Origin of the sequence: Phyllobacterium calauticae (assembly GCF_019991125.1) — a bacterium.
Lineage (GTDB): Bacteria > Pseudomonadota > Alphaproteobacteria > Rhizobiales > Rhizobiaceae > Phyllobacterium > Phyllobacterium calauticae.
Genome location: NZ_JAGENB010000001.1, coordinates 673,103 through 726,998, shown reverse-complemented (window position 1 = coordinate 726,998; position 53,896 = coordinate 673,103). Strand labels below are relative to the sequence as shown.

Sequence of the window (53,896 nt, the reverse complement as noted above, 5' to 3'; positions counted from 1 at the left end):
ATTCTTTACGTCAATCCGGCGGCCAACGGCGCTTTCGGGCCTCTGGCGCGCGGCGGTACGCTGCTCCTGCATTTCCGCGCACCGGAGATGCAGACGCTGGTCCAGTCGGTCATGTCGGATGCGCAGGCCGGATCGATTGATTATTCCGAGCGTGTCCCGGTTGAACGCTGGTATCGCGCCACAGTGCTGCGTTTGGACCAGGGCGGTTCCGACCGCCAGTATCTCCTGTCATTCCGCGATCTGACCGAGGCGCATCGTCTGGAGCGCATGCGCTCGGACTTCATCGCCAATGCCAGCCATGAATTGCGCACGCCACTGGCGTCACTCAGCGGTTTCATTGAAACGCTGCGCGGTCCGGCGCGCAACGACGCCGTTGCCCGCGACAATTTTCTGGAGATCATGCAGAAGCAGGCTGAGCGCATGGCACGGCTCATCGATGATCTTCTGTCCCTGTCGCGCATCGAAATGAAGGCCCATATCGCGGTGAAGGACCAGGTGGACCTGACCATCGTTCTCAATCATGTGGTGGATACTCTCCGCCCGCTCGCCACGCACCTCGACATTGAAATCGAACGCCATATCGATCCCGGGCCGGTCATGGTCCTCGGCGATCGGGATGAACTGACGCAGGTTTTCCAGAATCTTCTAGAGAACGCCTGCAAATACGGCCAGTCCGGCAAGAAGGTAGTTGTCGAGCTTAAAAACAATGGCGAGGGGATCAAAGCCACTATTCAGGATTTTGGCCCTGGCATTCCGGAAGAACATATACCGCGGCTGACCGAGCGCTTTTATCGCGTCAATATCGAGACCAGCCGGGCCCAGAAGGGCACGGGTCTCGGTCTGGCAATCGTCAAGCACATCCTTACGCGGCACCGGGCCCGGCTTGTCGTTCGCTCCCGCGTTGGCGAAGGCTCATCGTTCACGGTTGCCTTCGGTCCGCAGAAAGCCAAGGCTTGACGCCAATAAAAAAGGCGCCTGACGGCGCCTTTCCCTATACTATGTGCCTTGCAGATTACCGAGCGCGGCGGCGATCGGACGCCGGCTGATAGGCCAGGCGGGCATGATAGGTGCAGTACGGGCCGCCTTCGCCGACATCATTTCCGCAGAAGTGAAAATCAGGCTGCAACGGATCGCCCATCGGCCACTTGCAGGTGCGCTCGCTGAGCTGCACCAGTTCGAGACGCCGCGAGATCGGCACCACGACATCCGTCGAGGGCTTCATCACGGTCTGCGTAACCGTGTCGACGAAATATTCCTGCTGCAGCGCTGTTGCGCCAACGCTCTTGGTCACAACACGGCTCGTCATCTGCGCCGACGTGCTGACGCTGCTGCGATGTCCGGCTGAAGCGGTCGTGTTGACTTTCTTGCTGCGTGTCTGGGTCGATGTGGTCTTGCCGCGGCCTGACAGTTTCAGGCGGTGCACCTTGCCGATGACCGCATTGCGGCTGACGCCACCCAGCTGTGCTGCGATCTGGCTTGCGCTCAGACCTTCGGCCCAAAGCTTCTTCAGCTGTTCTACGCGCTCATCTGTCCAGTTCATCTTCCTTGGCTCCGTATTGTGCGGACTCTAGGCTGAATCCTTCCCTCACATCTGGATTGCTCCAGATTGCAGATACTATATCTATCCAGGTGACGAGGTCCGCCGCACGAAATCTAGCTATTCCGTTTCTCAAGCTACAATATGCGATGACTCTGTGACAAGAGTCGGGCGTGGGAAGCGGCTTGCTTTTTTGGGTTTTCCCCAACTTGCGCGAGAAAACGCGGCATAAATGACATTTCTTGCAGATCATGTCGCTTTCCGTATGGTCGCTTGGCTACAGATTTGAAAACCTTATGGAAAGACCGCCTCGCGCGGACGCACTGTCGCGGCTATGTTTTTGAAGTGTTCATTTGACAATTGCGGATTGAATGATGATATTACCAGCGTCAGGCCGCCCTTGTGGGCGGCTTTTTGATTTCATCGCTGCCGGTTTCTTCTTAGCAAACAGCAGATCAAAACAGGGTATTGGAGGCCCGAAACGACATGACGGACGCAAACGCGCAACCGCTATACGACACTTTTGCTCGTGCGGATCTGCGCTTTGAGCGAGGAGACGGTGTTTGGCTGACGACCGAGAGCGGTGAACGCTATCTGGATTTCGCTGCCGGCATTGCCGTCAATTCGCTGGGTTATTCGCATCCGCATCTCGTCGAAACCCTGAAGACCCAGGCTGACAAGCTCTGGCATCTGTCCAATATTTATGAAATTCCGGGGCAAAGGCGTCTTGGTCAGCGTCTCGTGGACAACACGTTTGCCGACAAGGTGTTTTTCACCAATTCCGGGGCGGAAGCGCTGGAATGCGCGATCAAGACCGCCCGGCGCTATCACTATGTCAACGGTCACCCGGAACGGTTTCATATCATCACGTTCGAAGGCGCGTTCCATGGCCGGACGCTGGCGACGATCGCTGCCGGCGGCCAGGAAAAGTATCTCGAAGGCTTCGGCCCCAAAGTCTCGGGCTTCGATCAGGTGCCCTTTGGTGACGAGAAGGCATTGAAGGCGGCCATTGGTCCCCAGACCGCTGCCATCCTGATTGAACCGATCCAGGGCGAGGGCGGTGTGCGTCCCGTGCCGGATGAAGATTTGCGCCGCCTGCGCAAGATTTGCGACGAGAACGGCCTGCTGCTGATCCTCGATGAAGTTCAGTCGGGTGTCGGACGCACGGGCAAGTTCTTTGCCTATGAGTGGTCGGGCATCACGCCCGATATCATGGCTGTCGCCAAGGGCATCGGCGGCGGTTTCCCGCTTGGCGCCTGTCTCGCAACGGCCGAGGCAGCCAAGGGCATGACAGCCGGCGTGCATGGCACGACCTATGGCGGCAATCCGCTCGCCATGGCCGTCGGCAATGCCGTGCTCGATGTCATTCTCGCCGACGGCTTTTTCGAGCATGTGCAGCAGGTCGCCCTCTTCATGAAGCAGGGCCTTGCCTCGATCTCCGATCGCTATCCCGAGGTCATTGCGGAAGTACGCGGCCGCGGGCTGTTGATGGGCATCAAGAGTGTTGTTCCCAATACAGCGCTCGTTCAGGCCCTGCGTGACGAACACTTGCTCACCGTTGGTGCCGGCGACAACGTCATTCGGTTGCTGCCGCCTTTGGTCGTGACCGAAGAAGAGGCCCGCGAGGCCCTTTCCCGGATTGAAGCCGCTGCCGAACGTCTGTCGGTCACGGCCCGGCAGAAGAGTGCGTAGGGAACTGTCATGACAATCAAGCAGGACCTCCGTCACTTCACGGATATCTCGGCGCTTTCTTCCGGTGTGTTGCGTTCCATTCTTGATGATGCGCGCGCGCGCAAGAACCGCCTCAAGGCAGGCAATATTGAGAAGCCCTTTGCAGGCAAGGTGCTTGCGATGATTTTCGACAAGCCTTCGACGCGGACCCGTGTGTCCTTCGATGTCGGCATGCGCCAGCTGGGCGGCGAAACCATCATGCTCACCGGTTCCGAAATGCAGCTCGGCCGCAGCGAGACCATTGCGGATACGGCAAAGGTGCTTTCGCGCTACGTCGATATCATCATGATGCGCACGACGACCCATGACCGGCTGATCGAAATGGCTGAGAACGCCACGGTTCCCGTCATCAATGCCCTGACGGACGACACGCATCCATGCCAGATCATGGCCGATATCATGACGTTCGAAGAGCATCGCGGTCCGGTCAAGGGTAAGACGTTTGCCTGGACAGGCGATGGCAACAATGTGCTGCATTCGCTCGTCGAAGCGGCTGCGCGCTTTGATTTCAACCTGAATATTGCCACGCCGGAAGGCAGCGAGCCCGAGAGCAAATATCTCGCCTGGGCCAAGAGCGCCGGCGGCAATGTCAAGCTGACGTCCGATCCTATCGCGGCTGTCGAGGGCGTTGACTGCATCGTCACCGATACATGGGTTTCGATGGGACAGGAAGGCCGTGCGCGCGGTCACAATGTGTTCATGCCCTATCAGGTCAATGATGCCCTGATAAGGCACGCGCATCCCGATGCCCTGTTCATGCACTGCCTGCCTGCCCATCGCGGCGAAGAAGTAACGGATTCCGTTATTGACGGGCCGCACTCGGTCGTTTTCGATGAAGCCGAAAACCGGTTGCATGCACAAAAAGCCATTCTAGCCTGGTGTCTCGAAGGAGGTCGCCCGCGTGTCTGATATGCCTGACATCACCAAGCGCTCCGACGAATACGTCTTCGCCGGGGACGATGCGGTTGTGCCGTTCCAAGTCGAGACACTCGATGCCCGCGGCCGCGCCGTGCAATTGGGTGCGGCACTGGACGATATTCTCAGCCGGCACGACTACCCGGAGCCGGTTGCAAAGCTCTTGGCCGAAGCGATTGTCCTGACCGTGCTCTTGGGAACGTCACTGAAATTCGACGGCAAGTTCATTTTCCAGTCGCAGTCCGATGGGCCTGTCGACATGCTGGTGGTTGATTTCCGCACGCCGAATTCGGTGCGTGCCTATGCCCGCTATGACGAAGACCGGCTGGCCGAGGCGATCGCCGCACACCGGCTTTCGCCGGAGCAGTTGATGGGGACGGGAACGCTGGCGCTGACGGTTGATCAGGGCGAGTACACCCAGCGCTATCAAGGCATCGTTGCACTCGACGGTTCCAACCTGGAGGAAATAGCCAAGACCTATTTCCGCCAGTCGGAGCAGATTCCGACCGATATCCGCTTGTCCGTCGCCAAGCTCATAGAACGCGGCGAGGATGGCAAACCCGTCGAGCAATGGCGCGCCGGAGGGCTGATCGTGCAGTTCCTGCCGGAATCCGAGTTGCGCATCCGCCAGCGTGATCTGCCTGCGGGCGATGCGCCGGATACCGACGAGGATGAGGACGATATTGAAGAGGACGATGATTGGGCTGAAGTGAAGGCTCTGGTTGCGACCATCGAGAGTTCGGAACTGACCGATCCGCAGGTGGGTGCCGAACGGCTGTTGTACCGCCTGTTCCATGAACGCGGCGTCCGCGTATTCGACGCCGTGCCGGTGAACGACGATTGTTCCTGCTCGCGTGACAAGATTGCAGGCGTCCTTTCCGGATTTACCGCCGAAGAGATCACGGACAGCATCGAAGATGGCAAGATCAGCGTGACCTGCGAGTTCTGCTCGACCCATTACGAGTTTGACCCTGCGGAATTCCTGCCAAAGAACTGATCATCCGAACGAGGATTGCCCCTGTGGACGTACGCGACAGCAACGGAAATGAGCTTCAGGATGGCGATTCCGTCACCTTGATCAAGGATCTGAAAGTCAAGGGAACGTCAGAGACGATCAAGCGGGGCACGCTCGTCAAGAATATCTGCCTGAACGGCCGCGAGGGTGAAGTCGAGTGCAACACCAAACAGGTCAAAGGCCTGGTTCTGAAAACGGAATTCGTCAAGAAGGCGTAATGCGACGTCACAAGCGCCGCACGTGAATTGCTATTTCAGCAGCCCGTTGGCGATCCGCCAGGATACCAGCGCCTCGTGGGCAGCGGTGACGGCAACCAGGACAATCAGGAACGCACCGATGATCAGCCACAACGGCCACGGCTTCGCCGAACGTTTGGCGAAGAGGCCGACGACAAGGCCCGGCACAAGCGCCAGCGCCAGAAGTTCCGGCATGCCGGCCTTGCCGGCCTGAATGCTTGGCAGGGCATAGCCCATAAAAAGTGCGCCGACACCAATGGCAAAGGTAACGACGGAGCAGGCAAGCGCCTTCAGGTACGGCATTTCAGTTTGGCTGGTCATCAGGGCGTGTACTCATGCATGTGATCAAAATGGCGCTCGCAACGATTGCGCTCTGCAAAGGCAACAGTCCGGTCTAGAATTAATTCAATGTCCGCAATTGATCCGGCAAATCAAGCGAAAAAGCCGGTATCTCGATGTCGAACAAGTTTCCGGTTTCGCTTTCCATGGAATAACGGCCAACCATCACACCAGATGTCGTTGTCAGCGGGCAGCCAGAGGAATACTGGAACGAGTCTCCGGGATTGAGCACCGGCTGTTCACCGATGACACCAGGGCCGCGAATCTCTTCGATCTGGCCGTTCCCATCGGTGATTTTCCAATAGCGTGCCCGAAGCCGGACGGTGCCGTCGGATTCATTGGCGATTGTAATCCGGTATCCCCAGACATATCTGTTTTCTTCCGGATTGGACTGCTCCTCCAGATAGAATGGCTCTACGATTACTTCAATATTCTGAGTGACTGCGCGATACATGATAAACCTTGTCTTATCAATGATATTGCGGGTCGTGGCCGTCTCGTCAACCATTACAATACATAAAGATGATTAAATTTAATGTGAATAGCCAACATTCTGCAACGTTTATACTTAAATATACCGTTCCCGCACTGAAATTGGTTTCAGTGCGAGATTGGTTCTATCTTACTTGGCTGCCTTGAGGGCAGCATCGAAATCCTCGATCAGATCGTCGGCATCTTCCAGGCCAACCGACAGGCGCAACAGCCCGTCCGAAATGCCAAGTTCTGCACGTGCTTCATCTGTAAGGTTTTTGTGCGTGGTTGTCGCGGGGTGTGTGATGAGACTCTTCGAATCTCCAAGATTGTTGGAAATCCGCACCACTTCCAGTCCGTTCTCGCAATCAAAGGCCGCCTTCTTGCCGTCCTTGAGTTCAAAGGCCACGAGTGTGGAACCACCGGTCATCTGTTTGGCGATGATGTCCGCCTGCGGGTGATCCGCACGGCCGGGGTAAATAACCCTGGAAACTGCCGGATGGTCCGCGAGGAAGTCGGCAATTTTCGCCGCACTTTCGGTTTGCTGGCGGACGCGGACGGGCAGGGTTTCAAGACCCTTCAACATGATCCAGGAATTGAAAGGGCTGAGGCCCGGACCGGTGTGGCGGAAATATTCGTGGAGGTTTTCGTCAATCCACTTCTTGTCGGAAAGGATGACGCCGCCAAGACAGCGTCCCTGGCCTTCAATGTGCTTGGTGGCCGAGTAGACGACGATGTGGGCGCCAAGTTCCAGCGGCTTTTGGAACAGCGGGGTCGCAAACACATTGTCGACGATCAGTTTGGCGCCGACGGAATTGGCGACCTTGGCCACGGCGGCAATATCGACGATCTCGAGTGTTGGGTTGGTCGGGCTTTCCAGGAACAGCGCCTTGGTGTTCGGGCGGATGGCCTTTTCCCAGTTCTCGGCTTTGGAGCCGTCGATCAGGGTGAAGTCCACGCCATATTTCGGCAGGAGCGTCTCGATGATGTAGCGGCACGAGCCGAACAGGGCGCGCGCTGCCAGAACGTGGTCTCCGGCCTTGACCTGACACAGGATTGCCGCCGCAACCGCAGCCATTCCCGAAGCCGTTGCGCGCGCATCTTCCGCGCCCTCAAGCGCGCACATGCGCTTTTCGAACATATCGGTGGTCGGATTGGCGTAGCGTGAATAGATGAAGCCGGGTTCTTCGCCTTTGAAGCGGGATTCGGCAGCTTCCGCCGTGTCATAGACAAAACCCTGAGTGAGGAAGAGGGCTTCCGATGTTTCACCGAAACCGGAGCGCAAGGTTCCGGCATGAACGAGTTGTGTCGCGGGGCGCAGCTTACGGGTTGTGGTCATCGTCTTCTCAATCTGCCAGAATCTGGCCAATAAAAAACCGGCCTTGCGGGAATCGCAAAAAGGCCGGACGAGACCGGGCCTCTTTTAGCAAATTGTTTAACGTGGCTGCAAGCCGGCCGGCCAAATCACCACGGGATAAAATTGCTTTAATCCTCTTGGCGGCTTGCGTCAATCGGGTGAGACGCTAAAGCTTTTGGGAAATTATATGAGGTTTCGGCGGTCGATATGAGTATACGTGAAGCGGGCATTCTGGCAGATAGCGGCATCAGGGCATTGCATCAGGCCGGTGCACTGAAAACCGAGCGTGATTTCGACGCTGATCAGATCCAGCCGGCCAGCCTGGACCTGCGCCTGGGCACGAAAGCCTATCGCGTGCGCGCCAGTTTCATGCCGGGGCCCGGAACCCCCGTCATCAACAAGCTGGAAAAACTCAAGCTGCACGAGATCGACCTCAGTCACGGTGCCGTGCTGGAAACCGGCTGTGTCTATATCGTCCCGCTGCTGGAAAGCCTGGCGCTGCCCGCCGGGGTTTCGGCATCGGCCAATCCCAAGAGTTCGACCGGGCGTCTTGATATTTTCACTCGCGTCATTGTTGACGGGGCACAGGAATTCGACAAGGTGCCGGCGGGATATAATGGCCCCATCTATCTCGAAGTCAGCCCGCGTACCTTCCCGATTGTCGCGCGGGCAGGATCGCGTCTCTCGCAGATACGCTTCCGCACCGGACGGGCACAGCTCGACGAGACGGAACTGACCGCACTGCATGCAAGTGAGACGCTCGTGGCGTCGGACACGCCGAACATATCGGGCGGCGGCATTGCCCTGTCCATCGATCTGACCGGCGATGCGAACGGCCTCGTCGGTTATCGCGGCAAGCACCACACGGGCGTGGTGGATGTCGACAAGCGCGGGGCGCATGACCTCTTCGATTTCTGGGAGCCGATCCATGATCGCGGCGCACGCGAACTGGTGCTCGATCCCGATGAATTCTACATTCTCGTGTCGCGTGAAGCCGTGCATGTTCCTCCGCTTTATGCGGCGGAGATGACGCCGTTCGATCCGCTGGTCGGCGAATTCCGCGTGCACTATGCCGGGTTCTTCGATCCGGGTTTCGGGCACACCGCCGCAGGCGGAACCGGCAGCCGCGCGGTGCTTGAAGTGCGCAGCCACGAGGTGCCATTCATTCTCGAGCATGGCCAGATCGTCGGCCGCCTGATCTATGAACATATGCTGGAGCGGCCCAAGGCCCTTTATGGCACCGACCTCGGCTCGAATTATCAGGCGCAGGGCCTGAAACTCTCCAAACATTTCCGGTCGTGAGCTGCGGTTGATTGACAAGACGCCGATTTGACGGGCCTAGATGTATTCCTGGGATTTGTCATGCAGGATTGGAGGTTTGCGATGCCTCGGAAAACCGGCTCGAAACGGCGTGCAGCAGCTGTTGTGCTCGCTATTCTGACGTTCATTGCGCTATTGCCGCTGTTGTCGGTCTTGGTGACCTATGCGATCGCCAATACGCTTGGCTGCACGGTGGATGAGAACAGTGTTCACCCGTGTCTGCTGGCCGGCATCGACATTGGCGATACGCTTTACACCATGGGCGTGCTGGGCTGGCTGATGATCCCGGCCGCGCCGCTTCTGCTGATTGCGGTGCTGGGCTGGATCGGCCTTGGCATTGTCGCCATCGCCGGCCGCATGCGCCGTAGCTGATATACATGCTGTTTGCAGGGTGATGTGCGAATCCGGTTGACTATCGATCCCGGCTGCTTTTCATTCCGGTTATCTGCCCCGAGGCAAGTCCGCGGGCATAGGCGGGTGTAGTTCAATGGTAGAACGGCAGCTTCCCAAGCTGCATACGAGGGTTCGATTCCCTTCACCCGCTCCATCCCTTGTTTGCATGGAACGCAAGACGGCAGCAAGGATGCCGCCTCGCGTTGAACCGGTTGTCAAATATTGATCTGCTCCAGCCACTTGCCACGTGATTGCGCGATTTCCTCGGGTTGATCTTCCGGTGCATTGTGTTTGGCGGCATCGCAATTGACAACGCTGAGGTTGGCATAGTTGGCCCTGCACCAGGCTACCATATCCGCCCCGATCGCCAGGTTTTTTCCCGATCCTTCGAACGCATTCAACAGAACTGGGAAAGCGTCGCCGGCAAAGAGAATATCGACGTTTTGACGTCCACTCTGCAGCTTGTGCTCGAAAAATTGCCTCGCGGTGAATAGACCCGCCTGCTTTTCGCTTGCTGCGGTGTACTTGTTTGAATGTTCATCAACAACGGCGTAGTGTGGAGCGGGATAAACTGGAGGGAGCTGTCATGAAGAATATTCTTTCCCTGGTGGCTGCCGGCCTCATCGCGCTGGTGATGGGCCTGACATCAATCGTATCCGCGCAGGCCTCGCCCATCTCCGTCCAACGCGCGCCGATCGCTTCGAATGTGGAACTGGTCAAATACAAGCACAATCGCGGCAGGCATTGGGGCCACCGCCATCATTATCGGCACGGCTGGAGAGGTCATCACCATCGCCGCCATCACTGGAACAATCGGCACCATCGGCCCAGCTATTGGAAGCACCATCGTCATCACAGGCACTATTATCGCTATTAACGCCTCATAATGGCCCTAAACGGATTATTAACGTTCCGGTGGGGGAACGATCACCGGGACATATTGAGGAGATGGGTATGACTCTTGTGAAGCGCGGTTTTGTTGCCGTTGCATGTTTTGGTTTGCTGGTTGCCGGCACTGCACTCTCGACGACCGGCAATTACAGCCTTGTCGGTTCTGCACTGGCCAAAAATGGCAATGGCAACGGTGGCGGCGAGGGCGGCGGAAAAGGCAATGGCGGCGAAGGCCATGGCAATGCCAAGGGCGACCACGCAAATGACAAATCCAAGACCAAGGAAGCAGATCTGAGCGACAGGGATCTGGACAAGAATACCTTGGGTCCGCTTAACGCAGCACATGCATCCGCGCGGGCACGGGAGCGGGCAGCCCCCAATTCCTCCGTCGGTAAGATCGCCGCTTACGAACGCAGCCGCGAAGCAGCCCTTGCCATTACTGATCCCACGTTGAGGGAGCAGGCCCTCGAAGCCGCTGAAGCCAAATTGAGCACGGATTTCCATCGGACACTCACGACGGCGCAAATTGACAAAGTGAACGACCTGTTGGACGCCCGCCGCTGAGACCGAAATGGCCAATCGACAGGATTGGTGCGATATTCCAAAGCCCCCGTATCTCCGGATGCGGGGGCTTTTGCAATTGAGGTGGTCCTCGCGCCGGATATTTTCGGCTACGGTGATCTGTTTTGCCGCTTTGAGCGCGCCCGCAACACTGCGCCAACGCGCCTGAGTGGAGATGGTATGAGCGCTTGATACATGGCCTTCAAACTCACGAGGATATTCGTTGACGTTGAAATTTCACGATCGAGTTTATCGATTTTCGTGGTCAATGTTTGAGCGAGCGTTTCCATGGAATGTGAATTGGGCAGATGACGCTCTGTCACCGAATGCAGTTCGGCAAGGATCTCTGATTTTGATTGATCCAGCATTTGCCTGAGAGTGTCTGTTTCCGGCATCCAATGCATTTCAGAGGCGATACGAAACCAGGTTCTTTTTTCCGCGGTTGCAACGAGTTCCTGTGCCCATTGGCCATTGGCAAGACCGAGCGCAGGCAGGCCGGGTGATCCTGCCTTGATAGCCGAACGGTAGAGCTTTTCGTATTGGGAGACATATTTGTCCGCCGGCGAATGCTCACGCAGATATTCGGCTACATTTGCCGCATCTTTCGCGTCGTAATGCTGGATCGCTTCCTGCAACAGCCCGACAGTTGTCGGTCGGGCGAGCAACCGCACACCAAAATTATTCTTCCGCCAGGCGGCGACATTGCGGGTCGTGAGAAGTCCGGCAAAGCCGCGACCATCACATACAACAACCGCACATCCGACAAAGGCCGCTTCCAGCGCCATGCGCGCCGTTGCAAAGACCAAATCATATGTGAGCAATTCCTTCTCGAGCGCATCGGAAAACTTGCCTGTTCCAGGGCCCAGCTCGTCAAGTGTCATGGTCTCTGCGGCACACGCGCGCCGCACCAATTCAGCATGACCGCTGGCCTTGGTAAGCAGGAGCGCCTTCCGGGGGCGGTCCGGAAGAGGGGGCCTTGCGATAAAACGCGCTGAATCAACGGCGTTTTCTATCGTGGTCAAGCGATTGGCCGGGATGCCTCTGGACAAGCATTTGTCTCTGCACGCTGCATCCACGGCGACATAGTGCTTGATCTGCGGGTGCAGCAAGGGGGCTTCGATCTCGAACACGGAACTGTGGCAGGTGTAGACGACCGGCACGTCGGGAAAACGTGCCATGGCAATAAAGCATGGGGACACATGGTGTGCATGAATGACATCAGGCCGATAGGGTATCTGATCTATCGCATCATAGATTTGATGTCCCTTCTGTATCATCCAGTTGGTGTCGCCGACCAATGTCGGGGCAAAAATCATAACGTGGTGACCTGCACCTCGAAGTGCGTCAGCCAACAGTTCAACGACACTTTCGGATCCGGACCGCATTCCAAAAACAAAATTTGTAATAAGAACACGCACTTTATATTTCCCCGATGCTTTTGTTGCGCAGCTATGGTCTATTTCACCAATGCAGAATAAACAAACACTAAGTATTCTTCTTTTGGCGCATCCCGGGCATGAGCTGCGCATTCACCATTGGGTGGAATTGAACAAGCCCCTTGTTTTCTTTCTGACAGACGGGTCTGGAAGCAAGGAACAGTCCCGAACGCATTATTCCCGGGAAATCATCGAAAAAACTGGATCCGCTGCGGGCGCGATATTTGGCGATATTTCGGACAGGCTTTGGTACGATGCGCTGGCACGTCATGATCACGGGTTTTTCGCGGCGGTGATCGCGTCAATTGAGGCTGATATTGGAGAGCATCATTCTTACAGAATAGTTGCGGATGCACGTGATGGATACAATCCAATCCACGACCTGGCATCGGCCATGGGCGCGATTCTGCAACTGCGATTGTCCGCGCGCGGCAAACCGGCCGAACTCCTCTTTTCCGCCGCGACGGCTGGAGCAAAGGGCGATCGCGTCTGCGAGCTGGTTTTGGATGGGGAAGCCCGCACGCGAAAATTGGCGGCGGTGGCGCGTTATCTTCCACTGGTTGATGAGGCGCGCTCTATTTTGAAACAGTATCCCGCCGCGATGGACAGGGAAGTGCTGATTTCTCAAGTCACGGATTGGCACACACCGAAAAATCCCGAGTGGGAGGAAATCGGACGTGAAAGGGTTGCGGCGGGTATTTATCAATCCTGCTTGACCTATGAAGATCACTTTTTGCCAGTTGTTTCCAAGTTGTTCGAAGAATGCGGCAAGTAACGCGATCATCTTCAGACGCACTGTGATCGAGGGCACTCTTCACACGATAATGGCCTGACGGGAATATCCTGCCTGGTGGTAAGCCCGACCCGGCCGGAATGGTTGTACTCACGATGGAATGCCAATATAATATGGGGACGCGGGGGCTTGGCTGTTTTTGGGCGTCTCACATCATGCGTAAACTGACATTTGAATCTGTGACCGTAGAGACCAGGCAGATAGGCAAATACCGAAGTATAGCCTCGGTAAAAGAAGCCGCTGAATTTCTGTCGGAGGATTGGCCGGCCCGGCACGGACCGAGCTATCTCGCCGCACAACAAATATGCCACGATGCCCTGAATGGCGAAAGAACGGTCGGCGAAGCCCGAAAAGCCTTCATTGCGGCGGCAAAAACGGTCGATATTTTCGTGCAGGATCGGCATTGAAACCAATCTGACCGTCTTGCCGGCTACCGCCAGCCTTATCCGGGATATATTTGGACTGGAACGCTTGGCGAATCCGCTATCGCTGTGCAATTGCTTGAACCGGGCCGCATATGGCCATATGTGAACACCATCGCTGCAATTGCCGCCGCCGCTATCGGAGTATCAATGTCGGACAAGATGAACCGTTTTCTGGGAGACACGCCGGGCCGTGTTCTGCTCAAGCTCATTCTCGTATCGCTTTTTGTCGGCGTGATCATGAACGCGTTCAACTGGTCGCCGCTCGATATTCTGTATGGCTTCGAGAACTTTGCCCGCCGCATCTGGAACCTCGGTTTTGGTGCCATCGAGCGTTTCGCCGGTTACTTCCTCTTGGGCGCGGTCGTGGTTGTGCCGAGCTTCATCATTTTGCGGTTGTTGAGCTACCGGCGTTAAACGCAAAAATATCACCTTGGCCTGAATGAGCCACAATTGCTGGATATCGGCAGTGCGTCTCATTCAGGAATTGCTTATGCCCGACCATAGATTTCATTTGTCACGCCGCAGCGTGCTTGGGTTCGCCGCCGTCTCGGCGCTGTTGCCGCTGGCCGCCTGCCAGACAGTGACACGCACGCCGGGGAAAAGTGCCGGTGTATCGGCGTCAGCGACATCGCTTGTGCAGAATATACGCTCTTCCAATGGATTGGCTGGCCTGACCGCCGATTCTTCGCTGGAAAGCGCCGCACTGCAGCAGGCGGGTTACATGGCCAGCGCCGGCCGCATGTCCCATACGACCGGCTGGGGGCGTGATTTTGCCACCCGTGTGCGGAACAACGAGATCCACGGCATTGCTGCGGAGAATATCGCCGTCGGCCGCATGGAACTCGACCGGCTCTTTGCCATGTGGATGGCCTCGCCGCCGCATCGCCGCAATATGCTGGATCAGAAGTTCACCCGGTTCGGTCTTGCCTATTCTGAAGCTGCCAGCGGCAGCAGCCAGCGGTATTGGGCGCTGGTCCTTGCCAGCTGAACTATCGGCCGGGATTGGCCGATAGTTCTGGAAAAGCGCCGCGCGCAATGGCATAGGATATCGATAGCCCCTCTGGCGTCTTTCCCGGTGTCCCATGTCAACGCAAGTGTCCAATCCTGATGGATCAAAGATCGTTCGCCCGTTCGAGGTGACGAACCGCCTGATGCTGTCGATCACGATTCCCGTGATGCTGGCATCGTTGACGACGCCCTTGCTCGGTCTCGTCGATACGGCTGTCATTGGCCAGCTCGGCGATCCGCATCTGCTCGGCGGCCTTGCGATCGGGGCTCTGGTTTTCGATTTTCTCTTCTCGACCATGAATTTCCTGCGCGCCGGAACAACCGGGCTGGTGGCGCAGGCGATGGGCCGCCATGACAATGTGGAACAGCAAGCGGTGTTCTGGCGGGCCATCGGCATAGCCGTGCTTGTCGGCCTTGTTTTCATTGCCGTGACGCCGCTGGTGTTGACTGCAACGGTTCGCTTCATGAACCCGGATCAGGCAGTCGCCGACGCCATGTCCACCTATGTGTCGATCCGGCTCTTTTCCTCGCCGATGGCGCTTGGAAACTTTGTCGTTCTCGGTCTGCTGCTCGGGCAGGGCAAGGCGATGCAGGGCCTCTACCTGCAATTCCTGCTCAACGGCGTCAATGTGGTCATGACCTGCTGGCTCGGTCTGGTCATGGGCTGGGGCGTTGCAGGCATCGCCTGGGGAACCGTGCTTGGCGAAAGCGTCGCGCTGGTTGTCGGCTTGACCATGGTCTATTGGCAGTTTCGGGCCGTTCCCAATCCATCGCTTGCGCGCATCCTTGATATGCCGGCCATCCGGCGGATGTTTGCGGTCAACCGCGATATCATGCTGCGCTCGTTCTTCCTGCTGATCGCCTATGCCTATTTCACCCGTGCTGGTACCGAGGCCGGTGCCGTGACCTTGGCAACCAACGCCGTGCTGATGAATTTTCTGCTGATCTCGGGCTATCTCATCGATGGCGTGACGACGGCAGCCGAGCAGATTTCCGGCCGTGCCGTCGGCGCCCATTATCGCCCGGCCTTTGATCGCGGCATCAAGCTTTCATTCCTGTGGGGGCTGGTCCTTGCTTCGCTGATGGCGCTGTTCTTCCTCATCTACGGCAATGCCATCGTGGCGGTTCTGATCAAATCTGCGGATGTGCAGGCCATGGCCGCACTCTACATGCCGTGGGCGGCCCTGGCGCCCGTTACCGGGCTGCTGGCCTTCCATATGGACGGCGTATTCATCGGGGCCACCTGGTCGCGCGACATGCGCAACATGATGCTGCTGTCACTTGCCGGGTACTTCGCCGCCTATTTCATTCTGCCGCAGTTCATGGGCAATCACGGGCTCTGGCTGGCGCTTCACCTGTTCCTCGGGCTGCGCGGTCTGTCGCTGCTGGCGATCCTGCCGCGGCGGGCGCGGCTGCAGTTCGCCAGCTAGATCGTTCAGGAGCGCTGGCGATCGGCGCGAGCCAGCGCGTGCTGGATCAGCCGGTCCACCAGTTCGGGATAGGGAATGCCGCTCGCGCCCAGTGTCTTCGGGTACATGCTGATATTGGTGAAACCCGGTATGGTGTTGACCTCGTTCACGACGGCGCTCATGTCCGGCCGCAGGAAGAAATCGACCCGTGCCATGCCTTCACAGCCGAGGGCCCGAAAGGCCCGGCCTGCCATGTCCTGCAGCTGTTCCCGGACAGGTGCCGGAAGGTTGGCCGGAATGGACAAGGCCGCGCCATCGGCATCGATATACTTGGCTTCATAGGTATAAAAGCCATGGCTGGCGGCTGGAGCGATCTCGCCGGGAACCGAAACGGTCAATGAACCGTCGCTGTGTTCGAGAACACCAAATTCGATCTCGCGGGCCTGGACAAACTCCTCGACGATGACCTTGCGGTCGTGCCGGAATGCCTCCTTGACGGCGGCCTCGAAAGCCTCGGCTGTGGCAGCCTTGCCAACGCCGACGGACGAGCCCTGCCGGGCGGGCTTGACGAAGACCGGTGTGCCAAGCTCGCGCGTGATGTCATCATAGCTGGCGGTTTCGCCAAACCGGAGTGTCACGCCCTTGGCGACGGGCAGGCCGGCCTGCTCGAGCAGGCGCTTGGCAATGTCCTTGTCCATCGCCGTTGCGGAGCCGAGAATGCCGCAACCAACATAGGCCACATCGGCAACTTCCGCCAAGCCTTGCACCGAACCGTCTTCGCCGAAGAGGCCGTGCAGCACGGGAAAGACCACATCGACCGGCGGTATTTCATGCGGTGCGCCGCTTGCCGGAATAACGAGAAGCCGGCCTTTCCCGCCGGGCAGCAGGCTGATTTCAGGTCCGGTTGCCGGAACAGCCTTTGGCAGGCCGCCATCTTCAAGCGCGACAAGCAGCCATTGTCCGGTGCGGGTGATGGCGATGGGCACCACCTCGTATCTTGAGGTATCGATTGCCTTGACGACATTGCCGGCGGAAAGCAGGGAAACCTCATGTTCGGCCGAACGGCCGCCGAATAGAACTGCCACCCGTCTCTTGCGCGTCATCACTCTGTTTCCATTTCGCTGGAGTTTATCGCCGTCATCCGTTGGATTGCGGAACAGTGGCAAAATTACGCTCTGTCGTCAGGCGGGAATGTCTTTCGCTGCCCAATCCGCAAGGTCACGATCCCGCAACGCGCTGATATTGCCCACGCCATCGCGCTTGAGCGTGGCGGACATCTCCCTGAGGATTTCAGCAGCGAGCCCGGGGCCACGATAGATCATGCTGGTATAGAGCTGGACAAGATCGGCACCCGCGCGAATCTTGGCGATTGCCGTCCTGGCGCTGTCGATGCCGCCGACACCGATGATCGGCAGCGCGGGGCCAACGCGCTGGCGCATCTTTGCCAGAACAATCGTGGAGCGATTGAAGATCGGCGCACCTGACAGGCCGCCGGTCTCGGCCGTGTGTTGCGGGCTGCGCAAACCCGTGCGTGACAGGGTGGTGTTGGAGATGATCAGGCCGTCCAGCGGATGCAGCGCGATTTCGGCAGCAATATCGTCGATGCTGGCTTCAGGCAGATCCGGCGCGATCTTGAGAAAGACCGGGCGCCGGACACCGGATTGGGCTGCAACCGTATCGCGGGCTTCCAGTACCTTGCCGAGCAATTCCTTGAGGCTGTCACGGGCCTGCAAATCCCGCAGGCCCGGTGTGTTGGGCGATGAGATGTTGGCGGTGAAGTAGGCTGCAAGCGTATGGAACTTCCGGATGCCGGCGACGTAGTCAGCCACGCGATCGGTTGAATCCTTGTTGGCTCCGATATTGACCCCGACAATTCCCGGACGGTTCTTGCGCGATGACAGCCGCTGGAACGCGGCTTCGTGGCCTTCATTGTTGAAGCCAAGGCGATTGATCACGGCATTGTCGTCGACAAGGCGAAAAATGCGCGGCTTTGGATTGCCGGATTGCGCCAGCGGCGTAAGGGTCCCGATCTCCGCAAAGCCGAAACCGAGCTTCAACAGGGCGTCCGGCACTTCCGCGTTCTTGTCATAGCCGGCGGCCATGCCGAGAGGATTGGGAAATTTCAGCCCGGCAACGGTAACCTGCAGGGCAGGGCTGTCCGGCAATGTGCATCCCGGCACCAGGCCGGTCTTCAATGCCTTGATCGACATGCCATGGGCGTCTTCCGGGTCGAAGGAAAACAGGACCTTGCGGCCCAGCGACTGAAACAGTCCGCTCATGCATTCATCTCCGGAAACTGGTGCTTGCCATCGGTGTCAAGCGGCAGCGGTTTGACCCACAGGACGGCCGCCATCGGCAAAGACGCGTAGAGGTGCGGGAAGAGGTCGCCGCCGCGGGAAACCTCGTATTTCAGGGCATCGCCCAACCGGTCGGTCTCGACGGCGACCAGCAACAGGTCATCCTGTCCGGCAAAGTGTTTGCTCGCCGTTTCCACCGCCTGTGCAGCGGTGGAGAAGTGGATATAGCCGTCGGCATGGTCGATCGGCGCGCCATCAAACACGCCTGCGGCTTCAGCCGCTTGCCACAGTGCCCGTGGGGCAATCTTGTAAATCAGTTTGCTCATGCGGATTTACTAGACGCAAAACCGCAATACGCAAAGAGTAGACTGCTGCCGGTAACAGAAATCTCGGCGCTCATTCCTATTTTCGGCGTATTATCCTCTCAAGCTTGAGGTTCAGCATTTCGGAGGTCTGTCATGTCACGCACACGAACACTGCTGGTCGCTGTTGCGGCTGTTCCGTTCCTCGCAATCGCAGCCTCGAGCGGCGCGGCGGCCGAGGAAACCACGAATTATTCCCTGGAAAAAACCGATACCGGTTACATCAGGATGAACAACAGGACCGGAGAGATGTCCATCTGCCAGGAAAAGTCCGGGCAGCTGATCTGCAAACTCGCTGCGGATGAACGCAGGGCCTACGAGGAAGATGTGGCGGATCTGAAGACCCGTGTTGCCAAGCTGGAAGACACGGTCGCCAGCATGGGCAAGATTCCGCCGGTTGTCCGCGATGCGCTTCCTTCCGATGAAGAGTTCGAGAAGGGCATGAATTACATGGAGAAATTCATGCGCCGTTTCATGGGGATAGCCAAGGAATTCCAGAACGATAACAGTGGCTCGAAGTCGCAGCAGGCCCAGCCGCAGAAAACCTGAAACGGGTAAAATCTGGGCCGATCTGTCAAGGCATGTTTTCCACGGAAAACGCCAAAACCTTTGCTCCAAAGATCATTTTGTTCTTGATTTGTTCGCGTTTTTATACGACTTTAGTCCCTCGCTAATGGACGCTGGAGGGATAGGATGAACGAGGGGCCAAGACTGATCGGTGAAATTTCCATCCGGCTTTTTGTGCGCCACGGCGACCAGCAAATGGCCATGGATTTTTATGAGAATGTATTCGGCGCGCGGGTGGTCGGGCGCCCGTATCTGCACAATGGCGCGTTGATCGCCGCGGAAATGCGGATGGGTGCGTCGGTGATCATGATTGTCGGTGCCAACCCCAAACGCGATGCGGATGCATCGCTGGGCGGGCCGCGTTCTGTCCACGCGATTGGCGCGACGCCTGTCATGCTCGATATCCATGTTGACGACGTCGACCGTGTCATGCACCACGCCACGGCGGAAGGCGGCCATGTGCGCAATGCCGTCGAGGAACTGGACAATGGTGACCGCGTCGGCGTGCTGACCGATCCCTTTGGCCATTTGTGGGTGGTCAAGTCACGCCGCAAGCATCTGGCGGCATGATCAGGCAACCGGCCGCCGAAACAACCGGTTGCCTGTGTTGCTGTCAGGCTGCAAATCTTTTGGTTGCAGCAATCAGTTCATGTACAATGCCCGGTTCCGTGACGGAATGCCCGGCATCTTCGACAATGCGAAGGTCGGCTTCCGGCCAGACCTTTTTCAGATGCCAGGCGTTCAGGAGCGGCGTGCACATGTCATAGCGGCCGTGCACGAGAACGCCTGGAATTTCGCGGATCAGATGGGCATTGCGCAGGAGGTGGTCATCCGTTTCGAAGAAGCCCCTGTTCTGGAAATAGTGGCATTCGATGCGTGCAAACGCGATGGCGAAATGATCGCCGGCAAAAGCCTCTTCCCGCGCCGGATCCGGCAGGAGGGAAAGCGCGGAACCTTCCCAGCGTGCCCACAATTTGGCGGCGGCCAGGCGCACGGCCGGGTCCTCGTCGGTAAGGCGCTTGTAATAGGCCGCGATCATGTCGCCGCGTTCTGCCTCCGGAATGTGCTCCTGATAGGCTTCGAAGCGGTCGGGATAGATGATGCTCGCACCGTTGGAATAGAACCATTCGATTTCGAAACGGCGGATCATGAAGATGCCGCGCAAGATCAGCTCGCTGACATGGGCGGGGTGGGTCTGCGCATAGGCAAGAGCCAGTGTCGACCCCCACGAACCGCCAAAAACCTGCCATTTATCGATGCCGAAATGGTTGCGGATACGCTCCATGTCCGCCACAAGATCCCAGGTGGTATTCTCGCGCAGTTCAGCATAAGGCGTTGATTTTCCACAGCCGCGCTGATCGAAAAGAATGATGCGGTAGAGTTCCGGATCGTGCAGCCGGCGCATGGCGGGGTTGATTCCGCCGCCAGGGCCGCCATGGATCATGATGACCGGTTTGCCCTGTGGATTGCCGCATTCCTCCACGTGAATGCTGTGCAGATCAGACACGGCGAGCATCTGCTCGGCATAGGGCTGGGTCTCGGGGTAAAGTGTATTCGTTATCATACATCTTTCTTTCGAAAAGTGGCGAAATAGGTCTATGATTACGCGGGATTAAGGTTTTGCCAAGTCAATTCATGTGTTTAGCAGACATCTACGAACAGTCCGCATTGGTTTTGAACTTTCCTGCGCAATAGATTTATCTTGATATATCAGGAAAATGCGCTTTAGTCGCTAATATTAAAACGATTAGATTTTCAGATGTTGCAATTTCAAAACGGAGACTTTTCAGGCATGAGATTTAAGTTTGTCATTGTGGACGATCATCCGCTTTTCCGGGGTGCGTTGAAAGCTGCACTTATGCTGCAGACAGGCGACGCGGATATTATCGAGGTCAGCGATCTGGAAAGTGCCAAAAGGCACATCCTCGATGCAGCCGACGTTGATCTTGTGCTGCTCGATCTTGCCTTGGGCGGCGTCAGCGGTCTGACTGGCTTGATTGCTTTGCGTTCGCTGCACCCGAGCGTGCCGATAGCGATTGTTTCGGCAACCGATGATGCCGTTACCATCCGGACGGCGCTTGCGCTCGGCGCCTCGGGCTTTATTTCCAAATCCTCAACCCTTGATGAGATTGCCGATGCCATCGGCAGAATACTCGATGGCGAGATATGGTCGCCGCTGACCGGTCAGGGCGGGGGACAACTGGATCAGGAACTGTTCGAGCTGGTCGGCCGCTTGCGCCGTCTTACTCCGCAGCAAGGACGGGTTCTCGGCATGATGGCCGACGGTATGCTCAACAAGCAGATTGCGCATGAACTCAATGTGTCGGAAGCCACGATCAAGGCGCACGTTTCTGCGGTTCTCTACAAGCTTGGTGTTGAAAGCCGGACACAAGCGGTCATTTGCTTGTCCCGTTTCAACAGCAGCCCCGCGCCCCTGAACTCCAGAACGGTGGAGTTTCATTAGCGCGGGCGATCATTCAGGCGTCCGCAGGGGTGTTTTGAAGATGGGATAGCAGCGATCGCAGGACAGCCGGCCGCACGGGCTTGTTGATCAACGGGATAGCTGCGGCGGCAGCACGGTCGCGCAATTGGCTCGACCGGTCAGCGGTGACGAGGGCGGCTTGTATGGGATACCCGTACTGGCCGCGCAAATACCCGATGAGGTCAATTCCGTTCTCATCTTCGAGATTGTAATCGGCAAGGATCATATCCGGTGCTTCGCCAAGGTTTTGGCATAGCGCCTCCAAGCCCTTGCCATTGGTCAGGACCTCCACCGCACAGCCCCACGTCTGCAACAGCTCCTTCATTCCGGCAAGAGAACGTTCGTCGTCATCGATGCAAAGAACCCTGAGGCCATCCAGCGCGCGATTGGGCTCCGAAGCCGCTGGATTTTTGCTGACCGGCAGCACAGCATCGGAGCATACCGGCATTCTGACGGAGAACACCGAGCCTTTTCCAACGCGGGAAGATACGCCGATGGACATCCCAAGCAGTGCGGCGATGCGCTCGACAATCGACAGGCCAAGCCCAAGTCCATCCGATTCCCTCATGCCGCGGGAGAGCCGGGAGAATTCACGGAAAATGATGTTCAGTTCGGTTTTGGCTATGCCTATACCCGTGTCGAAGACTTGAACCTCGATCATATCGCCGCGACGGCGAACGCCCATGAGTATCTTGCCCGATTTGCAATATTTGATGGCGTTCGAAACAAGGTTCTGGAGAAGCCGCCGCAGAAGATGAGGGTCGGTTGCAACGACAACCGAGCTTTCAACCAGTTTGAACTCCAGCGCCCTTTCCTGCGCCACCGGCAGAAAATCGCGAAAGACCTGCAAGAGGATGGTGTTCAATGGAATGGTCGATATCTCAGGCCTGAGGGCACCGGCATCAAGCCGTGAAATATCCAGCAACGCGTTGAAGATCGACTCGACCGCCTCAAGGGATGAATTGAGGTTGGTCGCAAGATCCTTCAGCTGCGGCTTGGCAAGCTGTTCCGTCAGTGCCGAGGCATAGAGACGGGCTGCGTTGAGGGGCTGCAGAATATCATGCCCCGCATCGGCCAGAAAACGTGTCTTGCTGATATTGGCGTCCTCGGCACGGCGCCGTGCCTTGGCCAGTTCCTGATTGGCAAGTGTGAGCGCCTTTGTACGTTCGCGCACCCGCGCATCAAGGCGCTCATTGCTTTGCCGCAATATTCTGTCTGTTTCGACAGTCTGGGTGACGTCGGTAAAGGTTGCCACCATGCCACCGTCCGGTATGGCATTGGCCAGAATGTCGATGATCCGGCCCGAATTGCCAAGGGCGATGCGCCAGCGCGCGGGCAGCGCTTCCAGCTCTTGCAATGCGCCGCCGCCGCTTGCAACAGCGTTTCTCTGCACAAGGAGAAAGGAAACAATTGCGTGGAACGGTGTGCCCATGCGCTGCAGGCGATCGGGAAGATCGAGCATGAGCGGAAACGGCCGGTTCCAGCACATGAGCCGGAACTGCCGGTCGAAAACGCCGATCCCCTGATCCACCCGGTCTAGCGCCGTTTGCAGCAGGTCGCGGTTTTGCACCAGGGCTTCCGTCGCATGATCAAGCAGTATCTGCGTCTGTTTCTGCGCCGCTCCGGAGGGACCCATCGCAAGGGACAGGATCAGCCGGGCGGACGGCGAGCCGACAATGCTGGAAAGCAGCTGTTCGGAGAAATGCACCGTTTTGAAATCGGCCGCGCCTTCCAGGGCAATTCCTTCCTGGTCATGAAAGGCATTGAACGCAAGGCGGGTTTGTTCAGCGCCGATGTATCGGGATATGGTGTCCTTCAACTGATCGACAGTCACGTTGGCATGATGATTCCTGCTGGAAAGAGCGGCTTCTCCCGTTTCGGGGATGAAAATATTGGCTTGGATGCGCTCCAGCGGCGACGCGCTTTTTGACAGCGAGCCAAGGATGAACAAAGCCAGGTTGGCAGTCAGGCTCCACAGCAGCCCGTTCACCACGGGACTTGCGTCCAACCCCAAGAGATGATGCGGGCGCAAGAGACCGATGCCATAGGGTCCACTGGTGACAAGGGAGCAAGATTCATCAAGCCAGGTGGGGAGAAGCATGGTGTAAAACCACACGGCAGTGCCTGCAGCCATACCCCACCATGCGCCGCGTGCTGTTGCCCTGCGCCAGCCAAAACCGCCGAGAAAGGGTGGCAGCATCTGCATCAGGCTCACCGCGGAAATGAGCGAGAGCTCCGCAAAGTCAACGTAATCCATTATCGTGAACTGGTAGGCATAGGCGGCAAGCAGAATGGCAATGATGGAACAACGCCGGATTTTTGGAATGATTGCCGTGTAATCGTCCTTGCCGGCCGACCCCGCCCGCCTTGGCCAGTTCAACAGGGTCGGCAAAATGAGGTCGTTGGAAATCATGATGGACAGCACAATGGTAGGCAGTACCAGCATGGTGGCTGCAGCCGAGAGACCGCCAGCGAAAGCCAGAATGCCCAGCCAGCTTTGATGCGCCCGCAGAGGGAGTGAAAGAAAATAAAAATCGGGAGAGACATCGGACGGCAGGATCCAGTTGCCAATTGCCGCAAGGGGCAAAACAAGAAGACCGGCAATCAACAGGCATGTCGGAACCAGCCATCGCGCGGCCGACAATTCCCGTCTGCTCCTGTTTTCCACGACCGTGAGATAGAATTGACTGGGTAGAAGCAGCGTTGTCGATGCGCCGATCAGCGCGAGCGCGACAACATTCGCCAACGAGATGTGTGCCTGCAGTGCGGGGATGGCAGTATTGCTGCCAGCGAGGTGGCTGAGCAATTCGCCGGGTGTGCCGAAAAGAAACGTCGTCGCGGCGATGCCCACTGCTATGAAGGCAATCATCTTCAAAGCGGAATCGCTGGCCAGCGTGCGAACAATGCTTTCATCGCGATCCATGGTTTGCGGCGATTTTTCGCTGTTGTGGATGACGAACAGGGCGATGACGCACAGGAGGCCCCAGAGCAGCCAATGGGGTTCGTGGGCCCTGTCCGCACTATGCGGGGTAAACGTGCCGGCAAATACCTCGAAGAGATAATGCACTGCTGTGAGCTGCAGGGCGAGGTAGGGAACGCCGCCAACCGTGACAATGATCGTGACAAACGCCGTCACCGAGAAACTCTTGCCATAGCGGGCGCCAATCAGGTCGGCGATGGAGGCAATGCCCTGCGATTGCGCAAGTTTGATCACACGATGGAAGAACGGAAAGCCCAGGGTAAAGGCCAGAGCTATCCCGATGAACAGCCCGGCAAATTCAATGCCGTTTTCGGCGGCATATCCAAGGCCACCATAAAACAGCCAGCTGCTGCCGCCCGATGCAAGACTGAGCGCATAGATGAACGGCCGGTCGACCTTCTGATCAAGGCGATTGCGCCGGCCGATGGTTTTGACCCGCACATACTGTGCAATGAGATATAAAATCGCGACAAGCGCTACAGTCCAGCCCGTCATGGGCTTCAACCTTCCATAAATTTGCGATGAACGTGTTCATCAAAATGAATTAATTTTAAAACCTGCCCGTCGAAAACACTTGAATAACCAGGGTTGCTCGTTCGGAAAATAAAACTTTATATTAATAAATTAGGAACATCTGTTACTGTCAATCTGTGGTGCAACTTGCATCACTGGGGACTGACAGCTTCCAATTAACACGGAATACTGGAGAGTGGTATATCATGCTAAAGGAATTCAAAGAATTTGCCTTGAAGGGAAACATGGTCGATCTCGCCATTGGTGTGATCATCGGCGGTGCTTTCGGCAAACTTGTTGATTCGATCGTGAACGACATCTTGATGCCAATCATCGGGCTTCTCACCGGTGGTGTCGACTTCTCCAATATGTTTATCCAATTGGCAGGTGCGCCCGCTGCGACGTTGGCCGCCGCACGCACAGCCGGTGCAACACTTGCTTACGGCAACTTCGTCACCCTGCTGATCAACTTCCTGATCATTGCCTGGGTTCTCTTCATGGTGGTGAAAGCCATGAACCGGCTCAAGAAAAAGGAGGCTGCGGCCCCTGAAGCTCCGGCTGCACCGACCAAGGAAGAAGCCCTGCTGACCGATATTCGCGATCTCCTGGCCAAGCGCTAGGACTTTCCGCATTGGTTCAGACACCCCGGCCTGGTGCCGGGGTTTTTGTTTGCCTGATTGTCAGGATGACGTCAGCAGATCATCAGCATCGGTGATGGGAACATCACAAATATCCGCGTGATTGTTGCGCTTCGTTGCGTTAGGTCTGCCTTTGAACGGGATGTGCATTTGGCACTGGAGATATGTATGGGTCTGATTGAACATTTGCGCCATGAAGCTGCGGTCGCGCCGGAGAGCGGCATTGTTGCGGTGATGAACCATGGCAGGCGCCAGGACGGCGTCATTCCCCTCTGGGCGGGTGAGGGCGATCTGCCTACGCCGGATTTCATCAGGGATGCGGCAAATGCAGGCCTGGCCAATGGCGAGACCTTTTACACCTGGCAGGCAGGCATTCCGGAATTGCGGCAAGCACTGGCCGATTATCACAAACGCCATTTCAATGTGGATCTGCCCGTCGATCATTTTTATGTCACGGGTTCCGGGATGCATTCGATACAATTGGCCATCCAGGCCACGGCCGGGGCGGGAGACGAGGTCGTCTATGTGTCGCCGGCGTGGCCGAATTTTGCCGCTGCCGCCGGCATAGCGGGTGCAACGCCGGTTCCGGTAACGCAGGATTTCACCGGCAATGGCTGGACGCTTGATCCGAAAAAAATCCGCGACGCGATCACTCCCAGGACGAAGGCACTGTTTATCAACTCTCCATCCAACCCATCCGGGTGGACCGCTGATATCGAGACATTGCGCGAGATATTGCAGATCGCCCGCCAGCACGGTCTGTGGATCGTCGCCGACGAGATCTACACGCATTTCTATTACGGTGCGCGCCGATCCCCCTCGTTTTTCGATGTCATGGATCCCGATGACCGGATTATTTTCGTCAACAGTTTTTCCAAGAACTGGGCAATGACCGGCTGGCGTGTCGGCTGGATGACCGTGCATCCCGCCCTTGGCAAAACCGTCGAGAACCTGATCCAGTATTCCAATTCAGGCGTTGCGCAGTTCATGCAGCGCGGTGCTGTCGCCGCCCTCGATCATGGGGACGAATTTATCCGGATGCAGGTGGAGCGTGCGCGCAAGGCGCGCGATATTCTTTGCGCCAAACTCGCAGCGACGGGCAGGGTGCGCATGTCGCCGCCGGCGGGCGCCTTCTACCTGCTGTTTGGCATCGAGGGCGTTTCCGACTCCTATCGCGCAGCCTTTGACATCGTCGATGAGGCAAAGGTTGGCCTTGCGCCCGGAACGGCTTTTGGCGATGGTGGCGGAGCCTTCCTGCGACTGTGTTTTGCCCGGCGTATAGATCAGGTCGAGGAGGCTGCCGATCGCCTCGCAGACTGGATCAGGAAACGTTGAATCGCTTACATCTGAATAATACCCAGGCCACCATTCTTTCGCTCCTCATCGCTTCAGCCGGCGCCTTCAGCGCCGGTTTTGCAGGCTTGCCCATCCCATTCCTGCTCGGGTCGACACTTGCGGTCACGGCTGCATCCCTTTCCGGTGTCCGTATCCATCTGCCCGACTGGCTGCGTGTCTTTGTCTTCTTCATGCTGGGTATCCAGGCCGGGTCCGGCGTTTCCGCCGATACCGTCAATCAGATGGTGCTGTGGCCCGTCAGCTTTTTCATGCTCTTCGTGGCGCTCATCGCGGTGACCGGACTGACCTATGTCATGCTGCGCAAGGGCTTCGGCTGGGATGGGCCCACCGCGCTGTTTTCATCGTTGCCGGGAGCGCTTTCCTTCGTGCTGGTAGCCGCCATGGGAACGCAGGCCAACATGGTCAAGATTACCGTCGTTCAGTGTATCCGCCTGTTGCTCCTCATCGGCTTTCTTGCCCCGCTGCTTGCCGTCATTGCCAGGAATGCGCCGCATGTCGTGGTGGAGATGAACGATCACTGGACAGTCCAGGAAGCGCTCATTCTGTTTGTCTGCGGCCTTGCCGGGGCGCTTCTCGGCCAGTACACGCGCGTTCCCGGCGGCATGATGCTCGGTGCCTTGCTGGTAAGCGCGGCATTGCACGCCGCATCGGTCGTGACAGCGGTGGTCCCGCGCTCGATCGCGGATATCGGGTTGATCATTCTGGGCGTGCTGATCGGGTCGAGGGTGGGTGCGGAGCATCGTACCCAGCTCGTTCGCTATCTGCCGGCTGCCCTTTGCGCCTTTGTTCTCGGAACGGCCGCCTCTTTTCTGGCAGCCCTGGCGGTTTGGTACATCCTGGATATCCATCCCGCACAGATCGCCCTGGCCTTTGCGCCGGGGGCGCTGGAAGCGCTGACGGTGATTGCCTTTTCTCTGGGCGTCGACCCGTCCTATGTGGCGTCCCACCACGTGGCGCGATTTCTGATGATCGCCTTTGCCGTGCCGTTTCTGGCGCGCTGGCTGAACGATACCGATGCCAATAAATAAGCCCGCCATTTCATTGAAATAGCGGGCTTACGCGATTTCAGGAAAGCGTGGCTTCAGCCGCCGGCTTTGGAAACAGCAAGCGTCACGACGCGTTCGCCCGTCTTGACCGACGGAGCGCTGTCCTTGGCGAAGGGAATGCCAAGCGCCGTCCAGACCTCGACCAGCGCGTCCTTCAGTTCGAGCACCAGTTCATCGGAGTGGAATGGCGTCGGCGTGACACGCAGGCGCTCGGTGCCGCGCGGGACGGTGGGGTAATTGATCGGCTGGATATAGATGCCGTGCACCTGAAGCAGCCGGTCGCTCGCCATCTTGCACAGTTCCGGGTCGCCGACATGGATCGGGACAATATGGGTCTGCGACTGCATGACCGGCAGGTTGGCGGCGGCCAGGACATCCTTGGTCAGCTGCGATTGCTGCTGATGCAATCTGCGCTCTTCCTGCGAAACTTTCAGGTGGCGGATCGATTGGGTAGCCGCTGCCGCGATCACGGGGGGCAGGGCAGTGGTGAAGATGAAGCCGGGCGCATAGGAGCGGACGGCATCGATCACGGTCTTGGGGCCGGTTATATAGCCGCCCAATGTGCCGAAAGCCTTGGCCAGGGTTCCTTCGATGATATCGATGCGATCCGATAGGCCTTCCTGATCGGTGATGCCGCCACCGCGATTGCCATACATGCCAACCGCATGAACCTCGTCGATATAGGTCATGGCATTGTACTTCTCGGCCAGATCGGCAATGGCCGCGATGGGGGCGATATCGCCGTCCATGGAGTATACCGATTCAAACACGATCAGCTTGGCGCGTTCCTTGCCGGCCGCCTTCAGCAGATCTTCGAGATGCGCCACATCGTTGTGGCGGAAAATCTTCTTTTCGACGCCGGAGCGGCGCACGCCTTCGATCATCGAGGCATGGTTCAACTCGTCGGAGAGGATCAGGCAATTGGGCAGAAGCCGCGCAATCGTCGAGATCGATGCCTCGTTCGACACGAAGCCCGAGGTAAAGACCAGACCGGCTTCCTTGTTGTGAAGGTCGGCCAGTTCGTTTTCCAGCTCGACGAGCGGATGATTGTTGCCGGAGATATTGCGCGTGCCGCCGGCACCGGAGCCCATGCGGCTCGACGCATCGTGCATGGCCGCGATAACCGCGGGATGCTGGCCCATTCCCAGATAATCGTTCGAGCACCATACGGTGATTTCACGTGTGGAATCGGCAGTACGCCAAAGCGCGCGCGGAAATCTCCCCACGATCCGTTCCAGATTGGCAAAGACCCGATAGCGCTTTTCAGCGTGCAACTGGTCGATCGCGTCTTCGAAAAACCGACGATAGTCCATGAACTGCTCCTGTATCCTGGACTTAGTAGCTTTTTTGCGGGCTAAAATCCATGACGGGAAGGTGGGCAATTTGCCACGCTTGGCAAATGGCGAGTCTGCCAGCGGGCTCCGACACTATAACGTCGAAAGAGCGCTGGCGATATGGGGAACGCCGGAAACCCGTTCTGCCCGCTCCCGAGGCAGGATGGTCTGCGATTCTTTCGCCACGTTATTTTTATGATGCATCTTCAACGCTTTGCAGACCAGCCAAAATGCGGCAAGATACCGCAATAGAGCTGTTGGCGTGGTTCAGGGGGGATGGCAGATGACAGTACTCATAACCGGGGGTGCGGGCTATATCGGCAGTCACATGGTCTGGGAATTGCTCGATTCCGGTGAATCCGTCGTGGTCATCGATCGCCTCTCCACCGGGTTTGAATGGGCGGTCCCTGCGGAGGCCAAGCTTATCATTGGCGACATTGCCGACCAGCATCTCGTGCGCGATACGATCGAACGCAACTATGTCGACGCGGTCATCCATTTCGCCGGTTCCGTCGTGGTGCCCGATTCCGTTCGGGATCCGCTGGCCTACTACGAAAACAACACCTCGAAATCCCGCACCTTGATTGAAGCGGTGGTCAAGTCCAACGTGAAAAACTTCATCTTTTCGTCGACGGCTGCTGTGTACGGCGATGGGGGGCTGGAGCCCGTTACCGAAGAGACGCCGCTGCTGCCGCAATCGCCCTATGGCGTTTCCAAGCTGATGACGGAATGGATGCTGCGCGACACGGCGGCGGCACATGATTTCCGTTATACGGCGCTGCGCTATTTCAATGTGGCCGGGGCCGATCCGAAGGGCCGTTCCGGCCAGTCGACGCGCGGCGCGACTCATCTGATCAAGGTTGCCTGTGAAACGGCATTGGGAAAACGGCCTTACATGGAAATTTACGGTCACGACTTTCCGACGCCGGATGGCACCTGCGTGCGTGACTATATTCACGTCAGTGACCTCGTTGCCGCCCATCGGCTGGCATTGGACCGGCTTCGCACCGGGGCCAGCAGCATCGTTGCCAATTGCGGCTATGGCCGAGGATATTCGGTGCGCGACGTGATTGAAAGTGTCGAGCGCGTTCATGGGAGACCGATTGACGCGCGCCTGACGGATCGGCGGGCGGGCGATGCCGCATCCGTTGTGGCCAATAGCGCACGGGCGCGAAAGGACCTGGGCTGGGAACCCGGTTTTGACAATCTTGATGTGATCGTCGAAACGGCGCTGGCGTGGGAAAAGGGTCTTGCCAGCCGCAATTCAGGGCGCTGACTGTCCTGTTTGCGCAGCGCCGCTGCGCGGGATGCCGTACTTTCGGTCGTTGAATCGACCATGCGGCGGAGAGACACATTGTTTTAACATGCGTCATCCTAGAAAAGGGGAACCTTCTTCGCTGGGAAGGTGTTTAGTTCAGGACCTTGAAGACCACGAAGTAGAGTTGGAGTAATGCGATGGACGGCGCCAACCGGACCAACGAAAAACAGCTATCCAGGATTATGCGACGACAAATTTCCCAGTCGTCCTACCGGACCGCTATACGCGCCGCCGGTATCTACAAGGTTGATGATACCGTGCCGGAGAGCCTGCTCGACCAGCTCCGCCGCCTGGACGAGGCCGAATACAAGCAGGCAAAATAGACAGCCCCCCAACGGGTATATGGGCGTCCCCGATTAAAATCAGCATCACTGCCAAAGCGGATCAAAGAGGTGGACGCGAATCCACCTCCCGAGATTGCGTTGCGTCAGGCAGCCAGAGCCAGATGACTGGTCTGTTCCTGAGCCGTGGCGATTGCCTTGGCTTCGGCTTCAGGTCCCATGCCAACACCTTCGATGCGAATGACTTCGACGTCGGTCATGCCGAGGAAGCCAAGCACGGACTTGAGGTAAGGTGTCGCGTGATCCAATGCGGATGCTGGGCCAGCGGAGTAAATTCCGCCCGATGCGATCACCAGATAGACCTTCTTGCCAGTGACAAGACCTTTGGGACCATCTTCACCGTAGCTGAAGGTTTTGCCGGCGCGGGCGATGTGGTCGATCCATGATTTCAGCGTTGAAGAAATGCTGAAATTGATGAATCCCGTCGAGATGACGATGCTGTCGGCGGCAAAGAGTTCATCGACTGCCTGATCCGAAACCGAGACAACCCGCTGCTGTTCGGCGGTGCGTGCCTCCACGGGGGTGTAAATGCCGGCCGTGTAGTCGGCATTGATGTGCGGCAGCGGGTGGCTGGCAAGGTCGCGTGTGACGATCGTGCTGCCCGGTGTTGCCTGCTGCAGCTTACGCGCAAACTCCGTGGCGACCTGTGTCGAGTGGGAAGCCGCGCCGCGTGGGCTCGAGGTAATGAGAAGTATGGACGACATGGTTTTGGTACCTTCCAAAAAGGACAATGAATTGATGCCCGTAATTTGGTGCTCGACATCCATTTAGAAAACTGGGAAAATATCTATCAAACCCATCTATGGATTAGATAGATCATGCAGCCAAATCCGACTCTCGATCAGCTCCAGGTCTTCCTTGCCGTTGCCGATACCGGCAGTTTTTCCGCCGCTGCGCGCCATCTCAACCGGTCTCAGTCGGTTATCAGCTATACGATTGCCAATCTGGAATCGCAGCTGGAGCTGCAGCTGTTTTCCCGCGGTGGAACCCGCGAACCGCGTCTGACGGAGGCGGGTGTCGCCATGCTGGAGGACGCCCGGCGGATGGCATCGGCGCTGCAGGGACTGCGGGCGCGTGCCGAGGGTCTCAAGGCGGGGCTGGAGGCGGAGATAGCGATTGTCGTCGATGTGTCCGTGCCGTCGCCGGTGCTCATATCCGTGCTGAAAGCCTTCCAGGAACAATTCCCGACCGTGAGCCTGCGGCTGCATGTCGGGGCGCTCGGCATGGTATGGGATCTCGTGCAAAAACGGCAGGCGGATATCGGCATTGGCGGGCCGCCGGTCCAGGCCAGCGATGATCTCACGACGATCCGGGTTGGTGAGATGACCATGACACCCGCTGCCGCGCCGGATCATCCCCTGGCCCTGTACAAGGGGCCGGTGCCGCTCTCCTTCATCCGCGATCATGTCCAGCTTGTGGTGACTGACCTTTCCGAACAGACCAAGGGCCGGAACTTTGGCGTTTTCGCATATCGGACGTGGCGGCTGACCGATGTGGGTATCAAGCATGAGCTGATGGTCGCCGGATTGGGCTGGGGCGGCCTGCCCAAGTGGATGATAAAGGACGACGTTGCCGAAGGCCGGTTGGTGGAACTCGACCTTGAACCCTATCCGGAGAGCCACTACTCGCTCTTTGCCCTCCACATGGCCGACCATCCCCTTGGACCCGCCGCAAAATGGTGGGTCGAGCGATTCGCGCGGGAAATGGCCGCATGCGCTTACTGACCGGGGAAATCAGCTGTTCTTGCCGATGCGTCCCAGATGCGTGTCCTGAAATGCGCTGAAGAATTTCAGGCCGTATCCAAGCGCCCGATCGATGGCGATGTGAAAAATCCATATCAGGCCGATCGACAGGGCAAGCTTGGAGCCTGACCACCAGCCTAGGGCAAACAGGATGATCGGCACGACGTAGAGATGCGCCGCATTGTAGCATATCGCGCCGATTTTCGGGCTCTTGAGATAGCCGAGCATCGAGATGTCGGGAACAAGCAGCAGGACCATGAACAGCCACCAGCTTGAGCCGAACAGGGCATAACCGGCGATGGCAAGTATCGCCACCATTGTTGCTTCAGCGCGCAGCAGGATGGACATGATGGGCAAACAAACTCCGTTGCAAGGCGTCAATCTATAGGCCGATTTTTGCTCGCGGCAACCCAGGCGTCATGTTGAAAATGTTATGTACAGATTCCGAGACAAGCATGTTCGCCGGAGCTAAAATTGGCGCTGCAGCTGTTTCTCATATATTCGATGGATGCCGTCATATGTCATGTCCAAAGTTTCAACCCGGTCCACTTTCATTTGAGTTCGCATAAAATGCCCATACCCATCCTGATGTACCATCAGATCGACAAACCGGCAGGGCGCGGCAGTCCGTTCCGCTATCTGACCGTCGATCCGGCCAACTTCCATCGCCAGATGAAATGGCTCAAGCGCATGGGATATGCCGGATTGTCGATGCGGGATTTGCAGCCCTATCTGGCGGGCCAAAAGACCGGCAAGGTGGTGGGTATCACCTTTGACGACGGATTCCGCAACGTCATGACACATGCGCTGCCGGTGCTGGATGCGCTTGGCTTTACCGCCACGAATTATTTTGTCAGCCGGCAGATCGGCGGCTCCAACATATGGGATGCCGACGTCGGCGTCCCCCATTCGCCCTGCATGTCCCGCGCGGAAATGCTGGAATGGGCGGCGTTGGGGCATGAAGTCGGTGCGCACACGCTCGATCATGTGCACTTGACCGAGGTCAGCCCGGACGAGGCGCGGCGTCAGATTGCCGATGTGCGCCGTGAACTCGAAGATATGCTGGGCAGCGTGGTGGATGCCTTTTGCTATCCCTATGGCGATTTTGCCGGGGAGGTCAGGCAAATGGTTGAGGAGGCGGGATATACCACGGCGACCACCACCCAGCGCGGCCGGGCGACACCGCAGCATGATATGCTGCTCCTGCCCCGCAAGATCGTTCGGCGGACCGATGGCTGGCTCAACGTCCTGCGCAAATCCGTCACCGGTTGATGATGGGAAATCCTGTGTCCGCAGAAACGGTGAGGGAACGCAGCATCTGCGTCGGGACCATCACACGCAATCGGCCGATGATGCTGAAGAGCCTCTTCGAATCCTATGCACGGATGCAGGTTCCGGCGGGTACCATCATCCGTTTTGTCGTGGTCGAGAACAATGACCAGCCAACCCTTTCCGACGTGGTGGAAACGTTCCGGGCACTGCTGCCGCAGTCCACCGTTCAGTACGAAGTTGAGCCGCGTCTCGGCATTGCCTTTGCCCGCAATCGGGTTCTGGACTGTGCGCTCGATGCCGGCGATGACCTTTTGACCTTTGCCGACGATGACGAAACCGTCGAACCGGACTGGCTCGTTCAGCTGCTTGCCGAGCGTGACGCCTTTGATTTTGATATTGTCGGGTCTCCGGTTCGGCTCGCGCCGCATGGTCCGGATGTGACGGTGTGGCAGAAAATGATCTGGTCCGGCATGGACCGCGCCAACCGGAACAGCGAAGCAAAGTATCTGCGCAGGCGCAATGCCGGACAGGGCGACCGGATACGGATTGCCACCGGCAGCTGGATGGGAGATCTGGCATTCTTCCGCAGAACCGGCGTGCGTTTCGACAATGCGCTTGCACTGGCCGGCGGCGAGGATTGGCGTCTTTGGGCGGACGCGCGCAGGCTCGGTGCCAAGACAGGCTGGACCCCGGCGGCCGTCGCCTATGAAACCGTACCGCAGGACCGGCTGACCTTCGCCTATCAATACCGGCGCAGCCGGGACATCAGCATCATTGAAATGGGCACCAAGCTGAACAAGCACAGGGCCGCAACGCTCCTGCGTTTGCCTGGCTCGCTCATTGGCCGCCTGCTGTCGCTTTGCCTCTACCTGATCGCCGTGCCGTTCACGCGGGGAAGAACACTGGTCAAGGCGGCAGCGCGCCTGGGCAGTATCGTCGGCGTCCTGCGGGCATGCATGGGCAGCGAATCAGCCCACTACAAGCGCGTCAGCGGAACATGACCCCTGGTCAGCGATCAGACTGTGTCGTCAAAATGATCTGTGGATAACGTGCGCACACGGGATGATCGCCCGATCATCGAAAAAACTGGTGCTGCGAGAGAGGATTGAACTCTCGACCTCTCCATTACCAATGGAGTGCTCTACCACTGAGCTACCGCAGCTTATTTGCGAACGCGGCGGACTTCTGCCATATCATTGCTCAAATCGCAAGCAAGCAATTGTAATCTCTTGGGCAAAATATCAGTATTTGCCAAAAGCCCCGTATTTACGTGGATAAAAGCCGCGTTGGGGCGCACGGATTTTGAAAGATAACTTATGACATCGCCGTCTTCGAAAAACCCGAATTCCGAGCAAACAAGCCGTGAGAAGCGGCGTTCAGAACAATTGCGGGCGAATCTGGCGCGGCGAAAACAGCAAATACGTTCCCGGCGCTCCGGGGCTGCAGATGACCGGGACGAGGGAATCACCGCTGCGGAACAGACATCCTCCGATACCCCGTCTTCGGAATCTTGACCGGTCGCGCTGCGATCGAAGCATTTCTTGAACCATTCTCTGCGATGGTTTAGATCAACCGGCTCTGCAAAGGGTCTCAACGACAGGACGGGTCTATCCCCGCGAAAGTGACACATTATGGATCGTATCAAGATTGTTGGCGGTAATAAGCTCAATGGCATCATCCCGATTTCCGGTGCCAAGAATGCGGCCCTGCCGTTGATGATCGCGTCTCTGCTGACGGATGATACGCTGACGCTCGAAAACGTGCCGCATCTGGCCGATGTGGAGCAACTGATCCGCATTCTCGGCAATCATGGCGTCGATTACTCGGTCAATGGCCGCCGCGAACGCCAGGACGGCGCCTATTCCCGCACGATCCACTTCACTGCCCGCAATATTGTCGATACGACCGCCCCCTACGAACTCGTGTCCAAGATGCGCGCCAGTTTCTGGGTGATCGGGCCGCTTCTGGCACGCATGGGCGTTGCGACCGTATCGCTGCCGGGTGGCTGCGCCATCGGCACGCGTCCGGTCGATCTGTTCATTGACGGTCTGCGGGCGCTGGGCGCCGACATCGACATTGAAAACGGTTACGTCAAGGCCAGCGCCAAGGGCGGCCTCGTCGGCACGCGCTTCACCTTCCCGAAAGTATCGGTCGGCGCCACCCATGTGCTGATGATGGCCGCGACCCTGGCCAAGGGCGAAACCGTTATCGAGAACGCCGCACAGGAACCCGAAGTCGTCAACCTCGCAGATTGCCTCAATGCCATGGGCGCCCGCGTCAGCGGTGCAGGCACGCCGACCATCACCATCGAGGGCGTGACCAGCCTCTCCGGTGCGCGGGTTCGCGTCATTCCCGACCGTATCGAGACCGGCACCTACGCCATGGCCGTTGCCATGACGGGTGGTGACGTGATCCTCGAAGGCGCCGACGCCAGCCTCCTCAGTGCGGCACTGGAGACGCTCGGACAGGCCGGTGCGGAAATTTCCGAAACAAATTCCGGTCTGCGTGTTGTGCGCAATGGCCATGGCATCATGCCGGTCGATGTGACCACCCAGCCGTTCCCGGGTTTCCCGACCGATCTGCAGGCACAGTTCATGGGCCTGATGACCAAGGCCAAGGGCACGTCCCACATCACCGAAACCATTTTCGAGAACCGCTTCATGCACGTGCAGGAACTGGCTCGCCTTGGCGCCAAAATCTCGCTTTCGGGGCAAACGGCCAAGATCGAAGGCGTGGAGCGTTTGAAGGGCGCGCCGGTCATGGCGACGGATTTGCGTGCATCGGTTTCGCTGGTTATCGCCGGTCTGGCCGCCGAAGGCGAAACGACGGTCAACCGCGTTTATCACCTTGATCGCGGCTTCGAGCGTCTGGAAGAAAAACTGTCCCGTTGCGGTGCGGTTGTCGAGCGTATCAGCGACTGATTCCCGGCTGTTTTTTCTGCTGGCGCACTTTCTCCGCGCAGCAGAATTCCATTTGCCTGAACTTTCCTCTAACAGGGAAGGGAGCATGGCGTGTTTTGCGCGCCATGGTCCTGAAAAGTTATGCAAAGGGTAGACATGGACACTCTCAAACTCATCGCGCTTGATGAGGAAGATCTGCAAATCCTTTCTGCGCATCTGCAGGATTCCGTGCTGAAAATAGCCGATATCGATTATCTGCCGGCCGAAAGCCGTCTGGTGCTGGCCGTCAACCGGTTTGTCTGGGAATTGGCCGCCGATGGCAAACGCCACCGCAGTTTTGAACGTCGGCGCACGGCGCTGCATTTCGCCCGGGTGAAAAGTCTCAAGGCAACCGGCATCGACCGCCGCTTCAAGGACGACGTGCTTTCCCTGCTGGCGATCCGCTTCATTGTTGGCGATGCGCCTTCAGGCGTGATCGAGCTGACATTTGCTGCCAACAGGGCGTTGCGGCTCGAGGTGGAAGCCATCGAGGCCCAGCTGACCGATCTCGGACCCGCATGGGAAACCGATTTCAAGCCGGAACACGAAGCCTGACAGGCAAGAGGAGCAGTTATTGTGGTTTTGGTGTTGAGGCAGTCCGATCCTGATTTTGAATCCCGGTTTTCCGCGTTTCTTCTGACCAAGCGCGAAGTATCGGAGGATGTGGATCGCGTGGTTGCCGATATTATTCATCGGGTTCGCACCGAAGGCGATGCGGCGCTTATCGAGTATTCGCAGCGTTTTGACCGTATCGACCTTGTGCAGCATGGCATTGCCATCACACCAGCCGAAATCGATGCGGCGATGGCGGTAGCGCCGCTGGAAACCGTCGAGGCGCTCAAGCTCGCCCGCAACCGAATTCATTCCCACCACCAGCGGCAGATGCCGCAGGACGACCGCTACACCGACGCACTGGGTGTGGAACTCGGGTCGCGCTGGACGGCGGTGGAATCGGTCGGGCTTTACGTGCCGGGCGGCACGGCCAGTTATCCGAGCTCGGTCCTCATGAACGCTGTCCCGGCCCAGGTTGCCGGCGTCGAGCGCATCGTCATGGTTGTGCCGTCTCCGGACGGAAAGCTCAATCCTCTGGTTCTCGTGGCCGCACGCCTTGCCGGCGTTTCCGAGATTTACCGGGTAGGCGGTGCACAGGCAATCGCCGCGCTGGCCTATGGCACGCAAACCATAGCACCGGTGTCGAAGATCGTTGGTCCGGGCAATGCCTATGTGGCCGCTGCCAAGCGCCGCGTTTTCGGCACAGTCGGCATCGATATGATCGCAGGTCCGTCGGAGGTTCTCATTCTGGCCGACAGCGACAACGACCCGGACTGGATCGCTGCCGATCTTCTGGCCCAGGCCGAGCACGATACGGCGTCGCAGTCGATCCTGATCACCGACGACGAGGCATTCGGCAATGCTGTTATCGCCGCCGTCGAGCGCCAACTGGCAAAACTACCCCGGACGGAAACGGCAAGCGCCAGCTGGCGCGATTATGGCGCGGTGATCCAGGTTCAGGATTTGCACGCTGCACTGCCGCTGGTCAACCGCATCGCGGCCGAGCATCTGGAAATCGCGACCGCTGATCCGGAAGCACTGCTGGCGGGCGTGCGCAACGCAGGGGCCATTTTCCTTGGCCGCTATACGCCCGAGGTGATCGGCGACTATGTCGGCGGCTCCAACCATGTCCTGCCGACAGCGCGGTCAGCCCGGTTCTCTTCCGGCCTTTCGGTGCTTGACTATGTCAAGCGAACGTCCATCCTGAAGCTGGGTGTGGAACAGTTGCGCGCTCTCGGGCCGGCGGCGATAGAACTCGCGCGCGCCGAAGGTCTTGATGCGCACGGCAATTCCGTCGCCATTCGGTTGAACCTATAGGGTGACAATGACAGCAACGGGCAATACCGATGCGCGATTGATCGATGTGGAGCTGGACGAGACCATCGGCCGCTCCACGCCCGATGTCGAGCATGAGCGCGCCGTTGCCATCTTTGATCTCATCGAGGAAAACAGCTTCCGTCCTGTCAATGACGAGGGGATGGGCCCCTATCGCCTGAGACTGTCACTGATCGAGTCGCGTCTCGTCTTTGCCATTTCGCGTGAGGCCGGTGACGATGTGGTCACCCATATTCTGTCGCTGACGCCATTGCGCAAGGTGGTGAAGGATTACTTCATGATCTGCGAGAGCTATTACGAGGCCATCCGCTCATCCAGTCCAAGCAAGATCGAAGCCATCGATATGGGGAGGCGGGGGCTGCACAATGAAGGATCGCAAGCGCTGATGGATCGCCTGAACGGCAAGATCGAGGTGGATTTCGATACCGCCCGCCGCCTCTTTACCCTGGTGTGTGTGCTGCATTGGCGGGGATGAGCGGACCAGTGGGCGCCGAACCCGACAAGCTCCCGGACGGGCAGGAGCCTGCCAAACGGAGCATGCCCGGTGCGGTGCTGTTCATCTGCGGTATGAACTCCATCCGTTCGCCCATTGCCGAAACGCTGGCCCGCAGCCTGCTGCCGCCCCGGGTCTATGTTGCCTCGGCCGGTGTGGAAAAGGGCGAACCGGACCCATTCGTCGATGCCGTGCTGGAAGAACTCGGGTTGAAGCGCATTTCCCTGCACCCGCGCACCTTCGAAGAGCTTGAAGACGACTATTTCGACCTGATCATCACGCTGTCGCCCAAGGCCCATCACATGGCGCTGGAGCTGACGCGAACGACATCGGTCCATGTGGAATATTGGCCGACACCCGATCCGACGCTGGTGCGCGGACGCCGTGACCAGATCATGGAGGCCTATCGCGACGTGCGCGACAACCTCAAACACCATATTCAAGCGCGTTTCGGCTAGGCAATTCGAACGTTTGTCAGCCCGTGCACAATTGCATTGAACTCCCTTGTTCACAAATGCCGCGCAATACTATAGGTTCCGCCCAAAATTGCGGTCGAGTGTGACCGCAAATTCCTTTCTGGAGATAGAACTACGCATGGCGAAAGAAGAAGTACTAGAGTTTCCCGGTCTCGTGACGGAGCTGCTGCCCAACGCGATGTTCCGGGTCAAGCTTGAAAACGATCATGAAATCATTGCTCACACGGCCGGCCGTATGCGCAAGAACCGCATCCGCGTTCTGGCGGGTGACAAGGTCCTTGTCGAGATGACCCCATACGATCTGACCAAGGGTCGCATTACCTACCGCTTCAAATAACAGTCCTCCCGGCTTCGGCCTGACTTGTCCGCAGGACACGAATTTCCAGGAATGCGTTCATGAGCGATCAACACAAACTGGTTCTGGCATCCGGCTCGCCGCGCCGTCTGGCGCTGTTGGGCCAGATCGGCCTGGAGCCCGATCGCCTGTTGCCCGCCGACGTGGATGAAACGCCTTTGCGTGCCGAGCACCCGCGTTCGCTCGCACGCCGTCTGTCGCGCCTCAAGGCCGAAAAGGTGGCAGATGAGTTGAAAGGTGACGCGGACCTTGGCAAGTCCTACATCATCGCTGCCGATACCGTAGTGGCGGTTGGCCGCCGCATTCTGCCCAAGGCTGAAATTCTCGACGACGCAACCAACTGCCTGCGCCTTTTGTCCGGCCGTTCGCACCGCGTTTTCACGGGTCTTTGCCTTGTCACGCCGAAGGGCAAGATCCGTCAGGATCTGATCGAAACCCGGGTGCGCTTCAAGCGTCTTTCGCGCGAGGAGCTGGAGAGCTATCTTGCATCGGGTGAATGGCGCGGAAAAGCCGGTGGCTACGCCATTCAGGGGCTTGCGGGCGGTTTTGTGGTCAAGCTTGTCGGCTCCTACAGCAATGTGGTCGGCCTGCCGCTTTACGAGACAGCCGGTCTCCTGCATGGCGAGGGTTATCCCGTCTATGCCAACTGGCAATCATCGGCACACTAGGTCTTGGACTGATGGACGAAAACAACAGCGCGGCGAAGGTAACGCCATTGCGGCCGACACGGCCATGCCCGGAATGCAAGCGGCCGTCACAGCGGGAGCACTATCCCTTCTGCTCGAGCCGCTGCCGCAATGTCGATCTCAATCGCTGGCTGACGGGTGCCTATGTTCTTCCAGCGGTTGAAAGCGCCGACGACAGCGAAGACGACACCGAACGCTGAACGCACCGCCGTGAAACGTTTCAGAGCTTGATCACACGCGGTGTGGCGGGCTGTGCCAGCACGATATTGATCGCTCGCAGTACGTGGATGCTGTCGCTCAGGGGCATGGTCCTTGCGCTTGTTTCACCCTTGCGCATGGCGTCCATCACCGCCATGGCTTCAAACTGCCGGCCGTTGCCTTCAAACGGATAGTCTTCGCTCCTGCGCCCGGGGACCAGCAGGCGATCAAGCAGCCTGCCAAGCAGGCCTCCCGACCGTTTCAGCGGGCCGAAGGGTGTCGCAACCAGGAAGGGCCGGTACATCGTCAGCCGCTGCGCCTTGTCAAATGGGGCATCCAGCCGCAGCGTGCCCTGCGTTCCCTCGATGACGCAATGATTCGCGCCGTCGCGATCAAAACCACAGGACAGGATCGCGTCGGCCCCATCATAGTGCAGCGCTATTTCCGAGCTCATATCCACGCCATTCGGCGCGGCGTGCCACAGGCCGGATACTTTTTGCGGCTGGCCGAGAAAATGCATCGCCAGGGAGACGCCGTGGATGCCGAGGTCAAGCGTGGCACCGCCGCCGAGGGACCGGTTGAACAGCCGGTTTTCCGGGGTGTAATCCTCGGCATGGGCGAGTTCCGCGGTGATTCGGCGAATCGTTCCGATCTCGCCCGCATTGATTTTCGCTTTGGCCGCCACGACAGCCGGCAGGAAGCGGGTCTCCATGGCTTCCATGGCAAAGACCTTGATCCGGGCTGCTTCGCGCTGGATGACCGAGGCTTCCGTGTGGGATGGCGCAATGGGCTTTTCCGTGAGGATGGCCTTGCCCGAGCGCACGGCCTTCAGGGCCTGCGCCAGATGGATGGAATTGGGTGTTGCGATATAGACGGCATCGACGGCCGGGTCCGCCAGCAGGGAATCAAGGTCGCCAAAGGCGCGCTTGCTGCCAAATGCATCGCGGAACTGCTCGGCATTGGCGAGCGAGCGGGAATAATTGGCGGCGATGAAAGCCTGCGGAACAAACGCAAGATCGGCGGCAAATCGCTGAGCGATCTCGCCGCTGCCGATGATTCCCCAGCCAAAAGCACTGCTCCTGGCAGCTTTGTCCCCCGTTTCATCCATGAAATGCGAATCCTGTCTCTTTGGATAATAAACAACGCATCAATGCATGCTGTTTGCAAGAGGCAGAAAAACGGCAAAAAATTCGTCAGTTGATGCTGGACAGGGGGATTTTTAGTGTTATAACCCACCCGCTTCTGACGGAAAACCAACGCTGTCAGAAAGGCTTGCCGGATAACGGAAATGCCTGAAGTGCCCAGATAGCTCAGTTGGTAGAGCAGCGGATTGAAAATCCGCGTGTCCGTGGTTCGAATCCGCGTCTGGGCACCACTTCTTTCTCAATAAGATCAATAGTTTGCTTGATAGCCACGTCGGACGTCAGCCGATTTCATATTGCGTCGTGGTGCAGCAGGCATGAGGGCCATAGAAAGCAATCACTTATATGATCGGCCTTCGCTTATACCGTAATGCAAGTAATGTTCACGTGGATTCACCGCGGCAGCAGCGACGTCCTGATTGAGTTCCAGATACCTGTTATCTTCGAAGTCACGCGGCAGCCTTTGGCTGTTCAAAACAGTTGGCCATTCCATCATTTCGTTTTCGTGCGGTGATCCGAGGATTGGCGATACCTGCAAACCATGACGCCATTGTATGAAATTAAAGGAGAGCTGGTCGCGTTTGGAGAACTTCAGCACTTCCTCATACCACGCATTCATTGCTGCAACGACCCGCCGCTCATTGTGCTTGCGCAGCAGGAGCGTTCCGACATTCAAGCCATTGGTCTGCGGATAACCTAGCTCTCGATAGAATGCCATTTGCTGTTCGACGATAGATTTTCTGTCATATCCGATATCAGCGACAACCCTGGCCTCCTCGTAGGCACAATCTCTCTCGGGATGAACAAACGCCTGCATCATATCTCTCGAGGCCGCAAACGCATCGAATATGGCCGATACCGGCTTTTTCAGTTTCACCGTATTGTCGAGATAGAGACTGTATTTGTGGTCGGGGAAATACAGATGCGGTCGAATTTTATAGCCTTTGGATGTCCTGTGCGGATCGAGCGATGAGGCGGGCACGTGAATAACCCGCCAAAAATCTGAGGACAGTTTCGGATCATCTGTAAAGCAGACGAAATCTGTATTCTCTGGCCGGTCGTACTCAAAATCTGCGAAACGTTCGGAATACCCAAAAAGGCAAGTATAGACAACGCGCCGCTTATTTTCACGTCGAACTGCACGGAGAAATACTATTCGAAGCTTCGAGAGTGACACCATAATCGTCACTAAATCAGCGGTTGTAAAAAGGCAATACACTCACAGGTCCGCCGCCGCGATTGCGTGGTTTGCGGGAAGGGCGCGTGTCCCTGTGGATTGTCTCTGGTTTAAAATTGATTCACTACGTATATCGATTTTCCTGTCGTTTCCGTTCAGAAGGTGACTTATATCATTCAAGCGCCTATTTTCTCTGATGAGAATGGCGCTGGCATTGGCCAGGGAAGTGAATTTTGCTGGTGGGGCAATCCTGGATGATTGCAAATCGGGACAACCGTTTGAGATGATGTATCGGAGTATAAGGCAATTTGCCGCCGCACTGGCGTGCGCTGGTCTTGTGACCGCCACTGCCCACAGTGCCTTTGCGGCAGATTCTGACCCGATTGCCAGTGACGGCAAGCCCGTCAATCCGGCGCGCTGGATCGTGACGGTTGGCGCCAGCGTCGAATATGGCAGCAAGTTTGAAGGTGCGCGCGCCAACGGCTTCGGTTTCATGCCGTCCTTCGATATCCGGCGTGGCGATGAGCCCGAGGGCATGAGTGCGCCCGACGACAATATCGACTATACGCTGCTGACCCTCGGCGGGCTGGAGATCGGCCCCGTCATCGGTTTCCGGTCCGGCCGTTCCCATTCGGATGACCGGGGCTTTGTCGGCCTGCGCCATGTGTCATGGACCGTGGATGGCGGCGTGTTCGCGCAGTTCTGGCCGATCCAGGATCGTTTGCGCGTGCGCGCCGAGGTGAGGCAGGCTTTCAATAATTCTGAGGGGCTCGTCGCCGATCTCTCGGCCGACGTATTCCAGCGCTATAATAAATTTCTGTTCTCTGTCGGCCCCCGCCTGTCGCTTGCCGACAGCACCTATATGCGCAACACCTTCGGTGTGACGGAAGAGGAATCCCACAACAACCACCGCGTCGAGCCGTACACGCCCGGTGGCGGGGTCAAATCATACGGGATTGTCGCCGCCACCACCTACTCATTCTCGGATGCGTGGAGCGTTCAGGTGTTCGGCCGGTATGACCGGCTGGCGGGCGATGCGGAGGATAGTCCGATTGTGCCGAAACTCGGGTCCAAGGACCAGAAGGCAATCGGCGTGACCTGGAATTACTCATTCGGCGTCGGTCACTGAAGCAGGCCGATAACGGCCTGCTCGATTAAGTCCACATAAATGCAGCTGTTGAAAGGCTCAGTCGCAGGCCTGCCACGCGACGCGGCGGATGTCCGAGCGGGCGATGCCCAGGTCGGCGAGATTGCGATCGGTGCACAATCTCAATTCATACAGGTTCTGACGATACTGGCGCCACTTCTGGATATGGTTGCGAAGGCTCATTTGGTATTCCCCTTATTTTTGACCAACCTCCCAAGGAAATAGTGCGACGCGTTCGGCCACATGAAAATTGCTAATGTTGCATGGCAGCAATGAGCATGCTGCATAGCAATATAACCGGCAATCCGAACCCCCTTTTGAATTTTCTGCAGGCGGCGTTATAGACGATGCAGTTCATGTGTGAGGGGAGGATGCCTTTGTCTCAATCGGTCGGATCAGTGCGTGATAAACTGGAGCAAAGCCTTGCAGCCATCGCTGCTGGAGACGGGCATGCCTTCGTCAAGCTCTATGCCGCCACCGCACGGGCGGAGGCGGATGCCTCGGACCGACGGATGCGCGAAGGGACCAGCCTTGGCGGCCTCGATGGCCGGATCGTTTCGATCAAGGATCTGTTCGATGTGGCTGGCGAACCAACCCTGGCTGGCTCGCGCATGCGCCAGAGTGCGCCTGCCCCGGCCAGGGATGCGGTGATCGTCGAGCGTTTGCGGCGCTCCGGCGCCGTTATTGTCGGCAAAACCATCATGACCGAGTTTGCCTTCACCGCCGTTGGCCTCAATCCGCACTATCCCATCGCCGGAAATGCCCGCGACAGCAGCCGCATTGCCGGCGGATCGTCAACCGGCGCCGGGATTTCTGTCGCCGATGGCACGAGCGAGATTTCCATAGGGTCGGACACGGGCGGGTCCATCCGCATTCCCGCCGCGCTCAATGGTGTTGCCGGTTTCAAGCCCACGGCAAAGCGCATTCCCCTGCAGGGTGCGTTTCCGCTGTCGCCAAGTCTTGACTCCGTTGGTCCGTTGGCGCGCTCGGTCGCCGATTGCGCCGTGGCGGATGCGGTGATGGCGGGCGAGGCCCCGGATGTCCCTGAACCGCTGTCCCTGACCGGCCTGCGCATCGGCCTGCCGCAGGGGGTGGTTCTCTCTGCACTGGAACCGGTTATCGCTCGGGCATTCGAGGAAAGCCTGCTTCTATGCGAAAAAGCCGGAGCGATCCTGGTGGAATGCACGCTGGATGAACTGGTCGATGAAATGGCTGAAGCGACGTCGGTCGGCTCCATTGCCGGGATCGAAGGCAGCCGGGTTCATGCGGACTGGCTGAATGAGACGGGGCTTGATGTGGATCAGCGCGTCCAGAAAACCTTGCGGCGACGCTTGAGTGTTGCGGAAGCCGACTACATCGGCGTGATGCAAAAGCGGCAGGCGCTGGTGCGAAAAATGGACCGGTATATTGCCGCCTATGATGTCCTGGCTCTGCCGACGGTGCCGATGACGGCTCCGCTGATCGCCGACGTAAGCGAGAACGAGGAATTCTACAAACGGACGGAAGGCCTCTTGTTACGCAACCCGCAGATTGCCAACCAGTTCGATTTGACCGCGATCAGCATTCCCATGCCGGGCCTGGCATTGCCCGGGGGGCTGATGCTGTTTGCCCGGCATGGCGCGGATCGTCGCCTGTTGTCGATGGCCATGTCCGTGGAACGATTGTTCGGCTAGGCCCGCCCGGAGAAATTTGCACGGGAGGCGGAAATAGCGCTCGCAATTTTCGGCAATCCCGTCAGGATACGCGTCGATTGATCCAAGACAATGCCAGGCCTTGCTGCTTCACCGCACAATCGGGCCGCCAACCATCAGTGAAAGTCTCTTCCGTGATACGCCATTGTGTTTTTATTCGTTTTCGCGGTGATGTCGCCGCCGCTACCCGCCAGGACATATACAACGATCTTGCAACGCTTTGCGGAAAACTGCCCGGCGTCCTGTCCTTTCATGCCGGTGCCAATGTCAGTCCGGAAACCGGCATGGACAAAGGCTTCAGCGAAGGCTTCATCATCGATTTCGCCGATGCGGATGCGCGTGACACCTACCTTGACGACGCCGGGCACAGGGCTATCGGCGGGCGCATTGTTGCCGCCGCTGCCGACGGCGTTCAGGGTGTTTTTGTCTTTGATCTGGATATGTGACGCGCATGCAGGATAAGGAATTTTTCAAAAAGCTGTTTGAAGCCGCCGTCGCCGCCGCTGATCCGCAGCGCACGATTGCCGCGCATCTGCCGGAAAAGCCCAAGGGCCGGACCATTGTGATCGGTGCGGGCAAGGGATCGGCGCAGATGGCAAGCGCCTTTGAAAAGGCCTGGGATGGCCCGCTGGAAGGCCTGGTGGTCACCCGTTACGGCTTTGGGGTTGCGTGCGAGCGCATCGAGATCATCGAAGCTTCGCATCCCGTGCCGGATGCGGCGGGTCTTGTTGCCTCGAAGCGCCTGCTCGAAACCGTTTCGGGCCTGACCAGCGATGATCTGGTGGTCGCACTGATCTCTGGCGGCGGGTCGGCCTTGCTGCCATCGCCGCCGGAAGGCATGACCCTCGATGACGAGATCGCGGTCAACAAGGCGCTGCTCGCTTCGGGCGCACCGATTTCCGCGATGAACGCCGTGCGTAAACATCTCTCCACGATCAAGGGCGGAAGGTTGGCTGCGGCCGCCTATCCCGCCCGCGTCTTTTCATTGATCGTGTCCGATATACCCGGCGACAATCCGGCCTTTGTTGCATCAGGTCCGACCGTTGCCGACGCCATAACCCGTGAGGATGCCCTGCGGATCGTCGAGCGCTACAGTCTCGCTCTGCCGGCGGCAGCCCTGAAACACCTGCAGTCGGCAGCGGCCGACGCGCCCAAGCCGTCAGATGCGGTATTCGCGGCGCATGAGCACCGGGTCATTGCCTCCGCTGCCGTTTCGCTGGAAGCGTCGGCCGATGCCGCCCGTTCACTTGGCGTGGAGGCGGTCGTGTTGTCCGATGCCATTGAAGGCGAGGCGCGCGAGGTGGCGCACGTGCATTCGGCTCTGGCCAAGCAGGTGCTGGCCAAAAATCAGCCGTTTGCCAAACCCGTGGTCCTGCTTTCCGGCGGTGAAACCACCGTGACCGTGCGGGGAAAAGGCAAGGGCGGCCGCAACAGCGAGTTCCTGCTGTCCCTGGCGCTCGATATCGACGGATATGACGGTATCAGCGCCTTTGCGGCGGACACGGACGGGATCGATGGCTCGGAGGACAATGCCGGGGCCTTTGCCGACAGCGGCAGTATCGCGCGGCTTTTGGCGAAGGGGCTCGACGCATCCGCCTATCTCAACGGCAATGATGCCTGGTCGGCGTTCAATGCCATCGGCGATCTCTTCGTCCCGGGGCCAACCGGCACCAATGTCAATGACCTCAGGGCGATCCTCATTCGCTAGGGAACGCGGGCCCGGTTTTCAAGGACCGGGCCCGCGCTTTATTTGACGCTCGATGGCTTGGATTGGGTGGTCAAGCGGGCGCGATTGTCCTAAGTGTCGCTTGGGCGGCTCTTTCATGCAAACAAAGGAATGTCGAATGCGCATTGCATTACCCTTGGCTGTCTTGTCTCTTCTGGCCCTTGCGGCCTGCAGCACAAGCACGAGTACCAGCACGAGCAACAGTCCGAAAGCAGCAGCGGATGCCCTGTCGCCGGCGAAGGACACGCATTTTGTTCCGCCACCCAAGTCCCTGACCCAGAAGGCCGTTCCGTCAAAGGTTCCTGAGACACCGGGCGCCCAGAACGCGGTGCAGTAAAACCTGGATACACCTTCAAAGACTTGAATGTTTTTCAAAGCACCGGCCCGCGAGATCACACTCTGGCCGGTGTTTTCGTCTGGCGCGTTGCATGAGGGGAATGTGGGAAGCCCTGAAACAACAAAACCCACCGCGGGAGGAGGTGCGGTGGGTTTCGTTGGTTATGGAAGGCCTTCTGGGAGGAGAAGAGGCCGACCGTTTCGACAGAGCCGGGAGGAGGTGACGCTGTCGAAAATTCCTGATCCAACAATAACTCCATTGATGTGATTTAATACAGATAATATTGCATAGCAGCAATGCGTCTGGTGCAATGCAGCAAAGAAGCGTTCAATTATCACCTGGCCATCACGCCGAGTTGAGCGCGCGAACGGAACTTTCGGGCATCCTGATTCGTTAATGCTTCGTAAAGAGGCCGATGATGAAAGCATCGGACCTCCGCAATCGAGGCCGAGAAGATGCGTAAAATATCTGCGTCAGTCCTTATGGTAGCAATGATAGCGTCGGCATTGTCGATCCAGCCGGCAGGAGCCTTCAGCATGAAGGGGCAGGCCGCAGCGCCGTCCGAGGCCAGTGAGATCTACAACAAAAAGTTTGAACGGGCCGCCTTGCTGGAAGCCAAAGCCTATATTTGCGGAACCGACAGTGCGGCAAGTTTTGCCGCGATGAAAGCCGGAATGGCCGAGACCGGATTGCCGGAAGATATCGCCGTCGAAGTGGTTTCAGACCTTGCTTCCGGCCTGATCGACAAGGCGGTGAAGTCGGGATCAAAAGAAATATGCGGAAAACCACGGCTGCAAATCTCCCGGCTCTGACCGATAAATTTGGGGTCGGAAAAAATAAATGAATGCATTCATGATGTTGTTCGTAAGTAATTCTAATTTTATATAAATTTGAATCAAGGTAAGAAGCTATTGCCGAAAGTTGTGATCATTGCGGGGCTTTTCAAGCGGTGAATTTTGCTAATAATACCGTGAGAAAACTTTCAATATAAACTGCAAGAACAATTAACTACTGAGGAAAATATCCATTAATTGTGCCGCAGAGTTTGTTGATCGTGCGGTCTGCAACATGGATTTTTATCTGCAATAGTGTGAATGTTTCAATGAAAAGAAAAAATGGTAGTGCCGCTGGTGGGATCTGGAGAGAATAGCATGAACAAAAGAGTTCAAACGCTGAAAGTATTGAAAACAGAACTCTCGAAACTGTGCGCTATTGCCGATGGTGAAGGCTTTGAAATGATCGCCTATTTCATTGAAACGGCTATCCGTGAGTGCGATGAACAATTGTCCCAGGAAACACGCGCGCTTGTTGGAATGGAATTGCGTGCCGAGGCTGCCGGTCTGCGGGTCCTGAAGAACTGAATGCTGGTCCAATTCAGGGCGCGGGGATTCATTGTCTTCCATTGAACATGGCTTCAAATTTTGTGAATCATGAATCGGTTGCCGCGCATTGTGCGCGATGATTGCTCGCCTATATGAAGGCAATGACCCCACTTTCCGTCCTCGACCTTTCACCGGTTCCCGTTGGCAGCACGCCAGGGCAATCCCTTCGCAATTCGCTGGATCTGGCCCAGCATGCCGAACGTCTCGGCTACAACCGATTGTGGCTTGCCGAGCATCACAACATGCGCGGCATTGCGAGTGCTGCGACAGCCGTCGTCATCGCGCATGTGGCTGCCGGCACCTCGACCATTCGCCTCGGCGCCGGCGGCATCATGCTGCCGAACCATGCGCCGCTGATGGTGGCGGAGGCTTTCGGCACGCTCGCGGCGCTACACCCCGGCCGCATTGATCTCGGCGTCGGTCGCGCGCCCGGCACAGATCAGATCACCGCCCATGCCCTGCGCCGCAATCTGGAACAGGACATCAACGGTTTTCCGCAGGATGTGGTGGAACTGATGGGCTATTTCCGCGAACCGGAACCGGGCCAGAAAGTCCAGGCCGTACCGGGTGCGGGCCTCGATGTTCCGGTCTGGATTTTGGGTTCGAGCCTGTTTGGCGCCCAGTTGGCGGCAGCCCTCGGGCTGCCCTACGCCTTCGCCTCGCATTTTGCCCCGGCCGAAATGGAGCGGGCAGTGGAGATTTACCGGGCAAGGTTCGAACCGTCCGAACATCTGGAAAAGCCCTATGTCATGTTGGGGCTGAACGTTTTTGCAGCGGAGACGGATGACGAAGCACATTTGTTGAAAAGCTCGCAGCAGCAGGCATTCGTCAATCTGCGCACGGGTATGCCGGGGCCATTGCCCGCGCCTGTCGAAGGTTACGAAGAAACACTCGACCTGCACGCGCGGGCGATTTTACGCCAGTCGCTGTCCTGCACGGTTGCCGGCTCACCGTCGACCGTCAAGGCGGGTGTCGAAGAGTTCATCCGACGCACAGGTGCCGATGAAATCATGGCGACGGGCCACATATTCGATCACAAGGCGAGGATTCGGTCCTACGAAATTCTTGCCGAGGTCATGATCGCCGGTCAGCAGGCCGAGCCTGCACGGGCCAGCGGCTAAGGCCGCAGACCCCCTGCGGTCTCAATGAATGCGATGACCTCATCAAGCCCGTTGCGCCGCAGCATGTCGGTGAAAACATAGGGCTTGGCCCCGCGCTGCAGCTTCGTGTCGGCTTCCATGACGTCAAGATCGGCGCCGACATAGGGCGCCAGATCCTTTTTGTTGATGATCAGGAGGTCGGAACGGGTAATGCCGGGGCCGCCCTTGCGCGGTATTTTTTCGCCCTGGCAGACCGAAATGACATAAATGGTCAGGTCAGCAAGATCGGGCGAGAATGTTGCGGCGAGATTGTCACCGCCGGATTCGATGAAGACGATATCGAGGTCCGGATGGCGCTTGTTCATCTCGGCAATCGCCTGCAGATTGATCGTGGCATCCTCGCGAATGGCGGTATGCGGACAGCCGCCGGTCTCCACACCCATGATCCGGTCTTCCGGCAGGGCCTGCAGGCGGCTGAGGATCAGCGCGTCTTCCTTGGTATAGATGTCATTGGTCACGACGGCGACGGAGTAGCGGTCGCGCATCGCCTTGCACAGCATTTCGGTGACCGTGGTCTTGCCAGAGCCAACGGGGCCGCCAATCCCGACACGAAGCGGTCCATTCTGTGAGATCATGACCGGAAAACCCTTGAATATTGTGTTTCATGCTGCATCGCCATGATGTCCGATAGGACCGCTGCCGATCCCAAATCATCGGGGCTTGAGGCGGCGGCGCGTTGCGCAACCGCCAGGATCGGCTGTTCCAGTGCCGCTATCAGCGCGACCCCGTGGCTTTGGCCAAGCGGAACAAGCCGTACCGCACCCTGAATAAGGTTGGAAAGGACCGCATGCAGAAAGGCGGCCAGCCCCGGCTGCAGCGCCACGCCATTGCCGGCAGCGGCAATGGCAACCGCAACGGGGTAGGGCATTTCGCTGGTCGTGCCCGATTGGTCTGCTGCCCAGTGCGCGATGGCTTGCAGGAAAGCGCTGCCTTGCAGCATGGTTTCCATGTGCCGTTCCTTCGATCCGGCCATGGCCTCGCCAAGGGTTGCAATGGACTGGCAATCCCCACCTTCCCGCGCATCATGCCAACCGGCGGCAAACAGCACGGCGTCGTTCCAGACGGAGCCGTGCTGCAGGAGGTCGATCAGCCATGTATGCAGCGTATCCTTGTCGCGGATCAGTCCGTCATGGACTGCCCGTTCAATGCCATGGCTGTAGGAAAAGGCACCGACGGGAAAGGCCGGGGACAGCCAGGTCATGAGCCGCAGCAGCGCGGTGTTTGCGGTGAAATCAGTCATGGGAGTGATGGTGATGTTCATGGCTGTGATCATGGTGCTCGTTCGCATGGTCGTGGTGATCGTGATCGTGACCACTATGATAGGCACCGCGCAGCGGATGGAATGGCGCAACGATCTCGGTCACCTTGGCTCCAAGACCTTCCAGCATGGCTTTGATCACATGGTCGCGTAAGATGACGATGCGGTCTTCTTCCAGCTGCGCCGGCAAATGGCGGTTGCCAAGATGCCAGGCCAATTCTGACAGGTGCTGCCGGTCGCGCGGCGTCACTTCGTAGAGGACTTCCTCGGCGGCGATAATCTCGGCCATCCTTCCATCTTCGAGGACAAGGACGTCGCCATGGGTGAAGGCGATGGGATCGGGCAGGTCGATCAGGATCTGCTCGCCCTGTTGCAGGGTCAGGACCTTGCGGCGCAGATGCCTCTCGTCATGCGCCAGGACGATATGGTCGAAGGGCGTGCCTGTGTAGTGACCGGTATGCGCATGGCCTGTGACGCGTTTCATGGTTCATTCTCCTCAGAACAGGAAGTAACGCTGCGCCATGGGCAGCACTGTCGCCGGTTCGCATGTCAGAAGTTCGCCGTCGGCGCGCACTTCATAGGTTTCAGGGTCAACTTCCACATGCGGTGTGGCGTCATTGTGGATCATCGATGCCTTTGAAATGCCGCCACGGGTGTTCTCGACGCCGATCAAGCGCTTGTCCGTTCCAAGCGACTGGCGCAGGCCAGCCTCAATCGATGCCTTGCTGACAAAGACAACGGAGGAATTGGAGACATTCTTGCCGAAGGTGCCGAACATGGGGCGGTAATGCACCGGCTGCGGCGTCGGGATGGATGCATTGGGGTCGCCCATCGGCGCGGCGGCGATGGAGCCGCCCAGCAGCACCATGTCGGGTTTGACGCCGAAGAAGGCCGGATTCCACAACACGAGATCGGCGCGCTTGCCCACCTCGATCGAGCCGATATGCCGGGATACACCCTGCGCGATCGCCGGATTGATCGTATATTTGGCAATATATCGTTTCACGCGGAAATTATCGTTGTCGCCGGTTTCCTGCGGCAGGCTCCCGCGCTGACGCTTCATCTTGTCGGCGGTCTGCCATGTGCGGATCAGAACTTCGCCGACGCGGCCCATGGCCTGGCTGTCCGATGAAATGATCGAAAAGGCGCCGATATCGTGCAGGATATCTTCGGCCGCAATGGTTTCCTTGCGGATGCGGCTTTCGGCGAACGCCACGTCCTCGGGGATCGACGACGACAGGTGATGGCAGACCATCAGCATGTCGAGATGTTCGGCAATGGTGTTCTTCGTGTAGGGTCGTGTCGGGTTCGTCGACGAGGGAATGACATTGGGCAGGCCGCAGATCTTGATGATGTCAGGTGCATGCCCGCCGCCTGCGCCTTCCGTGTGAAAAGCATGGATCGTGCGCCCCTTGAACGCGGCAACCGTATCCTCGACAAACCCGCTCTCGTTGAGCGTGTCCGTATGGATCATCACCTGAACGTCGAACCGGTCGGCAACGGTGAGGCAATTGTCGATGGCAGCCGGCGTGGTGCCCCAATCCTCATGCAGTTTCAGCGAACAGGCGCCGCCGAGGATCATCTCCTCCAGCGCTTTCGGCTGCGAGGCATTGCCCTTGCCCGATAGCCCGAGATTCATCGGAATGGAATCGAAGGCCTGGATCATCCGCGCCAGATGCCATGGGCCCGGCGTGCAGGTGGTTGCCAGCGTGCCGTGTGCCGGGCCGGTGCCGCCGCCGAACATGGTGGTCACGCCG

At 58.0% G+C, this 53,896-nt stretch carries 62 protein-coding genes, 3 tRNA genes and 1 riboswitch (2 of these 66 cut by a window edge); of the genes, 43 read left to right on the top strand and 22 right to left on the bottom strand.

What is annotated here, in order from left to right; all coding sequences use genetic code 11:
- On the top strand, positions 1 to 957 hold the 3' portion of the coding sequence (phoR, locus tag J1W56_RS03765; protein WP_223611886.1) for a phosphate regulon sensor histidine kinase PhoR. The gene continues 321 nt to the left of window position 1, outside the view; 957 of the gene's 1,278 nt are visible here — the last part of the coding sequence; its start codon lies beyond the left edge, outside the window; the stop codon is at positions 955 to 957.
- 55 nt (positions 958 to 1,012) lie between these two features.
- Here phoR and J1W56_RS03760 read toward each other — a convergent pair whose 3' ends face one another.
- Positions 1,013 to 1,540, bottom strand: a complete 528-nt coding sequence (locus tag J1W56_RS03760) for a GcrA family cell cycle regulator (RefSeq protein ID WP_223611884.1) — start codon at positions 1,538 to 1,540, stop codon at positions 1,013 to 1,015.
- A gap of 483 nt (positions 1,541 to 2,023) precedes the next feature.
- Between J1W56_RS03760 and J1W56_RS03755 the strand changes: the two genes are divergently transcribed.
- From J1W56_RS03755 to J1W56_RS03740, 4 genes are read left to right on the top strand one after another with little or no spacing between them, the layout of a single operon-like run.
- Complete coding sequence (locus J1W56_RS03755) at positions 2,024 to 3,229, top strand: aspartate aminotransferase family protein (protein WP_223611883.1); 1,206 nt, start codon at positions 2,024 to 2,026, stop codon at positions 3,227 to 3,229.
- A gap of 9 nt (positions 3,230 to 3,238) precedes the next feature.
- A complete protein-coding gene (gene argF / locus J1W56_RS03750) occupies positions 3,239 to 4,177 on the top strand; it encodes an ornithine carbamoyltransferase (protein WP_223611882.1) in 939 nt (312 codons plus the stop codon).
- A 1-nt stretch (position 4,178) separates the two neighbouring features.
- A complete protein-coding gene (locus J1W56_RS03745) occupies positions 4,179 to 5,180 on the top strand; it encodes an Hsp33 family molecular chaperone (protein ID WP_223612398.1) in 1,002 nt (333 codons plus the stop codon).
- Between the two features lie 23 nt (positions 5,181 to 5,203).
- The gene (locus J1W56_RS03740) at positions 5,204 to 5,416 is read left to right on the top strand and encodes an alkylphosphonate utilization protein (RefSeq protein WP_404927878.1); all 213 of its coding nucleotides are present in this window, start codon (positions 5,204 to 5,206) and stop codon (positions 5,414 to 5,416) included.
- A 30-nt stretch (positions 5,417 to 5,446) separates the two neighbouring features.
- Here J1W56_RS03740 and J1W56_RS03735 read toward each other — a convergent pair whose 3' ends face one another.
- From J1W56_RS03735 to J1W56_RS03725, 3 genes are all read right to left on the bottom strand, one after another.
- A complete protein-coding gene (locus J1W56_RS03735; RefSeq protein WP_223611880.1) occupies positions 5,447 to 5,755 on the bottom strand; it encodes a hypothetical protein in 309 nt (102 codons plus the stop codon).
- A 79-nt stretch (positions 5,756 to 5,834) separates the two neighbouring features.
- Positions 5,835 to 6,227 carry a Co2+/Mg2+ efflux protein ApaG gene (gene apaG, locus J1W56_RS03730; protein ID WP_105736766.1) on the bottom strand — a complete coding sequence of 131 codons (393 nt, stop codon included), beginning with the start codon at positions 6,225 to 6,227 and terminating at the stop codon, positions 5,835 to 5,837.
- Positions 6,228 to 6,395: 168 nt separating this feature from the next.
- Positions 6,396 to 7,583, bottom strand: coding sequence for an O-succinylhomoserine sulfhydrylase (locus J1W56_RS03725; protein ID WP_223611879.1), 1,188 nt, complete (start codon positions 7,581 to 7,583; stop codon positions 6,396 to 6,398).
- A gap of 62 nt (positions 7,584 to 7,645) precedes the next feature.
- Positions 7,646 to 7,725: riboswitch (SAM riboswitch) on the bottom strand.
- A gap of 83 nt (positions 7,726 to 7,808) precedes the next feature.
- On the opposite strand from J1W56_RS03725, the gene J1W56_RS03720 reads away from it, so the two are divergent.
- The 3 genes from J1W56_RS03720 (at position 7,809) to J1W56_RS03710 (ending at position 9,468) form a co-directional block, all read left to right on the top strand.
- On the top strand, positions 7,809 to 8,903 hold the full coding sequence (locus J1W56_RS03720) for a 2'-deoxycytidine 5'-triphosphate deaminase (RefSeq protein ID WP_223611877.1): 1,095 nt from the start codon (positions 7,809 to 7,811) through the stop codon (positions 8,901 to 8,903).
- An 81-nt stretch (positions 8,904 to 8,984) separates the two neighbouring features.
- Positions 8,985 to 9,293 carry a hypothetical protein gene (locus J1W56_RS03715; RefSeq protein WP_223611875.1) on the top strand — a complete coding sequence of 103 codons (309 nt, stop codon included), beginning with the start codon at positions 8,985 to 8,987 and terminating at the stop codon, positions 9,291 to 9,293.
- Between the two features lie 101 nt (positions 9,294 to 9,394).
- Positions 9,395 to 9,468, top strand: a tRNA-Gly gene (locus J1W56_RS03710).
- A gap of 61 nt (positions 9,469 to 9,529) precedes the next feature.
- On the opposite strand, the gene J1W56_RS03705 is transcribed toward J1W56_RS03710, so the two are convergent.
- Positions 9,530 to 9,667, bottom strand: a complete 138-nt coding sequence (locus J1W56_RS03705; RefSeq protein WP_223611873.1) for a hypothetical protein — start codon at positions 9,665 to 9,667, stop codon at positions 9,530 to 9,532.
- 233 nt (positions 9,668 to 9,900) lie between these two features.
- On the opposite strand from J1W56_RS03705, the gene J1W56_RS03700 reads away from it, so the two are divergent.
- Together J1W56_RS03700 and J1W56_RS03695 are read left to right on the top strand one after the other, a co-directional pair.
- On the top strand, positions 9,901 to 10,191 hold the full coding sequence (locus J1W56_RS03700; RefSeq protein WP_223611872.1) for a hypothetical protein: 291 nt from the start codon (positions 9,901 to 9,903) through the stop codon (positions 10,189 to 10,191).
- Between the two features lie 77 nt (positions 10,192 to 10,268).
- Complete coding sequence (locus J1W56_RS03695; protein ID WP_223611870.1) at positions 10,269 to 10,769, top strand: Holotricin-3 precursor; 501 nt, start codon at positions 10,269 to 10,271, stop codon at positions 10,767 to 10,769.
- Between the two features lie 107 nt (positions 10,770 to 10,876).
- On the opposite strand, the gene J1W56_RS03690 is transcribed toward J1W56_RS03695, so the two are convergent.
- Positions 10,877 to 12,184 carry a glycosyltransferase gene (locus J1W56_RS03690; RefSeq protein WP_223611868.1) on the bottom strand — a complete coding sequence of 436 codons (1,308 nt, stop codon included), beginning with the start codon at positions 12,182 to 12,184 and terminating at the stop codon, positions 10,877 to 10,879.
- Positions 12,185 to 12,233: 49 nt separating this feature from the next.
- Here J1W56_RS03690 and J1W56_RS03685 point away from each other — a divergent pair, with 49 nt between their 5' ends.
- From J1W56_RS03685 to J1W56_RS03665, 5 genes are all read left to right on the top strand, one after another.
- Entirely contained in the window at positions 12,234 to 12,977 is a 744-nt protein-coding gene (locus tag J1W56_RS03685) for a hypothetical protein (protein ID WP_223611867.1), read from the top strand.
- A gap of 173 nt (positions 12,978 to 13,150) precedes the next feature.
- Positions 13,151 to 13,402 (top strand): DUF982 domain-containing protein, encoded by a 252-nt coding sequence (locus tag J1W56_RS03680; RefSeq protein WP_223611866.1) that lies wholly within the window; start codon positions 13,151 to 13,153, stop codon positions 13,400 to 13,402.
- 165 nt (positions 13,403 to 13,567) lie between these two features.
- Complete coding sequence (locus tag J1W56_RS03675) at positions 13,568 to 13,834, top strand: DUF6460 domain-containing protein (protein ID WP_223611864.1); 267 nt, start codon at positions 13,568 to 13,570, stop codon at positions 13,832 to 13,834.
- 76 nt (positions 13,835 to 13,910) lie between these two features.
- Complete coding sequence (locus tag J1W56_RS03670) at positions 13,911 to 14,408, top strand: CAP domain-containing protein (RefSeq protein ID WP_223611862.1); 498 nt, start codon at positions 13,911 to 13,913, stop codon at positions 14,406 to 14,408.
- 94 nt (positions 14,409 to 14,502) lie between these two features.
- Positions 14,503 to 15,858, top strand: a complete 1,356-nt coding sequence (locus J1W56_RS03665; RefSeq protein ID WP_404927874.1) for an MATE family efflux transporter — start codon at positions 14,503 to 14,505, stop codon at positions 15,856 to 15,858.
- A 5-nt stretch (positions 15,859 to 15,863) separates the two neighbouring features.
- Here J1W56_RS03665 and J1W56_RS03660 read toward each other — a convergent pair whose 3' ends face one another.
- The 3 genes from J1W56_RS03660 to J1W56_RS03650 all read right to left on the bottom strand — a co-directional run bounded on the left by J1W56_RS03660 (position 15,864) and on the right by J1W56_RS03650 (position 18,460).
- Complete coding sequence (locus J1W56_RS03660) at positions 15,864 to 16,940, bottom strand: D-alanine--D-alanine ligase family protein (RefSeq protein WP_223611860.1); 1,077 nt, start codon at positions 16,938 to 16,940, stop codon at positions 15,864 to 15,866.
- Positions 16,941 to 17,018: 78 nt separating this feature from the next.
- Positions 17,019 to 18,116 (bottom strand): quinone-dependent dihydroorotate dehydrogenase, encoded by a 1,098-nt coding sequence (locus J1W56_RS03655; protein ID WP_223611858.1) that lies wholly within the window; start codon positions 18,114 to 18,116, stop codon positions 17,019 to 17,021.
- Positions 18,113 to 18,460: a DUF952 domain-containing protein gene (locus J1W56_RS03650; protein WP_223611857.1), complete on the bottom strand. Its 348-nt coding sequence runs from the start codon at positions 18,458 to 18,460 to the stop codon at positions 18,113 to 18,115. Before J1W56_RS03650 ends, J1W56_RS03655 begins: the two co-directional genes overlap by 4 nt.
- Before the next feature lie 132 nt (positions 18,461 to 18,592).
- Between J1W56_RS03650 and J1W56_RS03645 the strand changes: the two genes are divergently transcribed.
- Together J1W56_RS03645 and J1W56_RS03640 are read left to right on the top strand one after the other, a co-directional pair.
- Positions 18,593 to 19,045 carry a hypothetical protein gene (locus J1W56_RS03645; RefSeq protein WP_223611855.1) on the top strand — a complete coding sequence of 151 codons (453 nt, stop codon included), beginning with the start codon at positions 18,593 to 18,595 and terminating at the stop codon, positions 19,043 to 19,045.
- A 144-nt stretch (positions 19,046 to 19,189) separates the two neighbouring features.
- Entirely contained in the window at positions 19,190 to 19,633 is a 444-nt protein-coding gene (locus tag J1W56_RS03640) for a VOC family protein (RefSeq protein ID WP_223611854.1), read from the top strand.
- A 43-nt stretch (positions 19,634 to 19,676) separates the two neighbouring features.
- Here the strand turns inward: J1W56_RS03640 and pip are convergent, their stop codons facing one another.
- Positions 19,677 to 20,627 carry a prolyl aminopeptidase gene (pip, locus tag J1W56_RS03635; protein ID WP_223611852.1) on the bottom strand — a complete coding sequence of 317 codons (951 nt, stop codon included), beginning with the start codon at positions 20,625 to 20,627 and terminating at the stop codon, positions 19,677 to 19,679.
- A 228-nt stretch (positions 20,628 to 20,855) separates the two neighbouring features.
- Here pip and J1W56_RS03630 point away from each other — a divergent pair, with 228 nt between their 5' ends.
- Positions 20,856 to 21,527, top strand: a complete 672-nt coding sequence (locus tag J1W56_RS03630) for a response regulator (RefSeq protein WP_223611851.1) — start codon at positions 20,856 to 20,858, stop codon at positions 21,525 to 21,527.
- Positions 21,528 to 21,540: 13 nt separating this feature from the next.
- Here the strand turns inward: J1W56_RS03630 and J1W56_RS03625 are convergent, their stop codons facing one another.
- Complete coding sequence (locus J1W56_RS03625; RefSeq protein ID WP_223611849.1) at positions 21,541 to 25,020, bottom strand: hybrid sensor histidine kinase/response regulator; 3,480 nt, start codon at positions 25,018 to 25,020, stop codon at positions 21,541 to 21,543.
- Between the two features lie 224 nt (positions 25,021 to 25,244).
- On the opposite strand from J1W56_RS03625, the gene mscL reads away from it, so the two are divergent.
- The 3 genes from mscL to J1W56_RS03610 all read left to right on the top strand — a co-directional run bounded on the left by mscL (position 25,245) and on the right by J1W56_RS03610 (position 28,060).
- Entirely contained in the window at positions 25,245 to 25,658 is a 414-nt protein-coding gene (gene mscL / locus J1W56_RS03620) for a large conductance mechanosensitive channel protein MscL (protein ID WP_223611847.1), read from the top strand.
- Between the two features lie 186 nt (positions 25,659 to 25,844).
- The gene (locus tag J1W56_RS03615; protein ID WP_223611846.1) at positions 25,845 to 27,011 is read left to right on the top strand and encodes a pyridoxal phosphate-dependent aminotransferase; all 1,167 of its coding nucleotides are present in this window, start codon (positions 25,845 to 25,847) and stop codon (positions 27,009 to 27,011) included.
- Positions 27,008 to 28,060, top strand: a complete 1,053-nt coding sequence (locus tag J1W56_RS03610) for an AbrB family transcriptional regulator (RefSeq protein WP_223611844.1) — start codon at positions 27,008 to 27,010, stop codon at positions 28,058 to 28,060. The genes J1W56_RS03615 and J1W56_RS03610 overlap by 4 nt, the downstream gene beginning before the upstream one ends.
- Before the next feature lie 53 nt (positions 28,061 to 28,113).
- Here J1W56_RS03610 and hemA read toward each other — a convergent pair whose 3' ends face one another.
- The gene (gene hemA, locus J1W56_RS03605) at positions 28,114 to 29,391 is read right to left on the bottom strand and encodes a 5-aminolevulinate synthase (RefSeq protein ID WP_223611843.1); all 1,278 of its coding nucleotides are present in this window, start codon (positions 29,389 to 29,391) and stop codon (positions 28,114 to 28,116) included.
- A 304-nt stretch (positions 29,392 to 29,695) separates the two neighbouring features.
- Between hemA and galE the strand changes: the two genes are divergently transcribed.
- Complete coding sequence (gene galE / locus J1W56_RS03600) at positions 29,696 to 30,688, top strand: UDP-glucose 4-epimerase GalE (protein WP_223611841.1); 993 nt, start codon at positions 29,696 to 29,698, stop codon at positions 30,686 to 30,688.
- 179 nt (positions 30,689 to 30,867) lie between these two features.
- Positions 30,868 to 31,053 (top strand): hypothetical protein, encoded by a 186-nt coding sequence (locus tag J1W56_RS03595; protein WP_223611840.1) that lies wholly within the window; start codon positions 30,868 to 30,870, stop codon positions 31,051 to 31,053.
- A gap of 104 nt (positions 31,054 to 31,157) precedes the next feature.
- Here the strand turns inward: J1W56_RS03595 and J1W56_RS03590 are convergent, their stop codons facing one another.
- Positions 31,158 to 31,775 carry an FMN-dependent NADH-azoreductase gene (locus J1W56_RS03590; RefSeq protein ID WP_223611838.1) on the bottom strand — a complete coding sequence of 206 codons (618 nt, stop codon included), beginning with the start codon at positions 31,773 to 31,775 and terminating at the stop codon, positions 31,158 to 31,160.
- Positions 31,776 to 31,889: 114 nt separating this feature from the next.
- On the opposite strand from J1W56_RS03590, the gene J1W56_RS03585 reads away from it, so the two are divergent.
- Entirely contained in the window at positions 31,890 to 32,795 is a 906-nt protein-coding gene (locus J1W56_RS03585) for a LysR family transcriptional regulator (RefSeq protein WP_223611836.1), read from the top strand.
- 9 nt (positions 32,796 to 32,804) lie between these two features.
- Here the strand turns inward: J1W56_RS03585 and J1W56_RS03580 are convergent, their stop codons facing one another.
- Entirely contained in the window at positions 32,805 to 33,161 is a 357-nt protein-coding gene (locus J1W56_RS03580) for a DUF4260 domain-containing protein (protein WP_223611834.1), read from the bottom strand.
- A 222-nt stretch (positions 33,162 to 33,383) separates the two neighbouring features.
- Between J1W56_RS03580 and J1W56_RS03575 the strand changes: the two genes are divergently transcribed.
- Both J1W56_RS03575 and J1W56_RS03570 read left to right on the top strand, forming a co-directional pair.
- Positions 33,384 to 34,085: a polysaccharide deacetylase family protein gene (locus J1W56_RS03575; RefSeq protein WP_223611833.1), complete on the top strand. Its 702-nt coding sequence runs from the start codon at positions 33,384 to 33,386 to the stop codon at positions 34,083 to 34,085.
- Between the two features lie 14 nt (positions 34,086 to 34,099).
- Entirely contained in the window at positions 34,100 to 35,086 is a 987-nt protein-coding gene (locus J1W56_RS03570; RefSeq protein ID WP_223611831.1) for a glycosyltransferase, read from the top strand.
- Between the two features lie 86 nt (positions 35,087 to 35,172).
- Here J1W56_RS03570 and J1W56_RS03565 read toward each other — a convergent pair.
- Positions 35,173 to 35,247 (bottom strand) — tRNA-Thr (locus J1W56_RS03565).
- A 469-nt stretch (positions 35,248 to 35,716) separates the two neighbouring features.
- Between J1W56_RS03565 and murA the strand changes: the two genes are divergently transcribed.
- The 8 genes from murA (at position 35,717) to yacG (ending at position 41,121) form a co-directional block, all read left to right on the top strand.
- Positions 35,717 to 37,006, top strand: a complete 1,290-nt coding sequence (gene murA, locus J1W56_RS03555) for a UDP-N-acetylglucosamine 1-carboxyvinyltransferase (RefSeq protein WP_223611827.1) — start codon at positions 35,717 to 35,719, stop codon at positions 37,004 to 37,006.
- 135 nt (positions 37,007 to 37,141) lie between these two features.
- The gene (locus tag J1W56_RS03550) at positions 37,142 to 37,579 is read left to right on the top strand and encodes a DUF2948 family protein (protein ID WP_223611825.1); all 438 of its coding nucleotides are present in this window, start codon (positions 37,142 to 37,144) and stop codon (positions 37,577 to 37,579) included.
- Positions 37,580 to 37,600: 21 nt separating this feature from the next.
- Positions 37,601 to 38,893 carry a histidinol dehydrogenase gene (gene hisD, locus J1W56_RS03545; RefSeq protein WP_223611823.1) on the top strand — a complete coding sequence of 431 codons (1,293 nt, stop codon included), beginning with the start codon at positions 37,601 to 37,603 and terminating at the stop codon, positions 38,891 to 38,893.
- Positions 38,894 to 38,900: 7 nt separating this feature from the next.
- Positions 38,901 to 39,386 carry a UPF0262 family protein gene (locus J1W56_RS03540; RefSeq protein WP_223611821.1) on the top strand — a complete coding sequence of 162 codons (486 nt, stop codon included), beginning with the start codon at positions 38,901 to 38,903 and terminating at the stop codon, positions 39,384 to 39,386.
- Positions 39,383 to 39,862 (top strand): arsenate-mycothiol transferase ArsC, encoded by a 480-nt coding sequence (locus tag J1W56_RS03535; protein ID WP_223611819.1) that lies wholly within the window; start codon positions 39,383 to 39,385, stop codon positions 39,860 to 39,862. The genes J1W56_RS03540 and J1W56_RS03535 overlap by 4 nt, the downstream gene beginning before the upstream one ends.
- Before the next feature lie 136 nt (positions 39,863 to 39,998).
- Positions 39,999 to 40,217, top strand: coding sequence for a translation initiation factor IF-1 (gene infA / locus J1W56_RS03530; protein WP_008122731.1), 219 nt, complete (start codon positions 39,999 to 40,001; stop codon positions 40,215 to 40,217).
- 59 nt (positions 40,218 to 40,276) lie between these two features.
- Positions 40,277 to 40,903 (top strand): Maf-like protein, encoded by a 627-nt coding sequence (locus tag J1W56_RS03525; RefSeq protein WP_223611818.1) that lies wholly within the window; start codon positions 40,277 to 40,279, stop codon positions 40,901 to 40,903.
- 11 nt (positions 40,904 to 40,914) lie between these two features.
- Positions 40,915 to 41,121 carry a DNA gyrase inhibitor YacG gene (yacG, locus tag J1W56_RS03520; RefSeq protein WP_374042664.1) on the top strand — a complete coding sequence of 69 codons (207 nt, stop codon included), beginning with the start codon at positions 40,915 to 40,917 and terminating at the stop codon, positions 41,119 to 41,121.
- A gap of 20 nt (positions 41,122 to 41,141) precedes the next feature.
- On the opposite strand, the gene J1W56_RS03515 is transcribed toward yacG, so the two are convergent.
- The gene (locus J1W56_RS03515; RefSeq protein ID WP_223611817.1) at positions 41,142 to 42,227 is read right to left on the bottom strand and encodes a Gfo/Idh/MocA family protein; all 1,086 of its coding nucleotides are present in this window, start codon (positions 42,225 to 42,227) and stop codon (positions 41,142 to 41,144) included.
- 191 nt (positions 42,228 to 42,418) lie between these two features.
- On the opposite strand from J1W56_RS03515, the gene J1W56_RS03510 reads away from it, so the two are divergent.
- A tRNA-Phe gene (locus J1W56_RS03510) sits at positions 42,419 to 42,494 on the top strand.
- Between the two features lie 104 nt (positions 42,495 to 42,598).
- Here J1W56_RS03510 and J1W56_RS03505 read toward each other — a convergent pair.
- A complete protein-coding gene (locus J1W56_RS03505) occupies positions 42,599 to 43,441 on the bottom strand; it encodes a glycosyltransferase domain-containing protein (RefSeq protein ID WP_223611815.1) in 843 nt (280 codons plus the stop codon).
- A gap of 334 nt (positions 43,442 to 43,775) precedes the next feature.
- Between J1W56_RS03505 and J1W56_RS03500 the strand changes: the two genes are divergently transcribed.
- Positions 43,776 to 44,567, top strand: coding sequence for a MipA/OmpV family protein (locus J1W56_RS03500; protein WP_223611814.1), 792 nt, complete (start codon positions 43,776 to 43,778; stop codon positions 44,565 to 44,567).
- A 57-nt stretch (positions 44,568 to 44,624) separates the two neighbouring features.
- On the opposite strand, the gene J1W56_RS03495 is transcribed toward J1W56_RS03500, so the two are convergent.
- Complete coding sequence (locus tag J1W56_RS03495) at positions 44,625 to 44,768, bottom strand: DUF1127 domain-containing protein (protein WP_223611812.1); 144 nt, start codon at positions 44,766 to 44,768, stop codon at positions 44,625 to 44,627.
- A gap of 188 nt (positions 44,769 to 44,956) precedes the next feature.
- Here J1W56_RS03495 and J1W56_RS03490 point away from each other — a divergent pair, with 188 nt between their 5' ends.
- The 7 genes from J1W56_RS03490 to J1W56_RS03460 all read left to right on the top strand — a co-directional run bounded on the left by J1W56_RS03490 (position 44,957) and on the right by J1W56_RS03460 (position 50,842).
- Positions 44,957 to 46,258 (top strand): amidase, encoded by a 1,302-nt coding sequence (locus J1W56_RS03490; protein ID WP_223611810.1) that lies wholly within the window; start codon positions 44,957 to 44,959, stop codon positions 46,256 to 46,258.
- A gap of 152 nt (positions 46,259 to 46,410) precedes the next feature.
- Entirely contained in the window at positions 46,411 to 46,722 is a 312-nt protein-coding gene (locus J1W56_RS03485) for a Dabb family protein (RefSeq protein ID WP_223611809.1), read from the top strand.
- A gap of 5 nt (positions 46,723 to 46,727) precedes the next feature.
- Positions 46,728 to 47,984, top strand: coding sequence for a glycerate kinase type-2 family protein (locus J1W56_RS03480; RefSeq protein ID WP_226904553.1), 1,257 nt, complete (start codon positions 46,728 to 46,730; stop codon positions 47,982 to 47,984).
- A gap of 136 nt (positions 47,985 to 48,120) precedes the next feature.
- Positions 48,121 to 48,339, top strand: coding sequence for a hypothetical protein (locus J1W56_RS03475; protein WP_223611805.1), 219 nt, complete (start codon positions 48,121 to 48,123; stop codon positions 48,337 to 48,339).
- Between the two features lie 536 nt (positions 48,340 to 48,875).
- On the top strand, positions 48,876 to 49,151 hold the full coding sequence (locus tag J1W56_RS03470; protein WP_223611803.1) for a hypothetical protein: 276 nt from the start codon (positions 48,876 to 48,878) through the stop codon (positions 49,149 to 49,151).
- Between the two features lie 303 nt (positions 49,152 to 49,454).
- Positions 49,455 to 49,700 (top strand): hypothetical protein, encoded by a 246-nt coding sequence (locus tag J1W56_RS03465; protein ID WP_223611802.1) that lies wholly within the window; start codon positions 49,455 to 49,457, stop codon positions 49,698 to 49,700.
- A 122-nt stretch (positions 49,701 to 49,822) separates the two neighbouring features.
- Complete coding sequence (locus J1W56_RS03460) at positions 49,823 to 50,842, top strand: LLM class flavin-dependent oxidoreductase (RefSeq protein WP_223611801.1); 1,020 nt, start codon at positions 49,823 to 49,825, stop codon at positions 50,840 to 50,842.
- Here J1W56_RS03460 and ureG read toward each other — a convergent pair.
- The 4 genes in view from ureG to ureC are tightly spaced (at most 12 nt apart) and all read right to left on the bottom strand, a layout consistent with a single transcriptional unit that may run on beyond the window.
- Entirely contained in the window at positions 50,839 to 51,456 is a 618-nt protein-coding gene (gene ureG / locus J1W56_RS03455; RefSeq protein ID WP_223611800.1) for an urease accessory protein UreG, read from the bottom strand. The two genes, J1W56_RS03460 and ureG, sit on opposite strands and share 4 nt — an antisense overlap.
- Positions 51,453 to 52,169 carry an urease accessory protein UreF gene (locus J1W56_RS03450; protein WP_223611798.1) on the bottom strand — a complete coding sequence of 239 codons (717 nt, stop codon included), beginning with the start codon at positions 52,167 to 52,169 and terminating at the stop codon, positions 51,453 to 51,455. The genes ureG and J1W56_RS03450 overlap by 4 nt, the downstream gene beginning before the upstream one ends.
- Complete coding sequence (gene ureE / locus J1W56_RS03445) at positions 52,114 to 52,623, bottom strand: urease accessory protein UreE (RefSeq protein ID WP_223611797.1); 510 nt, start codon at positions 52,621 to 52,623, stop codon at positions 52,114 to 52,116. Before ureE ends, J1W56_RS03450 begins: the two co-directional genes overlap by 56 nt.
- Positions 52,624 to 52,635: 12 nt before the next feature.
- Positions 52,636 to 53,896: the 3' portion of an urease subunit alpha gene (gene ureC, locus J1W56_RS03440; protein WP_223611795.1), read on the bottom strand. The gene runs 452 nt beyond the window's last position; only the last 1,261 of its 1,713 coding nucleotides appear in the window; its start codon lies beyond the right edge, outside the window; the stop codon is at positions 52,636 to 52,638.

Excerpts from the sequence above, each read along its gene's own strand:
- J1W56_RS03660 (WP_223611860.1), bottom strand. The coding sequence starts at position 16,940 with ATGACGCGCAAGAGACGGGTGGCAGTTCTATTCGGCGGCCGTTCGGCC.
- J1W56_RS03465 (WP_223611802.1), top strand. The coding sequence starts at position 49,455 with ATGGTAGTGCCGCTGGTGGGATCTGGAGAGAATAGCATGAACAAAAGA.
- J1W56_RS03580 (WP_223611834.1), bottom strand. The coding sequence starts at position 33,161 with ATGTCCATCCTGCTGCGCGCTGAAGCAACAATGGTGGCGATACTTGCC.
- galE (WP_223611841.1), top strand. The coding sequence starts at position 29,696 with ATGACAGTACTCATAACCGGGGGTGCGGGCTATATCGGCAGTCACATG.
- ureG (WP_223611800.1), bottom strand. The coding sequence starts at position 51,456 with ATGATCTCACAGAATGGACCGCTTCGTGTCGGGATTGGCGGCCCCGTT.
- J1W56_RS03480 (WP_226904553.1), top strand. The coding sequence starts at position 46,728 with ATGCAGGATAAGGAATTTTTCAAAAAGCTGTTTGAAGCCGCCGTCGCC.
- J1W56_RS03760 (WP_223611884.1), bottom strand. The coding sequence starts at position 1,540 with ATGAACTGGACAGATGAGCGCGTAGAACAGCTGAAGAAGCTTTGGGCC.
- J1W56_RS03655 (WP_223611858.1), bottom strand. The coding sequence starts at position 18,116 with ATGAGCGGACTGTTTCAGTCGCTGGGCCGCAAGGTCCTGTTTTCCTTC.
- J1W56_RS03630 (WP_223611851.1), top strand. The coding sequence starts at position 20,856 with ATGAGATTTAAGTTTGTCATTGTGGACGATCATCCGCTTTTCCGGGGT.
- J1W56_RS03675 (WP_223611864.1), top strand. The coding sequence starts at position 13,568 with ATGTCGGACAAGATGAACCGTTTTCTGGGAGACACGCCGGGCCGTGTT.
- J1W56_RS03540 (WP_223611821.1), top strand. The coding sequence starts at position 38,901 with ATGACAGCAACGGGCAATACCGATGCGCGATTGATCGATGTGGAGCTG.
- J1W56_RS03700 (WP_223611872.1), top strand. The coding sequence starts at position 9,901 with ATGAAGAATATTCTTTCCCTGGTGGCTGCCGGCCTCATCGCGCTGGTG.
- J1W56_RS03505 (WP_223611815.1), bottom strand. The coding sequence starts at position 43,441 with ATGGTGTCACTCTCGAAGCTTCGAATAGTATTTCTCCGTGCAGTTCGA.
- J1W56_RS03685 (WP_223611867.1), top strand. The coding sequence starts at position 12,234 with ATGCAGAATAAACAAACACTAAGTATTCTTCTTTTGGCGCATCCCGGG.
- J1W56_RS03525 (WP_223611818.1), top strand. The coding sequence starts at position 40,277 with ATGAGCGATCAACACAAACTGGTTCTGGCATCCGGCTCGCCGCGCCGT.
- J1W56_RS03585 (WP_223611836.1), top strand. The coding sequence starts at position 31,890 with ATGCAGCCAAATCCGACTCTCGATCAGCTCCAGGTCTTCCTTGCCGTT.
- J1W56_RS03735 (WP_223611880.1), bottom strand. The coding sequence starts at position 5,755 with ATGACCAGCCAAACTGAAATGCCGTACCTGAAGGCGCTTGCCTGCTCC.
- argF (WP_223611882.1), top strand. The coding sequence starts at position 3,239 with ATGACAATCAAGCAGGACCTCCGTCACTTCACGGATATCTCGGCGCTT.
- infA (WP_008122731.1), top strand. The coding sequence starts at position 39,999 with ATGGCGAAAGAAGAAGTACTAGAGTTTCCCGGTCTCGTGACGGAGCTG.
- J1W56_RS03495 (WP_223611812.1), bottom strand. The coding sequence starts at position 44,768 with ATGAGCCTTCGCAACCATATCCAGAAGTGGCGCCAGTATCGTCAGAAC.
- J1W56_RS03725 (WP_223611879.1), bottom strand. The coding sequence starts at position 7,583 with ATGACCACAACCCGTAAGCTGCGCCCCGCGACACAACTCGTTCATGCC.
- mscL (WP_223611847.1), top strand. The coding sequence starts at position 25,245 with ATGCTAAAGGAATTCAAAGAATTTGCCTTGAAGGGAAACATGGTCGAT.
- J1W56_RS03460 (WP_223611801.1), top strand. The coding sequence starts at position 49,823 with ATGACCCCACTTTCCGTCCTCGACCTTTCACCGGTTCCCGTTGGCAGC.
- J1W56_RS03680 (WP_223611866.1), top strand. The coding sequence starts at position 13,151 with ATGCGTAAACTGACATTTGAATCTGTGACCGTAGAGACCAGGCAGATA.
- J1W56_RS03550 (WP_223611825.1), top strand. The coding sequence starts at position 37,142 with ATGGACACTCTCAAACTCATCGCGCTTGATGAGGAAGATCTGCAAATC.
- J1W56_RS03650 (WP_223611857.1), bottom strand. The coding sequence starts at position 18,460 with ATGAGCAAACTGATTTACAAGATTGCCCCACGGGCACTGTGGCAAGCG.
- J1W56_RS03470 (WP_223611803.1), top strand. The coding sequence starts at position 48,876 with ATGAAGGGGCAGGCCGCAGCGCCGTCCGAGGCCAGTGAGATCTACAAC.
- J1W56_RS03515 (WP_223611817.1), bottom strand. The coding sequence starts at position 42,227 with ATGGATGAAACGGGGGACAAAGCTGCCAGGAGCAGTGCTTTTGGCTGG.
- J1W56_RS03475 (WP_223611805.1), top strand. The coding sequence starts at position 48,121 with ATGCGCATTGCATTACCCTTGGCTGTCTTGTCTCTTCTGGCCCTTGCG.
- J1W56_RS03645 (WP_223611855.1), top strand. The coding sequence starts at position 18,593 with ATGTCACGCACACGAACACTGCTGGTCGCTGTTGCGGCTGTTCCGTTC.
- J1W56_RS03450 (WP_223611798.1), bottom strand. The coding sequence starts at position 52,169 with ATGCGAACGAGCACCATGATCACAGCCATGAACATCACCATCACTCCC.
- J1W56_RS03625 (WP_223611849.1), bottom strand. The coding sequence starts at position 25,020 with ATGACGGGCTGGACTGTAGCGCTTGTCGCGATTTTATATCTCATTGCA.
- yacG (WP_374042664.1), top strand. The coding sequence starts at position 40,915 with ATGGACGAAAACAACAGCGCGGCGAAGGTAACGCCATTGCGGCCGACA.
- apaG (WP_105736766.1), bottom strand. The coding sequence starts at position 6,227 with ATGTATCGCGCAGTCACTCAGAATATTGAAGTAATCGTAGAGCCATTC.
- ureE (WP_223611797.1), bottom strand. The coding sequence starts at position 52,623 with ATGAAACGCGTCACAGGCCATGCGCATACCGGTCACTACACAGGCACG.
- J1W56_RS03590 (WP_223611838.1), bottom strand. The coding sequence starts at position 31,775 with ATGTCGTCCATACTTCTCATTACCTCGAGCCCACGCGGCGCGGCTTCC.
- J1W56_RS03715 (WP_223611875.1), top strand. The coding sequence starts at position 8,985 with ATGCCTCGGAAAACCGGCTCGAAACGGCGTGCAGCAGCTGTTGTGCTC.
- J1W56_RS03665 (WP_404927874.1), top strand. The coding sequence starts at position 14,503 with ATGTCAACGCAAGTGTCCAATCCTGATGGATCAAAGATCGTTCGCCCG.
- J1W56_RS03705 (WP_223611873.1), bottom strand. The coding sequence starts at position 9,667 with ATGGTAGCCTGGTGCAGGGCCAACTATGCCAACCTCAGCGTTGTCAAT.
- J1W56_RS03490 (WP_223611810.1), top strand. The coding sequence starts at position 44,957 with ATGCCTTTGTCTCAATCGGTCGGATCAGTGCGTGATAAACTGGAGCAA.
- pip (WP_223611852.1), bottom strand. The coding sequence starts at position 20,627 with ATGATAACGAATACACTTTACCCCGAGACCCAGCCCTATGCCGAGCAG.
- J1W56_RS03720 (WP_223611877.1), top strand. The coding sequence starts at position 7,809 with ATGAGTATACGTGAAGCGGGCATTCTGGCAGATAGCGGCATCAGGGCA.
- hemA (WP_223611843.1), bottom strand. The coding sequence starts at position 29,391 with ATGGACTATCGTCGGTTTTTCGAAGACGCGATCGACCAGTTGCACGCT.
- J1W56_RS03615 (WP_223611846.1), top strand. The coding sequence starts at position 25,845 with ATGGGTCTGATTGAACATTTGCGCCATGAAGCTGCGGTCGCGCCGGAG.
- J1W56_RS03695 (WP_223611870.1), top strand. The coding sequence starts at position 10,269 with ATGACTCTTGTGAAGCGCGGTTTTGTTGCCGTTGCATGTTTTGGTTTG.
- J1W56_RS03640 (WP_223611854.1), top strand. The coding sequence starts at position 19,190 with ATGAACGAGGGGCCAAGACTGATCGGTGAAATTTCCATCCGGCTTTTT.
- J1W56_RS03535 (WP_223611819.1), top strand. The coding sequence starts at position 39,383 with ATGAGCGGACCAGTGGGCGCCGAACCCGACAAGCTCCCGGACGGGCAG.
- J1W56_RS03575 (WP_223611833.1), top strand. The coding sequence starts at position 33,384 with ATGCCCATACCCATCCTGATGTACCATCAGATCGACAAACCGGCAGGG.
- J1W56_RS03745 (WP_223612398.1), top strand. The coding sequence starts at position 4,179 with ATGCCTGACATCACCAAGCGCTCCGACGAATACGTCTTCGCCGGGGAC.
- murA (WP_223611827.1), top strand. The coding sequence starts at position 35,717 with ATGGATCGTATCAAGATTGTTGGCGGTAATAAGCTCAATGGCATCATC.
- J1W56_RS03595 (WP_223611840.1), top strand. The coding sequence starts at position 30,868 with ATGGACGGCGCCAACCGGACCAACGAAAAACAGCTATCCAGGATTATG.
- J1W56_RS03755 (WP_223611883.1), top strand. The coding sequence starts at position 2,024 with ATGACGGACGCAAACGCGCAACCGCTATACGACACTTTTGCTCGTGCG.
- J1W56_RS03670 (WP_223611862.1), top strand. The coding sequence starts at position 13,911 with ATGCCCGACCATAGATTTCATTTGTCACGCCGCAGCGTGCTTGGGTTC.